Genomic DNA, 56,899 nt, shown 5'->3' with positions numbered 1-56,899 from the left:
TCGGGTCGAGCAGGTCGCCGAGGGCGGACAGCGCGCGGCCGTGCACGGAGTGGCAGTGGGCGACGGCGACGACGTCCGGGCGGGCCGCGTGCACCTGGGCGTGGACGGTGAAGGCGGCCTGGTTGACGTGGTACCGGCCCTCGATCACCTGGCCGTCCTGGTTGGCGAGGACGAGGTCGCTGACGGTGACGTGCTTGAACGGCATGCCGAACGGGTTCACCCAGAAGCAGTTCGAGTACTCGGGGTCGCGGGCGGTGATGTGGCCGGAGACTCCGTCCTCCAGTCCGGCCCGGCCGAAGATCCGCAGCGCGCCCGCCAGCCGTTCCTTGCGGTGCCGGCGCTCGTCGTCCAGGGAATCGTGCATCGGCGGCATCGCGAACCGGAGCTGATCCGTGGGCAACGGCAGGGGCGGAGTCGGCCCGTGCATAGGTCCTCCAGCACTGGGTTTGTGTTACGGGCGGAAGTTACCGTCGGTCAGCGCAGGAAAACAGAGCTGTTCTGTAAAGATGACGCCCGCGAGCAAAACACGACAGAAGATGTCGTGTATCGGCAACAGACTGGCACGCATGACACGCACCATCCCCGCAACCGGAACCCCTGCCGTCCGCTGGGCGGACTTCGCCACGGCCGCGCCCGACCTGGCCGGAGCCGCCGAGGCCCGCTTCGCCACCCACCAGCACCACGTCCTGGCCACGCTCCGCAAGGACGGCTCACCACGCACCTCGGGCCTGGAGGTCCGGTTCCTGGACGGCGAACTCTGGCTCGGCATGATGCCGGACTCGGTGAAGGCCCTGGACCTGCTGCGCGACCCGAGATTCGCGCTCCAGGCCAACCCCGGGGAGGGCACCGGCATGGGCGGCGGGGACATCCGGATCGGCGGCCGGGCCCACGAGGTGACGGACGCGGCCGTGAAGGGGAGGTTCACGGAAGAGGTGGTGGTGCCCGAGGGACCGTTCCACCTCTTCCGTGCCGAGCTGACGGAGGTCGTGCGGACCCGCGTCGAGGACGACACCTACCTGGTCGTCGAGGCCTGGCGGCCCGGCGGGCCCGTGCGCACGGTCAGGCGCACGTAGGGCCCGCTACTCCCACTCGATGGTGCCCGGCGGCTTCGAGGTGACGTCGAGGACGACCCGGTTGACGTCGCGGACCTCGTTGGTGATCCGGGTGGAGATCTTCGCGAGGACGTCGTACGGCAGGCGCGACCAGTCGGCCGTCATGGCGTCCTCGGAGGAGACCGGGCGCAGCACGATCGGGTGACCGTAGGTGCGGCCGTCGCCCTGGACGCCGACCGAGCGGACGTCCGCGAGCAGGACCACCGGGCACTGCCAGATGTCGCGGTCCAGGCCGGCCGCGGTCAGCTCCTCGCGGGCGATGGCGTCGGCGTCGCGGAGCAGGTCGAGCCGCTCCTTGGTGACCGCGCCGACGATCCGGATGCCGAGGCCGGGACCGGGGAAGGGCTGGCGCTGGACGATCTCCTCCGGCAGGCCCAGCTCCTGGCCGACCATGCGGACCTCGTCCTTGAACAGCTTGCGCAGCGGCTCGACGAGCTGGAACTCCAGGTCCTCGGGAAGACCGCCGACGTTGTGGTGGGACTTGATGTTGGCCGTGCCGGTGCCGCCGCCGGACTCGACCACGTCCGGGTAGAGGGTGCCCTGGACGAGGAACTCCACCGCCGGGCCCTCGTCCGCGATGATCTCGGCCTGCGCCTGCTCGAAGACCCGGATGAACTCGCGCCCGATGATCTTGCGCTTCTCCTCCGGGTCGGAGACGTCCTTCAGCGCGCTCAGGAAGCGCTCCTCGGCGTCCACGACGACCAGCTTGACGCCGGTCGCGGCCACGAAGTCCTTCTCGACCTGCTCGGTCTCGCCCTTGCGCATCAGGCCGTGGTCGACGTACACGCAGGTCAGCTGGTCGCCGATGGCGCGCGCGACGAGCGCCGCGGCCACCGCGGAGTCAACGCCGCCGGACAGACCGCAGATGGCGCGCTTGTCGCCGACCTGCTCGCGGATGAGGGCGACCTGCTCCTCGATCACGTTGCCGGTGGTCCAGGACGGGGTGAGGCCCGCGCCCCGGTACAGGAAGTGCTCCAGCACCTGCTGGCCGTGCGTGGAGTGCATGACCTCGGGGTGGTACTGGACGCCGTAGAGCTTCTTCTCGTCGTTCTCGAAGGCGGCGACCGGGACGACGTCCGTGGACGCGGTGACGGTGAAGCCCTCGGGCGCGGCGGAGCAGGCGTCGCCGTGCGACATCCACACGTGCTGCTCGTCCGGGGTGCCCTCGAAGAGGGTGGACGACGCCCTGGAGACGTGCAGGTCGGTGCGGCCGTACTCGCGGGCGCCGGTGTTGTCGACGGTGCCGCCGAGGATCTGCGCCATCAGCTGGAAGCCGTAGCACATGCCGAAGACGGGGACGCCGGCCTCGAAGAGCGCGCGGTCCAGGCGGGGGGCGCCCTCCTCGTACACGGACGAGGGGCCGCCGGAGAGGATGACCGCCGCCGGGTTCTTGGCGAGCATCTCGGCGACCGGCATGGTGCTGGGCACGATCTCGCTGTAGACCCGGGCCTCGCGGACGCGGCGGGCGATGAGCTGGGCGTACTGCGCGCCGAAGTCGACGACCAGGACGGTGTCGGGGGTGGCGGCAGCGGGAGTCGCTGATGACACGGGGTGCCTTCCGGCGGTGGGGCGGGGGTCTGTGGTTACCGATTCTAACGGGGCGGGCGGGCGGCGCCCTGACGAGGTGGTGTGGCATACTCGCCGCCATGCTCACGCAGACGACCTTCACCTTTACCTATGGCGACCGGCCCGCCGGCTGCCATGGTCGTTTCGCTTGAGCACCTACTGACGAGCGACTTCCCAGGCGCCCCGGGCCGACAAGGTCCGGGGCGCCTGGTGTTTCTCCGGATCCTGCCGGTCCGGGGCCCCTCCCCCGCGGGAGAACCGCCTGGGAAACCCCGAAGACGAGGAGCCCCGACATGAGCGTCACCCCCGCCGAGAAGACCGGCGCCCGGACCGCCGAGGCCGCCGGAGTGATCACCGGCGCCCGGGAGCGCATCGACGCGCTAGACGACCGGATCATCGGCCTGATCCAGGAACGGATGGCGGTCTCCGCCGTCATCCAGGAGGCCCGCATCACCTCCGGCGGCCGCCGGGTGAACCTGTCCCGGGAGATGGAGGTCCTCGGCCACTACAGCGACGCGCTCGGCAGGCCGGGCACCGCCCTGGCCATGACGCTCCTCGAACTGTGCCGCGGCCGGATCTGAGTTCGGGCGGACCTGAGTTCGGGGCCTTCTCACCCGTACGGCGCGTGACCGGCACCCGGAACGCTTCGTTGGTGGGGTGTCCGTGCCAGCCAGGGGCGGGCCCGAAAGAACCACGCGTGGCTCACTGGAGCGATGAGGCGTACGGATCGTGCCGTGCGCCGTGGGACCTCGCTCCAGTCACGTGACCGGACGGCAGGGGACAGCAGCCCGGTCACACCTGAGACGGCCGGCTCCGGGGACGCCCGGGGCCGACCGGCGGAAAATTGCAAAAATGCATAAGGGCTGGGTCAAACGGTTGCGGAGGCCCCGTGCATCCAGCACGATGCCCAGGGGGCTCCCACAGCCTTCACGAGTTCCCAAGTCCCGGTTCAGGCAGCGTAATTGCCGTGCGCCGACCGCCCGCCGAAGGTCGACACCCGCCGTACGCCCCGAGTGCGCCGGGGCGCCCGTTCGGGGCGCGGACGGTGGCACAGGGCACAGAGACCAGCGGCGCAACCCCCCGGCGCCGCTCCCAGGCACCGACGCTGCCCTGACGTCGGTGCTGACGAAAGAAGGGCCCCGCGGCTCCGTCCCGCGGGGCCCTTCGCCTTCCCTGAAAGCCTCTCCGCCTCCCTGAAAGCCTCTCCGCCTCCCTGAAGCCTCTCCGCCTTCGTGAGAACCGCTCCGCGACGGCCTGCCCGCCGTCCGGGCCCGCGGCTTTGGCAACCAGGTCGGCTAGGTGCGGCTGACCGTGCCGCAGCCCTCCGGGCCCTCGCCGATCTTCCGGCTGCGGTCGTACGGGTCGACCGACGGCCCGCTCGGCGCGGCGCTGCCCGTCGGCGCCTGCGACGGGAACTGCGGGTGCAGGAAACCGTCGTCGACGTCGCAGGCCGAGTTGCCCGCGTCCTCCAGATAGCGGACGAGGGTCAGCCGGCCCGGGGTCACCCGATAGCGCACGGGATCGGGAAGCTCGGTGTCGACGATCCGGCGCACGATGGTCCGGGCGACCTCGCCGGAGCCGTCGACGGGGACGACCGGGTAGACGAAGGTGAAGTCCGCGTGCACGGCCACGCCGCCGAACCTGCCCTTGGCGAAGGTGATCCGACCGCGGGTCTTGACGACCTTGCCGGCCGGCATCACGTCCTCGGGGTCGAAGCGGCTGAAGAGCAACAGCGGGTCGTGGGCCTTGCTGGGGTGGCGCAGCGCGGTGTCGAGTTCGTCGAGCACGCGGGGCTGTCTGGGATCGAGGACCGCGAGGGCGGCGTCGGGGCGGGCGCCGGCCACGACCTCGGGGTCGAGGTTGGCGCCGACGAGCAGCTTCTTGGTCTGCCCGAGGGCCAGTTCGACGCGGTCCTTCGGGATCGAGCCGAGCGCGGTGGCCTTCGGCAGCACGATGCCGGCCGCGCCGTCGGCCCAGCGCAGCGCCGGGGAACCGGCGAACGGGTGGGCCAGGGTGGGGGTGTCGGCGGCCACCGCGGACGGCGCCGCGGTCGGGGCGGCGGTCTCGGCCGGGAGCTGCGAGGTGGCGGTGTCCACGCCGGACGCCGACCCGAAGGGGTCGCCGGGGATCAGCGACGGCCGCACCGCCACCAGGGCGACGGCGACCGCCACCGGCAGGCCGAGCACCGCCCACAGCTTGCGGCGCCGGTCGGCGCGCCCGTCCATCTCCCGCCAGGCGGGGCCGGTCCGCCACCCCTCCGGCTCCTGCCGCCCCTTGAGCCGCCCGGCCACCTGCCGGGCCCGCGCGGAGGGCTCCTTCGGCGCGGACGTGCGGATGTCCCGCTCGGAGTCGCGGATGAACTGCTCCCACACCTCGTCGGGTATGGCGGAGGGCGACGACGGTTCGTCCCCCGACGACTGCTCGGACCGTCTGTCAGACATGGCACTCTCTCGCTCGGCCGTTCGACTGGGGGAGAATAGCCCTGGAACCGGCCCTGGACACGCCCCTCCCCACGGCCGACCGGAAGTGACCAGCGTCACATAAGAATTCGGTGAATGCGGAGGCAACCATTCACTGGATTCGCCGGTCACATCACCGGAACCAGCGGTTACATCCGTCTGCCGCGCTCGATTCACGGGGGTCCTCATGAAGCTTCGCCGCGCCATGGCCGCGGCAGCCGCCACGGCTGTCATCGCGCCCATAGCCCTGCTGTCCGCACCGGCCGCCTTCGCGGACGACCAGCCCTCGGCGTCCGAGAGCGCGCCCAGCGAGATCCCGAGCGACACGGCCTCCGCCTCCCCGTCGGACTCCGCGGCACCGAGCGACAGCGCCTCCGCGTCCGAGTCGGCCTCCGCGTCCGCCTCGCCCAGCGACAGCGCGAGCGCCAGTGCGAGCGCGTCGGCCTCGGCCTCGACCTCGGCCGAGCCGTCGGATTCGGCGGAGCCCAGCGAGGACCCGTCCGACCCGGACGTCCCCTACTGCGAGGACCTCGACGAGGACTTCGGCAACGCCAAGGTGTCCGCCGACATCAAGGGCCTGCCCGGCAAGATCGTCGCCGGGGACGGCTTCCACGGCTTCAAGCTGGTGGTGACCAACGAGTCCAAGACCGACGTCGAGGGTGTCGCCTTCTACGCCGAGATCGAGAACTACGAGCTGAGCGAGTCCAAGTTCCTCAGCCCTTACGTCGACCTGGAGTTCAAGAACCCCGAGACCGGCTCCTGGGACCGGATCGGCAGCGACGACTGGGCCGGCGACTACTTCTTCTACGTCGACACGCTCAAGTCCGGCGCGAGCAAGTCGGTCGACCTGCGGGTCTCCATCGACGCCAAGGCGCCCGCCGGTGACGCCTACTCCTTCGGCTCCGGCGCCTACCTCGACAAGGTCGACGGCCAGGACTGCATCGCCGAGGGCTGGGCCCAGTACGACTTCACGGTCCTCAAGGCCGGCTCCGCCAACCCGGACCCGGGTACGGCCACGCCGAGCGAGGACGGCGGCAAGGACTCCGTGAAGCGGCCGCAGGGCGAGGTCTCCGACCTGCCGACCGGCAACCTCGCCGAGACCGGCTCCAGTTCGGCCCTGCCGGTCATCGGCCTGGTCGGCGGGGTCGCCGTCGTGGCCGGCGCCGGCGCGGTGTTCGTGGTGCGGCGCCGGAAGGCCGGGACGGTCGCGTAGCCATGTGAACGAGGTCGCGCGGACCGCCTGCCGAGGCGGCCGCGCGCACCGGACGAAGAGGGACCTGGGCTCGGAGGGGGGCACAGGTCCCTCTTCGGTGTCCGGGCGCTCGCCGTCCGGGGGCTCGTTGTCCGGGCACTCGCCGTCCGGGCTACTTCTTCGGGGGCACGGCCGGGATGTCCAGCAGCGGCAGGCGCAGCGCGCCGAAGGCCTCGGCCGGGACCGCGGGGCGGTGCGGCTCGACCGGCCGCAGCCGCTCGTACGCCTCGCCCTGCCGCGGCCGCGGGTCCGCCTCGCCCTTGTTGGGCCAGTACGACATCGCGCGCTCGGCCTGCGCGGTGATGGTGAGGGACGGGTTCACGCCCAGGTTCGCGGAGACGGCGGCGCCGTCCACGACCGAGATGCCGGGATGGCCGTAGAGCCGGTGGTACGGGTCGATGACCCCGCTCTCGCGCGAGTCGCCGATCGGGCAGCCGCCGAGGAAATGCGCGGTGAGCGGGGTGCCCATCAGCTCGCCGACGTTGCTGCCGGCGAAGCCGTTGATCTCGGCGGCGAGCACGGTCGCGGCCTTGGAGGCTGCCTTGATCTGCTTGGGGTTGGGCGCGCCGTGCCCCTGCCGGGCGGTGAGCAGGCCCTTGCCGACGCCGTCCGGTTTCAGGTACGTCGTCAGGGAGTTGTCCAGGGACTGCATCACCAGGCCGATGATGGTCCGTTCCGACCAGCGCCGGTTGGAGAGCGAGCGCAGCACGAGCATCGGGTGGCGGGCCGCGTTCGCCAGCCAGCCGAGGACGCGGGAGGAGCCTTCCGCGTACGGCACCTGGAGGATGGACATGCCGCCCATCGCGTTGGAGCCCTTGCCGTAGCGGACCGGCTCGATGTGCGTGTTCGCGTCCGGGTGGATGGAGGACGTGATGGCGACGCCCCGGGTGAAGTCGGCCTTCGGGGTGCCGTGCGCCCTGCGGTAGCGGCGGTCGTCGGTCTGGGCGCCGACCAGCGCCTCGGAGTTGGTGCGGGTGAGGTCGCCCAGCCGGTCGGACAGGTACGGCAGTTGGCCGCCGGCCTTCATCCGGTGCAGCAGCGTCTGGGTGCCGTAGGTGCCGGCCGCGACGACGACCCGGCGTGCCGTGAAGGTCCGGCCCTTCGCCTTCCGGTCGTCGGTGGGGAGGGTCGCGACGGCGTACCCGCCCCGCGAGTCGTCGGTGACGGAGACGACGGTGGTCATGGGGTGGACGACCGCGCCCGCCCGCTCGGCGAGGTGCAGGTAGTTCTCGTTGAGGGTGTTCTTCGCGCCGTGCCGGCAGCCCGTCATGCACTCGCCGCACTCGGTGCAGGCGTTGCGGGCGGGACCGGCGCCGCCGAAGTAGGGGTCGGCGACCTGCTCGCCGGGTGCGGCCTTCGCGTCGCCGGCGGCGTCCTTGCCGTCGCCGAAGAAGACGCCGACAGGGGCGAGATGGAAGGTGTCGCCGACGCCCAGCTTCTCCGCCGCCGCCTTCAGGTGCACGTCGGAGGGGGTCATCGTCGGGTTGAGCCGTACGCCGAGCATGCGCTCCGCCTGGTCGTAGTACGGCTTCAACTCCTCCTGCCAGTCGGTGATGCCACGCCACTGGGGGTCGTCGAAGAAGGCCTTCGGCGGGACGTAGAGGGTGTTGGCGTAGTTGAGCGAGCCGCCGCCGACGCCCGCGCCGGCCAGCACCATGACGTTGCCGAGGAGATGGATGCGCTGGATGCCGAAGCAGCCGAGCTTGGGCGCCCAGAGGTAGTTCCTGATGTCCCAGGAGTTCTTGGGGAGCGACTCACGGGTGAAGCGGCGGCCGGCCTCCAGGACGCCCACGGTGTAGCCCTTCTCCGTCAGACGCAGGGCGGTCACGGATCCGCCGAAGCCTGATCCGACGACGATGACGTCGTAGTCGTAGGTGTCCTGGGGCACGGGTGCTCCTCGTCGAGTTTCGCGTGCGGGCCGTCAGTGGTCGATCGCGCGGGTCTCCGCGTCCCCGGAGGGGCGCCTCAGCGCAGCCTCAGCGCCTTCATCACCTTCAGACTCGTGCTCATGAAGGCGGCGTACTTCTCGTCGTCCATGCCGAGGGAGGGGGCCATGGGGAGCAGGCGCTGCTGGGCCACGGTCTGCGCCTCGGTGTACTTGAGGATGCCCTCCGAGCCGTGCCGGCGGCCGAGACCCGAGTCCTTCATGCCGCCCATCGGGGACTGGACGCTGCCGTAGGCGGGCGCGTAGCCCTCGTTGACGTTCACGGTGCCGGTGCGCAGGCGGGCGGCGACGGCGCGGCCGCGGCTGCCGTTCCTCGTCCAGACCGAGGAGTTCAGGCCGTACGGCGTGCCGTTGGCGTGCTCGACGGCCTCGTCCTCGGTCCTGAAGCGGTAGAGGGAGACGACCGGGCCGAAGGTCTCCTCCGTGCAGACGGCCATCGCGTCCTCGACGCCGTCCAGGATGGTCGGCTCGTAGAAGTAGGGGCCGATGTCGGGGCGTGCGGTGCCGCCCGCGACGACGGTCGCGCCCTTCTCCACGGCCTCCGCCACGTGGCGGCTGACCGTCTCCAACTGCCGCTCCCCCACCAGGGATCCCATGTCCGCGCCGTAGGCCAGCGAGCGGCCCAGCCGCATGGCCCTGGTGCGGGCGGCGAACCGCTCGACGAAAGCGTCGGCGACGGACTCGTGGACGTACAGCCGCTCGATGGAGATGCAGAGCTGGCCGGCCGAGGAGAAGCAGGCGCGGACCGCGCCGGCCGCCGCCTTCTCGATGTCGGCGTCCTCCAGGACCAGCATGGCGTTCTTGCCGCCGAGTTCGAGGGAGACACCGACCAGCCGGGCCGCCGCGCCCTGCGCGACCTCGCGCCCGGTGCGGGTGGAGCCGGTGAAGGAGACGTAGTCGGCGTGCCGGACGACCTCGGGGCCGACGACCGGGCCCTCGCCGAGGACGACCTGGAAGACGTCGGCGGGCAGCCCGGCCTCGATGAGGATGTCGCGGGCCCACAGGGCGGTCAGGCAGGTCTCGGTGTCCGGCTTCATGACGACCGCGTTGCCCGCGACGAAGGCGGGCAGCGCGTCGCCGACGGAGAGTTCGAGCGGGTAGTTCCAGGGGGCGATCTGGCCGACCACGCCCCGCGGGTGCCGGAGTTCGGTGACCTTGGTGAGGGTGGGCATGGCGCCGGCGTGCCGCTTGGGGCGCAGGTAGGCGGGCGCCTTGCGGCCGTAGTGCCGGGCGGCCACGGCGACGGCCTGCACCTCCTCGTGCGCGTGCAGGCGGGCCTTGCCGGTCTCCAGCTGGATGAGGTCGAGGACCTCCGCCTGCCGGGCCAGCACCAGGTCGTGGAAGCGCAGCAGGACGGCCGCGCGCTGCCGCACCGGCACCTTCGCCCACACGGCCTGCGCGGCACGGGCCGCCTCGAAGGCCTTCGCCACGTCCTCGGGGTTGGACTCGGGCAGGTCGGCCAGCTTCTCGCCGGTGAAGGGCGTGTGGTTGGCCGTACGGCCGGAGCCGACGACGCCCTTGGTGAGCTGGGCGACCAGCTCGGGCGTGACCACGTCGGCGGCGGTTCGGGCCCCCGCGGGGGCGGGAGCGAGCGGGTTCGTGCCGGTGGTGGCCGGTGCGGGGGCCGGGGCCTGCGAGTCCGTCATGGCCGCAGGGTATTCGGGAGCGGGGCCTTTGGGTACCCGTGGGTAACCCGGATTCACCGAGTGCTCACACAGTGCCAGTGATCACTGGCAGGGAATGTGCTGATCAGGGGGTTGGACGGGGCGGGAGCCCGCGTTCAGCCGCGTTCCGGCTTTTTGGCGAGAAGGAGGCCGAGGGCGGCGAAGGGCGTGAGGCGACGGGGTTCGGAGGCCGTCGGGGGCGGCTCGGCCCGGGGCGAGCGCGGTGCCGGGGCCGGGGGCTCGGTGACCCACGCCGGCAGGGCCGTACCGGCGGCCTCGGCGAGGACCTCGGCCGCCTCCGGGGCGGCCGGACGGGCCTCCGGGTCGGGGGCGAGCAGGCGCTCCAGGAGCGGGCCGAGCGGACCGGGGTCCGGCGCGGTGGCCGCCCGCAGCAGCGCGCCCAGCGACCACAGGTCGGAGGCGGGCCCGGCACCGCGCCCGGCGGCGCACTCGGGCGCCAGGAAGCCGTCGGGGACGCCGTGACCTTGGGGGCTGCGCTCTTCCGGCCGGTTCCGCTGTGACTGCTGCCCTTGCTGCGACTGCGCTGACTGCTCTGTCTGCTCTGTCTGCTCTGACCGCTCCGACTGCTCCGACTGCTCCGACTGCTCCGACTGCTCCGACTGCTCCGACTGCTCCGACTGCTGACCCTGCTGTGCCTGCTGGCCCGCGCCGATGCCGAAGTCGGTCAGTACGACCCGGTCGCCCCCGGACTCCAGGAGGACGTTGGACGGCTTGAGGTCGCGGTGCACGATGCCGACGCAGTGGGCGGCGTGCAGGGCGCCGAGCACCGCGAGCCCGATCCTGGCGGCCTCGGCGGGCGCCAGCGGGCCGTCCGCGGCGAGGGCCTCCTGCAGCGACGGGCCCTCCACCAACTCCATGACGACCCAGGGAAGTTCGTTCTCCAGCAGTACGTCGAGGATGGTGACGGCGGCCGGGTGGTCGACGCGTGCGGCGGCCCGGGCCTCGTGCAGCAGGCGGTGGGCGGCGCGCTGCCGTTCCCCGGCGTCCGGTTCGCCGGTCAGGCGCGGCTCCTTGACGGCGACCCGGCGCCCGTCCTGCTCGTCGCGGGCACGCCACACGGTGCCCGTCGGCCCGGAGCCGATGCGCTCGGCGAGCCGGTAGCGCCCGCCGATCAGACGTTCCCCGACCGGCCGTTCGCCGTCTTCACTCATGGCACATGAGTACCTTGCGCACCATGCCCTTGTCGAAGCGGCACGGTCAGCGGCCCGCGGAGCGATCCGGTGCCCGGCCCGGGACGAACGTGTCCACGGCCACGTCGAAGTACTCGCGTGCCTCCCGCACCTTCCCGACCGGCGCCGACACCCACACGTCGTACAGCCGGCCGCCCTCCTCCCAGCACAGGTCGAAGGTGTGCCGGGGCCCCTCCGCCGCGCTGAACCCCTTCCAGGTGAACTCCCAGAAGGCGGCCGGGTGTCCGGAACGGGTGGTGTCGGTGACCCGGCCGTCGTGGTAGCCGGGGTTGGTGCTCGGGCCCTCGGCCGCCGCCCGCCGCATCGCCGTCCCCGGACCGCCGGTCTGCGGCTCGGACACCCGGACACCGAGCCGGAAGGCCTGACCCGGTGACAGGTAGAAGACACGCTGGCCCTGCGGGTCGCGGGTGAAGTCCTCGGGTACGGCGAGGGAGAAGCCGCCGGGATCCCGCGCGAGACGGTAACCGGACGGCACCTGCCGGGAGTTCGCGGACGCGGGCGGGGACGAGGACGGGTGTACGGACGGCGAGGCCGACGGGGGTGTCCGGGACGGGGTCGGGGCGGTGGCCGTCGGGCGCGGCGCGGAGACCGACGCCGAGGGCCCGGGAGCCGGCCCGCCGCCGCCTCCGCCGCCGTGGAAGAGCAGCGCGGCCGCCGACACCCCGGCCCCGGCCATCGCCGCGACCAGCAGCGCGGCGACCAGCACCCCGCGGGACGAGTACCGGGGCGGGCCGTCCGGTGCCGGGGCGGGCGGCCAGGGCACGTCGCGCTGGGTCGGCGTGTACGCGGCGGCGCCGTCCGCGGCGGACGCGGCCGGCACGGTCCCGGTCTCCAGGAACCCGCGCAGCATCCGCTCGGCCTCCGCCGCGCCCAGCCGCCGCTCGGGGTCCCGCTCCAGCAGCCCTCGTACGACCGGCAGCAGGGGCTCCGCCTGGGACGGTGGCCGGATCTCGTCGGAGACCACGGCGTGCAGGATCCCGCCGAGCGAGTCGCGGCGGAACGGCGACTCGCCGCTGAGGGCCGCGCACAGCAGGACGCCCAGCGACCACAGGTCGGAGGCGGGACCGGACCTGGAGCCGGACATGCGCTCGGGCGCGGTGTACTCGGGCGATCCGACGAAGGACCCGGTCTCGGTGAGCGTGGTGGCGCCCGCGACCTGGGCGATTCCGAAGTCGGTGAGCACGACACGCCCGGTGCCGGTCTCCACGAGCACGTTCGCCGGTTTGATGTCCCGGTGCAGGACCCCGGCCGTGTGCGCCGTCCGCAGCGCGCTCAGCAGGGCGACGCCGATCCGGGCGGTCTCGGCGACGTCGACCGGGCCGTTCCGGGAGATCCGGTCGGCGAGCGAGCCCCCGTCGATCAACTCCATGACGATGTAGGGGCGTTCGCCCTCCTCGACCACGTCGTGCACCACGATGATGTGCGGGTGGTGCAGCTGCGCTACGGCCTGCGCCTCACGCAGGGTGCGGTCGCGGCGCAGCCGGGCGTCGTCGTCCGGGAGCGAGTCGTCGACGGTGAGTTCCTTCACGGCGACCTGCCGGCCGAGCAACTGATCGGTAGCGCGCCACACGACACCCATTCCGCCCCGCCCGAGCCGCGTTTCCAGGCGATAACGCCCCGCGATCAGACGAACGGCTTCCCCGTCGGTCCCCATGGGCCCATGATGCCCCACCGGACGCCGCCGTTCCGGACGCCGACCGGCCAACAAACCGGACTCCGGCAGCACATGGGGGCGTACGGCGTCAGCCGGACGTTCCCGGATCCCAGCTCTGCAGCACCCATGTGAACTGTTTGCTCGCGGTGGGCCAGTCCTTCGCGGGCGACGACATGTAGATGGCGTACTCGACGCCCTCCCGGGAGTAGTAGGTCTCCTCGATCGCGCGCCGCGGCCCGGCGGTGTTCGCCCCGTCCTTGGCCAGCGCGGTCCAGGTGTAGTCCCACACCGACCCTTCCCGGTCCCGGTACAGGTTCTTCCTCATGGTCACGCGCCGGTAGTCGACCAGCCGCTGCAACTGCTGCTCCAGGTCCAGCTGGTGGGCGAACGCGTCGGAGAAGTCGGGCGAGCTGTCGACGGCGATGCGCAGGAAGTGGCGGCCGCCGTCGGGCGTGTAGTCGATCTGCTTGAGGTCGCCGTTGATGCCGTAGACGCTCCGCTTCCAGCCCTTGGGCAGGGAGAGCTTGAAGCCCAGCGGGTCCTGCACGGAATGCCAGTCGGCGGGGACCGCGCCGTCCGGCGTCGAGGTCGGGCTCGCCGGGGACGAACCGGACGTGGCCGGGCCGGCCGCGCCGTCGGATCCGTCCCGGTGGCCGGAGTTCCAGTTCTGCAGGGCGATCGCCGCGCCGCCGCCGAGGAGTGCGGCCACGGCGACGACCACGGCGAGCGTGCGCAGGCGGCGTCGGCCGGTCCGGCCGGAGGCGGGGGGTGGTCCGATGGTCGTCGCCGGGTTCGTGGAGCTGCCCGCGGTGCTCCGGCCCTCGTAGGAACCGCCGTAGGAACCGCCGCGCGAGTCGCCGTAGGGTCCGCCCTGCGCGCCGGCGTAGGGGCTGCCGTACGACGCCGAGTCCCGTGAGCTGTCGTGCGAACCGCCGTACGGGGTGCCGGGGTCGGGCCGGGGCACCTCGGTGACCTGCGACCGTGTCGGTACGTACGCCTGGGCGCCGCTGGGCCGTCGGCCCTCCGCCGCCTCGGCGAGCATCTGCTCGGTCTCCTCGGGGCCGGGCCGCTGGTCGGGCTCCTTGCGCAGCAGCGCGGTGATGACCGGCTCCAGCGGGCCCGCGTTGCGCGGTTCGGTGGCCTCGTCCTCGACGACGGCCTGCATGGTGGTCAGCGGCGAGGTGCGGCGGAACGGCGAGCGCCCCTCCACCGCGGTGTACAGCGTCGCGCCCAGCGCCCACAGGTCGGAGGACGGCCCCGGGTCGTGCCCGCGCACGCGCTCCGGCGCGAGGTAGTCGACGGATCCGACGACTTCGCCGGTACGGGTGATCGTGGTGTCGCCCTCGATCTGCGCGATGCCGAAGTCGGTGAGGAGGACCCGGCCGTCCCGGCCGAGCAGGACGTTGCCCGGCTTGATGTCCCGGTGCAGGACGCCGGCGCCGTGCGCGGCGCGCAGCGCGCGCAGCACCCACAGCCCGATCCGGGCGGCCTCCCGCGGCTCGACGCGCCCGCGTTCCTTGACCTCGTCGGCCAGCGAGTGGCCCTCGACCAGTTCCATGACGATCCACGGGCGGCCGTCGTGTTCGAGGACGTCGTGCACGGTGACGACGGCGGAGTGGTTGATGCGCGCCGCGGCCCGGGCCTCGGCCCGGGTGCGGGCCAGCAGGACGGCCTGGTCGCTCTCGGAGACGTAGAGCGCGGCCGTCAGCTCCTTGATGGCGACGGCCCGGTGCAGCACTTCGTCGTGGGCGCGCCACACCCTGCCCATGCCGCCGCTGCCGATGATGTCGGCCAGCCGGTACCGGCCCGCGATGAGCAGGCCCTGCATCTGATTCACGTTGCCCCGCAATGGTCTTGTCAGGGTCAGACTAAGGACCCCCCTGCGGTCATGGAACCGGTGGGGTCCCACGGAGACAGCACTGTGACGGTTTTCGCTTTCGGCACGGAATGTGAACGCAATCCCCCCATCGGAACGGGAACCATCCGGCTCGCACCGGCGTTGACGCTCAGCCCGTGTACTTGTACGTCGAGGACGCCTTCTCGTACAGCTGGGTCACCTTGTCCCGCTCCGACTCCGGGCCGCGGACCTGGACGATGTGGTACCGCCCATTGATCAGGAAGACCATGTTCCGTACGAACAGGTCGCCTTCCTGACTGTCCGTCCAGGTGAACTGCCCCTCGGCGGAGACCTGCTCGCCCACCGTGATGGTCCGCAGTCCGCTCGCCGTGGCCCAGCTGGAGTCCCGGTACGGCTGCAACTCCCGTTCCTTGTCGCGCTGGTACGTCATCGGGTCGCTGCCGTAGGAGGCCGCGCTGTCCCGTCCGGCGACGACGATCAGCTCGAACTTGCCGTGCGCGTACACCACCTGGCCGCTGCCGTTGCGCGGTGTGCGGCTCCAGCCCTTGGCGACGGCGACCTGGAAGCCGTCCGGGTCCTCGCGCAGGGTGAACCCGTCGCCGGCCGGGGCGCCGCCCGTCGAACCGGCGGTGGTCTGCGTCTCGGTGGACGGGGCCGTCGTCTGCGTCGGGGTCGGCTCGGTGGTCGGACCGGGCGCGGCGCTGGTCTGGCCGGCCGAGCCCGTCCGGTCGCCGCCGGTCGCGCCGCTGTCCTTCTTCGGCAGGAACAGCATGGCGTACGCGACCGCGCCAGCCAGCAGGAGCAGCACCACCAGGAGCAGCGTCCGGCCGAGTCTGCGCGGTGAACCCGCCTCCTGGCGGCCCCGCTTGTGCCGCCCGTGCGGACTGGTCGCCGGCAGCCCGGCCCGGCGCCAGCGCACCAGTTGACCGCGACGGCGGACGATCGGCAGCCGGGCCGGATCGGCGGCCGGCGGTGCGGCGACGACGTGCGCGCCGGCGTCCGGCTCGGGCGCGGAACGCACCAGCGAACGCAGCCAGCCGCGCAGCTCCTCGAAGTCCAGGCGCTCGGTGGGGTCCTGACGCAGCAGCGACTCCACGACCGGCCGAAGCGATCCGCACTCCTCGGCGAAGGCGGGCGGCTCCGAGCACACCAGCTGCACCAGTTCGGCCGTCGACTCCTCCGGATACGGCGCGTGTCCCTGCACGGCCCGGAACAGCAGCGCGCCGAGCGCCCACAGGTCGGTGGCCGGGCCGATGGGCGCCGCCAGCTGCCAGTTCTCGTGCACGGGTCCGGCCTGCTCCGGCGCCCAGCGCTCGGTGACCGGCCCGACCACGGTCATCCGCACCTGCCTGGCGCGCTCGGCGGCCAGCGCGGTCGTGGGTCCGCGCCGCGCCGTCACGGCGGCGCCCGCCTCACCCCAGCGAGGTGTCTGCGCGGGCACGACCGGACGCGGCACGTCGGTGCCGGGCCCGGCGGCCGGGAGCGCGGTGCGCTCCGCGGGAGACGTGCCGGGGCCGACGGCCGGCGGCGCGGTGCGCTCCGCGGGAGGCATGCCGGGGCGGGGCACCGCCCCGTGCCAGGACGAGGGCGCGCCGCTCACCCCGTACGGGTCGGCGATCCGCCCCGGCGGCACGGCACCGGCGGCCCGCTGGCCGCCTCCGGGCGCCTCCAGCTCGGCCTGGCCCCGCCCGTACGGCGACTGCGCGACACCGTTGGCCTGCCCCGGAACGTACGGGGACTGCGACGGGCCGTCGGACTGGCCCTGGCCGTACGGCGATTCCGATCCACCGTTCGTCCGGCCCGGACCGTACGGCGACTCCGAGACGCCATTGGCGGGACCCTGGCCGTACGGCGACTCCGACACGCCGTTGGCCGTTCCCTGGCCGTACGGCGGGCGGTGGGCGGAGGTGTCGGGGTGCTGGTCCGTGGGCGGGCGGGCGCCGGGGAGGGCGGCGCGGCCGTTCTGCTGGGTCTCCTGGACCCGGGCGGCGGCCCTGGCCCCCGCCCGGTACGCGGCGATCGCCCCGGCCCGCGCGGCGCGCACGTCGGTGCCGGTCTCCAGCGCACGCCGCTCCACCGCGCCCGTACCGGCACCGCCCGAGCCCTCCTCGGATCCGGCCGCGGGCAGCCCGCCTGCGGCACGGGCCTGGATGGCGGCGCGCCGGGCGGCCTCGGGGTCCGTGTCCGGCACGCCGGGCGCCGGGCGCGCGCCGGTCGTACCACCCGCCGCACCACCCGTGCTTCCGATGCTCCCGACGGCGAGGGCGCCCGCGCCTCCGGGACCGGCCGGACCGCCGGATATGGCGGAACCCTCCGCCGCCGCACCGCCGCCCTCACCTTCCGGCGCCGGCACCGGGTCGTACCCGCACAGCGCCTCCTCCGCCGCGCCGACCGCGAGGCCGGTCAGCATCACCCGGCCGTCGTCGCAGACGAGGACCGTGCGGGCGGTGATGTTGCGGTGCACCCAGCCGTGCGCGTGCAGCACCCGGAGGGCCATCAGCACGTCGGAGGCCACCTCGGCGGCCCGGTACGGCGACAGCGGGCGTTCGGCGAGCAGGGTCGCCAGCGACCGCGCGGAGACGAACTCGCTGACGATCCAGAGCGAACCGCCCTCGGCGAAGACGTCGAAGACCTGGTCGAGCCGGGGATGGTCGGGGATCCGGGCGGCGGCCTGCGCGGCCTCCACGGCGCGGCGCACGGCGGGATCGCTCGGCCGGCGTGTCGCGGCGCGGGCGGACGGCGGCCGGCGCGCGCCGCGGTCACGGGCCGTGAACCCGTCGGGCAGCCCCTCCGCGTCCAGCACCTCGGCCTCGACGACCTCGGGCAGCGGCACCTGCCGGACGTAGACCTCCTGCCCGCTGTAGGTGTCGAAGGCCCGGGTCTCGGTGTGTTCGTACTCGTCGGAGGGGGGCAGGGGCAGGCGGTAGCGGTCGGCGAGCACCCGACCCGCGTAGTCGTCCACGTTGCCTCCCCCGGCCGGCCGGTGGTCAAATCCGCTCGTTTCGCGGGCCGTTCCGCACACCTACCTGGATGCGTACGGTCCGCAACCACTCACGATACGTGCCGGAGGCACATTGCATTGAGGCGATGCGAATTTGTCACTTCGGCCGGAAGCTCGCCGCCAGCGTCTTCCAGGTGTCCGCGCGCAGCTCACCGTTCCAGTCCGCGGCCTTCGCGGTGTACATCAGCGCGTACCCCTGCTTCGAGCTGACGACGAACCCGCGGTCCACGGTCCGGTACTCGGTACCGCCGTCGACGTAGGTGAACTCCCAGTCGGCCGTGTTCCAGCCGCGGTAGTCCACGCTCGCTATGCGTATCTTCTGGTACTGGGAGCGGACCATGTACCGCTCCTGGTTCTTCCAATCCGCCACCGGGTCGTCCTTGGGCGTGCTCGTCCAGGCGATCAGCAGCTTCTGCCCGTCGGGCCCGGTGAACCGGTCGCCGGCGGAGCTGCCGGTCTGGAACTTCCAGCCCGCGGGCAGCCCGATCGAGTACCCCTGGCCGCCCTTGTAGGTCTGCGCCACCGACGAGCTGTCGTCGCTGCCACTGGAGTTCGACCCGGAGGAACCCCCCTTGTCGTCCGAGTCGTCCTTGCCTCCGGAGTTCCCGGAGCCGGTGGCCGCCGCGGAGTCGCCGTCGGTCTCCTTGCCGCCGCTGGTGTCCTCCTTGGTGGCGGATCCGCCGCCGGATCCCGAACCGGAAGCCGCGCCGGAGCCCTTGCTCGTGTCCGAGCTGGCCACCGCCTTGGAACCGCCGCTCTGGCCGCTCCCCTTGTCGTCCCCGTCGCCGCCGCCCAGCGTGAGGGCGAGCACGGTGCCGAGGACCGCGAGGGCCACCACCACGGCGATGATCACCAGGGTCCGCCTGGGCACCACGTCGGTCAGCGGGGCCCGGGGCACGGGCCGGGGCGCCAGGTCCAGATCCGGTGGCGGCATGACCGGCCACCCGGAACTCGCCCGGCCCGCGGCGGGCTTGGTCCCCGCCGCCGCGCCGTCCGCGCCGGTCCCGACGGAGGGGGTGGCCGCGGCGGGACGCGCGCCGCTCGCGGAGCCGGCGACCGGAGCCGAACCGGAGGCGGCCTGATCGGAGGCAGCCTGACCGGAGGCGGCGGCCGTCCCGGCAGCGGCGTCCTTCGGCCGGGCCGCGGCCGACGCGCCCGCCGCGCCCGCGGCCTTGCGCACGGACCGCAGCGCTCCGCGCAGCTTCTCCCCGGCCTCCTCGCTCCGCCGGGCCGTGGTGGCCTTCTCCTCCCGCGTCGCGTCCGGCTGCGCGGGCAGCGGCACGACCCGGGTGGCGTCGACGGGCAGGTCCTCGGGCGCCTTGATCACCGCGTTGAGCATCGCCCGCGCACCGGCGTCGTCCAGCCGCTGGGCCGGGTCCTTGGTGAGCAGCCCGTAGATGACGTCCCGGAGCGGACCCGCGTTCTTGGGTTCCTCCAGCTGCTCGGTCATCACGGCGGTCAGCGTGGCGATCGCCGACCCCTTGTCGTACGGCGGTGCGCCCTCGACCGCCGCGTACAGCAGGCCGCCGAGCGACCACAGGTCGGCCGCCGGGCCGGGCTTGTGACCGCGGGCGCGCTCCGGGGAGATGTAGGAGGGGGCGCCGACGAGCATGCCGGTGGAGGTGATCGACGGGTCGCCCTCGACCTGGGCGATACCGAAGTCGGTGAGCACGACCCGGCCGTCGCCCTCGGAGATCAGCACGTTGGACGGCTTCACGTCCCGGTGCAGGATGCCCTCGCGGTGCGCGGAGCGCAGCACGTCCAGGATCGCGAGCCCGACCTCGGCCGCGCGCCTGGGCTTGAGCACGCCGTCCTCGCGGATGACCTCCGCGAGCGACCTGCCCTCGACCAGCTCCATCACGATCCAGGGCCGGTCGTCCTCCTCGACCACGTCGAAGACCGTCACCGCGCTGTTGTTGCGGATCCGGGCGATCGCCTTGGCCTCGCGCAGGGTGCGCGTGATCAGGCGCCGCTTCTCCTCCTCGTCGATGTTCGTCGGGAACCGCAGCTCCTTGACGGCCACCGTCCGCCCGAGGGTCTCGTCCTCGGCGCGCCACACCGTGCCCATACCGCCGCGGCCGAGCACGCGTCCCAGCCGGTACCGCCCGGCGAGAAGACGCTCGCTGTTGTCCTGACGAGTCTCCTGACGGGAATTACCCGCCCGCTCCGCCTCCGACATGCGTCCCCTCATGCAACCCGCCCTGACAGAGCCTTCATTGTCCCTCACCCGACAAGTGCCCGGCGCCCAGGGTGCCCCTGATCGCCCGTCGGGGCCGGCCGGCCCGAACCCCACGTGACCGATGGGTCACACGGGGCGCGATGACGAGCCGCGACCAGGGAGGAACCAGGGTGCCGTCGCTTCGGACACTGGTGGCCATACCGGTCTCTCTCGCCCTGCTCCCGGCCCCGGTGACCGCCGTTTCCGCGTCCTCGGCGGAGGTCACCGACCCGCTCCTGTCACAGTTCCTCACCAAAGGCGGAGCACCCGCCGCGGCCCTCCTGGAACGCGACGGGGACGGCGTCCGCCACGCGGCCCCGGCCCCGGCATCCGCCGCGCCGATCACTCCCCGCGGGCCGCGTCACCAAGGCGTTCATCGCCACCGTCGCCCTGCAACTGGCCGCCGAACACCGGCTGCCCCTCCCTCGACCGGTGCCGGCCGCTTCTCCTGCTCCAGCACCGGGCACGTCGTCCTCGGCATGGCCGACGGTGTGGGGGCACAACGGCCGGATCCCGGGCGGCTTCGTGCGCGGCGCGGCCTCGGAGGACGGCCGGCACGTCCTGACGTTCCGCGGGAACACGACGTCGGTGGCGGACCCGGCCCTCGAACCCGCGCTGCTCGCGGCCGCGTTCTGTCCTCGCGGCCGGCAGGACCGGGGTTCCGCCTTCCTCCGGCGGGCCTACAGCGGCACGATGTCCGGGGCTCCGAGGCGGGCCGCGTCCGCCGTCAGGTCGTCCGGCTGGAGCTGGGACTCCCGTTCCGCCTCCACCCGCTTCTCGTAGTGCTCGACCTCGCGCTCGATGTGGTCCTTGTCCCAGCCGAGGACCGGAGCCATCAGCTCGGCGACCTCGCGGGCGCTGCGGGTGCCCCGGTCGAAGGTCTCTATGGAGATGCGGGTGCGGCGGGTGAGGACGTCGTCGAGGTGGCGGGCGCCCTCGTGGGAGGCGGCGTAGACGACCTCGGCGCGCAGGTAGTCCTCGGCGGCCGCGAGCGGCTCGCCCAGGGACGGGTCGGCGGCGATGAGGTCGAGGAGTTCGTCCGCCATCGAGCCGTACCGGTTCAGCAGGTGTTCGACCCGTGCGACGTGGATGCCGGTGCGGGCGGCGATCCTCGCCCGCGCGTTCCACATCGCCCGGTAGCCCTCGGCGCCGAGCAGCGGGATGTCCTCGGTGACGCACTCCGCGACCCGCATGTCGAGCCCGTGCACCGCCTCGTCGACGGCGTCCTTGGCCATCACCCGGTACGTCGTGTACTTGCCGCCCGCGACCACCACGAGCCCGGGTGCCGGATGGGCGACGGTGTGCTCGCGCGACAGCTTGCTGGTGGCGTCGGACTCGCCGGCCAGCAGCGGGCGCAGTCCCGCGTACACGCCCTGGACGTCGTCACGGGACAGCGGTACCGCGAGCACCGAGTTGACGTGGTTGAGCAGGTAGTCGATGTCGGCGCTGGAGGCGGCCGGGTGGGCCTTGTCGAGGTCCCAGTCGGTGTCGGTGGTGCCGATGATCCAGTGCCGGCCCCAGGGGATGACGAACAGGACCGACTTCTCGGTGCGCAGGATCAGGCCGCTCGTGGAGTGGATGCGGTCCTTGGGGACGACCAGGTGGATGCCCTTGGAGGCGCGGACGTGGAACTGGCCGCGCTCGCCGACCATCGCCTGGGTGTCGTCGGTCCACACGCCGGTCGCGTTGACGACCTGCTGGGCGTGGATCTCGTACTCGCCGCCGCCCTCCACGTCCAGCACCCGGGCCCCGACGACCCGCTCGCCCTCGCGCAGGAACCCGGTCACGCGCGCCCGGTTGGCCGCCTTCGCGCCGTAGGAGACCGCGGTGCGTACCAGGGTGGCCACGAAGCGGGCGTCGTCCATCTGCGCGTCGTAGTACTGGATGGCGCCGACCAGGGCGTCCTTGCGCAGGGCGGGGGCCACGCGCAGGGCGTGACGGCGGCTCAGGTGGCGGTGGGCGGGCAGGCCGCGTCCGTGGCCGCGGGCCATCGACATGGCGTCGTAGAGCGCGACGCCCGAGCCCGCGTACAGGCGCTCCCAGCCCTGGTGCTGGAGCGGGTAGAGGAACGGCACCGGCTTGACCAGGTGCGGGGCCAGCCGCTCCAGGAGCAGGCCGCGCTCCTTGAGTGCCTCGCGGACCAGCGCGAAGTCGAGCATCTCCAGATAGCGCAGGCCGCCGTGGACCAGCTTGCTCGACCTGCTGGAGGTGCCGGAGGCCCAGTCCCGGGCCTCGACTATGCCGGTGTTCAGTCCGCGGGTGGCCGCGTCGAGCGCGGTGCCCGCGCCGACCACTCCGCCGCCCACGACCAGCACGTCCAGTTCGCGCTCGGCCATGGCCGCCAAGGACTCCGCCCGCTGCTTCGGCCCCAGTGTCGCTGTCCTCACCGCTGCCTCCCGCTCTGCGCCATCGGTCATGGCTCGTCGTCGGTCGTCACTCGCCCCGGCCACACCCGGCAGGCGGGGCCCATGCCCAAAGTCTGACCGCGATGGCCGACTTCAGCCACCACGTACCCGCAGCCTGTGGACAACACTCACCGAACCCCGGAAGACACACGTACACAATCCCACATAACGTTCATATTTACTCCTAGTCTGACATTGCGCTTCGCTCATCCTGTCCACCGGGCTTGCGCACCTGTCCCGCTTCGGTTACTGGGAAGGACGGCCCACGCCATGCCCGCAGACCTCGCCGTCATGGGACTCGGTCCCTACGGCCTGCCCCTCGCCCAGGCCGCCGTGTCCGCCGGCCTCTCCACGATCGGGTACGCCACCGGACCCGAGGCGGGCCCGCTCAGCCCCGCCGAACTGCGCCGGATGCTCGCGAAGGGCTTCCGGGTCGCCAAGGACCCGGCCGAGCTGGGCCGGGTCCGGACGGCCGTCATCTGTGCGCCCACCCCGCGCGGCGCCGACGGCGGGCTCGACCTCGGGCAGGTGGAGGCCGCCGCCCGCACCCTCGCCGAGCGGCTGCGCCCGCACACCACGGTGATCCTGGAGTCGCCGGTCCATCCGGGCACCACGGAGGACTTCCTGCGGCCCCTGCTGGAGAAGGGCTCGGGCCTGCGCGCGGGCCGCGACTTCCACCTCGCCTACTCGCCCAGCCGGGTGGATCCGGGCAACCGCGACGTCACGCCCGCCACCACCCCGAAGGTCATCGGCGGTCTCACGCCCGCGTGCACGGAGTCGGCCGCCGCCTTCTACGGCCGGCTCACCGACAAGGTGGTCCGCGCGCGGGGCCTGCGCGAGGCCGAGACCGTGCACCTCCTGGAGACCAACTTCCGGCACGTCAACATCGCCCTCGTCAACGAGATGGCCGTTCTCTGCCACGACCTGGGCGTCGACCTGTGGGACGTCATCCGCTGCGCGGAGACCAAGCCGTTCGGCTTCCAGGCCTTCCGCCCCGGCCCCGGCGTCGGCGGCCACGGCGTCGCGCAGGACCTGTCCGGCGTCGCGGGCCGCGGTCTGCGGATGGTGGAGCTGGCCCAGCAGGTCAACAACCGGATGCCCGGTTACGTCGTCCAGCGCGCCGCCGCGCTGCTCAACGAGCACGGCAAGTCGGCCCGCGGCGCGCGCGTGCTGCTGCTCGGCGTCACCTACAAGGCCGACCTCGCCGACCAGCAGGCCACACCCGCGCGCGAGATCGCGATCCGGCTGATGGAACTGGGCGCCTCGGTCAGCTACCACGACCCGCACATCGCGTCCTGGAACGTCCTGGACCGCCCGGTCCCCCGCGCGGACTCCCTCTACGAGGCGGCCGCCGACGCCGATCTGACGATCCTGGTCCAGCAGCACCGGACCTACGACCTCCAGGGCCTGTCGGTGAAGGCGCAACTGCTCCTCGACACCCGCGGGGCGACTCCGACGGGGGCGGCGCACCGGCTCTGAGGCTCCGGCCGCGAGGGCCGGACGCGAAAAACGCCAGGGGCGTTGTCACAGGCCCCTGTTAATCTCCCCTCACTCGCGTCGCACAGGTGTGCGTACGCCGCTTTTCCCACTGTTCGCGCAGTGATCCACCAGGGGGGATTTCCTGTCATGAGCCAGTCAGCTCCACCGCCGCAGCCGCAGTCGCCGTCCCGGCCCGAGGCGCAGCCGGCGCCGGCCGTGCAGCAGGTGCCGCAGCCCGCCGACGGCAACCCGTTCGCCCAGCAGGCACCCGTGGCCGTCCCGCAGCCGCCCGCGCCGCTCCGCGGCAACGTCGCCCTCGGGCTGGCCGCCGCCGTCGTCGCGGCCGTCGCCGCCGCGGCCCTCTACGGCATGATCATCGGCTTCACCGAGCACGAGATCGGCTGGGCGGCCGTCGGCGTCGGCTTCGTCATCGGCCTCGCGGCGGGCAGGCTCGGCGGCCGCAACCCGGTGCTCGCCGTCGCCGCCGCACTCCTCGCGCTCGGCTCCGTCTACCTCGGCCAGCTCGTCGGCGAGGCGATGATCGGTGCCGACCAGCTCGACCTCGGCTTCTCCGAGGTGTTCTTCCAGCACTTCGGTGTCGTCCAGGACGCGTGGAAGGAGGAGGCCGACCCGCTGACCTTCCTCTTCTTCGCGATCGCCGGGTGGGCGGCGTTCTCGGGCGCCAGGAAGGCGGCCGGCTGACCGGCCCGCGGCACGCACGGAGGGCCGGTCACCGCCTCGGGTGACCGGCCCTCCGTGCGTCGCGCGGCGACTACCGCTTGTGCTGGCTGTCCGCCACCGTCACCTCGACGCGCTGGAACTCCTTCAGCTCGCTGTAGCCGGTCGTGGCCATGGCCCGCCGCAGTGCGCCGAAGAGGTTCATCGAGCCGTCGGGGGTGTGGGACGGGCCGGTGAGGATCTCCTCCAGGGTGCCGACCGTGCCGAGGTCGACCTTCTTGCCGCGCGGCAGCTCCTCGTTGACCGCCTCCATGCCCCAGTGGTGGCCCTTGCCGGGGCCGTCCGTGGCGCGGGCGAGCGGCGAGCCCATCATGACCGCGTCCGCACCGCAGGCGATCGCCTTGGGCAGGTCGCCGGACCAGCCGACACCGCCGTCGGCGATCACGTGCACGTACCGGCCGCCGGACTCGTCCATGTAGTCGCGGCGGGCGGCGGCCACGTCGGCGACCGCGGTGGCCATCGGGACCTGGATGCCGAGCACGTTGCGGGTGGTGTGGGCCGCGCCGCCGCCGAAGCCGACGAGGACGCCCGCGGCGCCCGTGCGCATCAGGTGCAGGGCCGCGGTGTAGGTGGCGCAGCCGCCGACGATCACCGGGACGTCGAGCTCGTAGATGAACTGCTTAAGGTTGAGCGGCTCGTGCGAGGACGAGACGTGCTCGGCGGAGACCGTCGTACCGCGGATGACGAAGATGTCCACGCCCGCGTCCACGACCGCCTTGGAGAACTGGGCGGTGCGCTGCGGGGAGAGCGCGGCCGCCGTGACCACGCCGGAGTCGCGCACCTCCTTGATGCGCGCGCCGATCAGCTCCTCCTTGATGGGGGCCGCGTAGATCTCCTGGAGCCGGCGGGTGGCCTGCTCGGCGGGGAGCCCGACGATCTCGTCGAGCAGCGGCTGCGGGTCCTCGTGCCGGGTCCACAGGCCTTCGAGGTTGAGCACGCCGAGGCCGCCCAGCTCGCCGATGCGGATGGCGGTGGCCGGGGAGACGACCGAGTCCATGGGGGCGGCCAGGAACGGCAGCTCGAAGCGGTAGGCGTCGATCTGCCAGGTGATCGAGACCTCCTTCGGGTCCCGCGTACGGCGGCTGGGGACGACGGCGATGTCGTCGAAGGCGTACGCCCGGCGGCCGCGCTTGCCGCGCCCGATCTCGATCTCAGTCACGTCTGTGGCCTTTCCCTCTTCGTTTCAGCGTCTTCCAGTATCGCCGACGGGCACGGCGAGGGCGGCCCCGGTGCGCCCGGGACCGCCCTGGAAAGACCGTGGAGACTACTTGCGGCTGTAGTTCGGGGCCTCGACCGTCATCTGGATGTCGTGCGGGTGGCTCTCCTTGAGGCCCGCGGAGGTGATGCGGACGAACCGGCCCTTGGACTCCATCTCGTCGATGGTGGCGGCGCCCACGTAGCCCATGGTCTGGCGCAGGCCGCCGACGAGCTGGTGCAGCACGTTGGAGAGCGGGCCGCGGTAGGGCACCTGGCCCTCGACGCCCTCGGGCACGAGCTTGTCGTCGGAGGCCACCTCGGCCTGGAAGTAGCGGTCCTTGGAGTACGACCGGCCCTGGCCGCGGGACTGCATCGCGCCCAGCGAGCCCATGCCGCGGTACGACTTGAACTGCTTGCCGTTGATGAAGAGCAGCTCGCCGGGCGACTCCTCGCAGCCGGCCAGCAGGCTGCCGAGCATCACGGTGTCGGCGCCGGCCGCGAGGGCCTTGCCGATGTCGCCGGAGTACTGCAGGCCGCCGTCGCCGATCAGCGGGATGCCGGCCGGTCGGGCCGCGAGGGAGGCCTCGTAGATCGCGGTGACCTGCGGGACACCGATACCGGCGACCACGCGCGTGGTGCAGATGGAGCCGGGGCCGACGCCCACCTTGATGCCGTCCACGCCGGCGTCGATGAGGGCCTGGGCGCCGTCGCGGGTGGCGACGTTGCCGCCGATCACGTCGACGTCCACGCTCGACTTGATCTTCGCCATCCAGCTGAGGGCGTTGCTGTTGTGGCCGTGCGAGGTGTCGACGACCAGGAAGTCCGCGCCGGCCTCGGCGAGCGCCTGGGCCCGCTCCAGCGCCTCGGGGCTGGCGCCGACGGCGGCGCCGACGAGCAGGCGGCCCTCGGCGTCCTTGGCGGCGTTCGGGTACTTCTCGGCCTTGACGAAGTCCTTGACCGTGATCAGGCCCTTGAGGACACCCGCGTCGTCGACCAGCGGCAGCTTCTCGATCTTGTGCTTGCGCAGCAGCTGGATGGCCTCGGTGCCGGAGATGCCGACCTTGCCGGTGACCAGCGGCATCGGGGTCATGACCTCGTGCACGCGCCGGGAGCGGTCGCTCTCGAAGGCCATGTCGCGGTTGGTGACGATGCCGAGCAGCTTGCCGGCCGGGTCGGTGACGGGCACGCCGCTGATGCGGAACTTGGCACAGAGCGCGTCGGCCTCGGCGAGGGTCGCCTCGGGGCGCACCGTGATGGGGTCGGTGACCATGCCGGACTCGGACCGCTTCACCAGGTCGACCTGGTTGACCTGGTCCTCGACCGACAGGTTGCGGTGCAGGACGCCGACGCCGCCGAGGCGGGCCATCGCGATCGCCATGCGGGACTCGGTCACCTTGTCCATGGCGGCGGACAGCAGCGGGATGTTGACCCGGACGTTGCGCGAGATGCGGGACGAGGTGTCGACCGCGTTCGGGAGCACCTCGGATGCGCCCGGCAGCAGCAGCACGTCGTCGTAGGTAAGCCCGAGTGTCGCGAATTTTCCGGGCACTCCGTCGACGTTGGCAGTCATGACACCTTCCCCAAATGGCCTTGAACGGTGCGGATGTCCATGCTAACGGGAAGCACAGGCCCCAAATTCCACGGTACGACTCAGCTTCAGGCTTCGTATGTTCGTACGGAAATGAGCGCACGCCTGTTCATCGGGGGCGGCGGACCGTGCGGCTACTGCTCCGCCAGGGCGCGCAGCCGGCTCAGCGCGCGGTGCTGGGCGACGCGGACGGCGCCCGGTGACATTCCCAACATCTGACCCGTCTCCTCGGCGGTGAGACCCACCGCGATGCGCAGGAGCAGCAGCTCGCGCTGGTTCTCGGGGAGGTTGGCCAGGAGCTTCTTGGCCCATTCGGCGTCGCTGCTGAGCAGCGCCCGCTCCTCGGGGCCGAGCGAGTCGTCGGGCCGCTCGGGCATCTCGTCGGAGGGGACGGCCGTGGAGCCCGGGTGGCGCATCGCGGCCCGCTGGAGGTCGGCGACCTTGTGGGAGGCGATGGCGAAGACGAAGGCCTCGAAGGGCCGGCCGGTGTCGCGGTACCGGGGCAGCGCGAGGAGGACGGCCACGCAGACCTCCTGGGCCAGGTCCTCCACGAAGTGCCGGGCGTCGCCCGGGAGCCGGGACAGACGGGTGCGGCAGTAACGCAGCGCGAGCGGGTGGACATGGGCGAGCAGGTCGTGCGTGGCCTGCTCGTCCCCGTCGACGGCGCGGTGGACGAGAGCGCCGATCGTCCCTACGGCGGTGGCCGCCTCGTCGTCGCGCATCGGTCCATCGTGCCCTGCTGCCGTCGGCGGTGTGGCACCGCGTCCGCCGTTGTGCACCGAAGCGTTATGAGCAGGTGCGCCGGAACTCATCCCTTGCGCCCTCCCCTTCCGCTCGAACGACTCGTCCCCGAGAGACTCCACACCTCAAGGATGCGGCATCGACGCCGAAACGAGCAGCGGGCGTCCGGCGATCCGCCTTGCGGACGCCGCCCACCGTGGGGTAGGCGGGGGCGTCCGGTCGGTCCGCGATCCCGCTGCCGCGCAGCTCACCGTCCTGCTATCGGACCAGTCCCCAGCGGAAGCCGAGGGCCACCGCGTGGGCGCGGTCGGAGGCGCCGAGCTTCTTGAACAGGCGCCGGGCGTGGGTCTTCACGGTGTCCTCGGAGAGGAACAGCTCGCGGCCGATCTCGGCGTTGGAGCGGCCGTGGCTCATGCCCTCCAGGACCTGGATCTCGCGCGCGGTGAGGGTGGGCGCGGCGCCCATCTCGGCCGAGCGGAGCCGGCGCGGCGCCAGCCTCCAGGTGGGGTCCGCGAGCGCCTGGGTGACGGTCGCGCGCAGCTCCGCGCGCGAGGCGTCCTTGTGCAGGTAGCCGCGGGCACCGGCGGCCACCGCGAGCGCCACCCCGTCGAGGTCCTCGGCGACCGTGAGCATGATGATGCGGGCGCCGGGGTCGGCGGAGAGCAGCCGCCGTACGGTCTCGACGCCGCCCAGTCCGGGCATGCGCACATCCATCAGGATCAGGTCGGAACGGTCGGCACCCCAGCGGCGGAGGACTTCCTCGCCGTTGGCCGCCGTCGTCACGCGCTCGACACCGGGCACGGTCGCCACCGCGCGGCGGAGCGCCTCTCGGGCAAGCGGGGAGTCGTCGCAGACGAGGACGGAAGTCATGACCGCCCTCCGCAGCTGATGCGCGTCACCTTGAGCCTCCAGGCTGGTACGGAATCGTCACCTGTGCGGTCGACCGTCTCGGACGCCTGCCCGAGCGCTTGTTGTTTCAACCGCCTCCGCACTCTCAACGACGGTCACTCGAAAGAGTTACGGGGCTGCGTGCCGTCTTCGGCACTCTACGTGAGGGCGCGGACACGGTGCAGACATGGACGTCAGACCCTCAACTTTTCATCACATCCAATGCCCCATTTAGACCTTTTTCTTCCCGTTTCACGGTGTCTGGGGCTAGATTCGCAATGAGTCATATTTTCATCTCCTTAGACCGGAGATGTACGGTCGTTGGCACCGTATCCGCCCAGAACGGCTACAAGGGGTCACGTAATGGCAGATTTCTCCCGCCTTCCCGGACCGAACGCGGACCTGTGGGACTGGCAGCTCCTGGCTGCCTGCCGTGGGGTCGACAGCTCGCTCTTCTTCCATCCCGAGGGCGAGCGCGGGGCGGCTCGGAGTGCCCGTGAGAACTCGGCCAAGGAGGTCTGCATGAGGTGCCCGGTCCGCGCGGAGTGCGCGGCGCACGCGCTGGCGGTCCGCGAGCCGTACGGCGTCTGGGGCGGCCTGACCGAGGACGAGCGCGAAGAGCTCATGGGGCGGGCGCGCAACAGGCTGGTGTCGGCCTCGACGACCAGCGGCGACACCCTCCCGCACAGCTGAAGGACCCGACTCACCGCACACGCCTGAAAGAACGTTTCTTCAGATCGCCGGCACCGCAGCCACCGCTGCCGGCCCGGCCGTTGTCCGCCTCAGGCCCGCCGGGCCGCGCGGCCCAGCTGTTCCAGCGTCGCCGCCACCGCCGGGACCTGCGCCAGGTCGGGCAGCGTGAGGGCGACGATCTCCCGCACCACCGCGGGTTCCAGCGCCACCGTGCGCGCACCTCTCGGACGTACCGACTCGACCGCCAGCTGGGGCAGCACCGCCACGCCCAGACCCGCGCCGACCAGACCGACCACGGCCGGGTAGTCGTCGGTCGCGAAGTCGATGCGGGGCGTGAAGCCCGCGTTCTCGCACGCCTGGACCAGCTGGCCCCGGCAGCGCGGGCAACCCGCGATCCACGGCTCCTCGGCCAGTTCGCCGAGCGCCACCGACCCGGCGCGGGCGAGCCGGTGCCGTTCGGGCAGCAGGCCGACCAGCCGGTCCGTCAGCAGCGGCCGTACCACCAGGTCGTCCCACTCCTCGGCGCCCGCCGCGCCTTCGTAGCGGAAGGCCAGCGCGATGTCGCAGTCGCCGGCGCGCAGCAGTTCCACCGACTTCGGCGGCTCGGCCTCCTCCAGGGAGACCCGGGTGCCGGGGTGGGCGGCGCGCAGGGCGGCCAGCGCCGTCGGGACCAGGGTGGAGCTGCCGCTCGGGAAGGAGACCAGCCGGACCCGGCCGGCGCGCAGTCCGGCGATGGCGGCGACCTCCTCCTCGGCGGCGGTGAGCCCGGCGAGGATCCCGGAGGCGTGCCGCACCAGGGCCTCGCCGGCCTGGGTCAGGCGCATGTCGCGGCCGTTGCGCACCAGCAGCGGAGTGCCCACCGAAGTCTCCAGGGCCTTCATCTGCTGGCTGACGGCGGGCTGGGTGCAGCCCAGTTCGCGCCCCGCCGCCGAGAACGAACCGGTGGTGGCGACGGCGCGCAGGACGCGGAGATGGCGGGCCTCGATCATCCCTCGATCATAAGGCCGCCTTGGACCGCGCACCCCATATCGCGTCGACGCTTTGAGCCCGGTCCCGTACCGTCGGACCATGGAGCTTCTCTCGGTGAACCTCGGAGTCCCCACGCCCTCGCCGCACACGGACCAGAAGGACGGCGTGACCGGCATCGACAAGCGGCCCGTGGACGGACCGGTGCGGGTGCAGGCACCCGGGCCGAAGGGCGTCGCGGGCAGCGGCCTGGCCGGGGACGCGGTGTGCGAGCTGCGCCACCACGGCGGCGACGACCAGGCGGTGTACGCCTACGCCCGCGAGGACCTCGACGACTGGGAGAAGGAGCTGGGCCGGCCGCTGCCGAACGGCTGTTTCGGTGAGAACCTCACGACAAACGGGCTGAACGTGTCGGACGCGCTGATCGGCGAGCGCTGGCGGATCGGTTCCGGGGTCGTACTGGAGGTCACCTCAGGGCGCATCCCGTGCCGTACCTTCCAGGGCCATCTGGGCGAGCGGGGATGGGTGAAGAGGTTCACGCGGAAGGGTGCGTCGGGTGCCTACCTCCGGGTGATCGAACCGGGCGAGATCAGGGCCGGAGACCCGATCGAGATCGTCCACCGGCCGGCGCACGGGGTGACGGCGGCGATGGAGTTCCGCGCGACCACCACCGAGCGGGAGCTGCTGCCGCGGATCCTCGCGGCGGGCGCGGCGCTGCACCCGGAGGCGCTGGCGAAGGCCCGCGGCTACGTGGCCGCGCAGCGGGACTGAACGGCCGTCACGCCCGGGTCGTTCACCGTCGCTTCACCGTTCGGGAGAGCTGGTGCGGGCAGCGGACGCCGTCGGTCCGGGTAACTACCCTTGGGCCATGACAACGGCTCTGATTACGGGATCGACCGCGGGGATCGGTGCCGCGTTCGCGCGGCGGCTGGCGGCCGACGGGCACAACCTCGTCCTGGTGGCACGGGACACCAAACGGCTGCGCGAGCAGGCCACCGAGCTGCACGACCGGCACGGCATCGAGGCCGAGGTGCTCACCGCCGACCTCTCCGAGGACTCCGGCATCGAGTCGGTCGCCGGCCGCCTCGGCGACCGCAGGAACCCGGTCGACCTGCTGATCAACAACGCGGGCTTCGGCAACAAGGGCCGCTATCTGGACGTCTCGATGGACGACGAGCTGAAGATGCTCAAGGTGCACTGCGAGGCGGTGCTGCGGCTGACCTCGGCGGCGGCCGACGCGATGCGCGAGCGCGGGCGCGGCGGGGTCGTCAACGTCGCCTCGGTCGCGGCCTTCGTGCCCCGGGGCACCTACGGCGCGTCGAAGGCGTGGGTCGTGCAGTTCACCCAGGGCGCGGCGCGCGACCTGGCGGGGACCGGGGTCCGTCTGATGGCGCTGGCGCCCGGCTTCGTGCGGACCGAGTTCCACCAGCGGGCCGGCATGGGCACGGACAACATCCCGGACTGGATGTGGCTGGACGCCGACAAGCTGGTCGAGGCCGCGCTCGCCGACCTGGCGCGCGGCAAGACGCTGTCGATCCCCGACCCGCGGTACAAGGTGCTCACCGGCCTGGCGAAGGTGACCCCGCACGGGCTGCTGGGCGGCATCACCTCGAAGACGGGGCGCAAGTTCGGTCCCCAGTGAGGCCCGGATGCCGCTGCCTCCCGGTGGGAGGATGGGCGTGACGGTACCGGACCCAGGGGGGCCGGAGGCGGCGGCATGACGTTCGTACAGCTCATCGAGTGCAGGACCAACCGGCCGGCCGAGATGGACCGGCTGCTGGACAGGTGGGTCACGCAGACCAAGGGGAAGCGGGCGGCGACGCACACGGTGGTCGGCAAGGACCGCTCCGACGCGTCGCACGTCGTCGAGATCGTGGAGTTCCCGTCGTACGAGGAGGCGATGCGGAACTCGAACCGGCCGGAGACGGACCAGGTCCTCGACGAGATGCTGGCGCTCTGCGAGGGGATGCCGACGTTCACGGACCTGGACGTGGTGCGCGACGAGCGGGTGCCCGCCGGCACCGCGGAGACCGCGCGGCGGTTCTTCGAGACGATCGCCGCGCCCGGAGTGCTGGTTCCGCTGGACGGCCTGATCACCGAGGACTACCACGACCACGATCCGGTCGAGAGCCGGGACACCATCGGCATGGACGCGATGCGGCGCAAGCTGGAGATCTGGCGGCAGGCCTTCGACTTCTCGTTCGTGATCGAGGACCAGATCGCCCAGGGCGACCGGGTGTGCACCAGGTGGCTGTGGACGGGCGTGCAGAAGGCGCCGTTCATGGGAGTGCCCAACACCGGCCGCCAGGTCACGATGACCGGGACGACGATCCACCGCCTGGCCGGCGGAAAGCTGGCGGAGAGCTGGCTGCAGTACGACCGGGTGGGACTGCTGGCCCAGCTCGACGCGCTGGACGCGCTGGCGAACTAGGCAGACCATCGAAGTACCCGCGAGGGGCGAAGCCCCCGTTCCCGGCGACCGGGGACGGGGGCTCGTTCTGTCCGCCGCCTACGAGCCGGCGGTGCCCGCCCGGCGGAACCTCCGATTCCCATCACGGCGATCGTCGCCGGGCCGGAACCGGACACCGTCGACCACTGACAGGTGTCCCCCCGGGACGATCCGTCACCAATCCTCAGGAAAAGCTCAGCCGACGGTCAAGTACTGGTCAAGCAATAGTCACGCACCAGCCAAGTCGGACCTTCCGAAACATGATCGAAAGCGGACACACTTGAATTGACCATGCCATTCCCGCCTCTTCACGGCTGCTAGGTTCACGACGGCTCCGGACCTGACCATCCGGAGTCGTGCATGAACAACGGGAGGAAAACATGCGCAAGTTGGCAGTCGGCGCGATAGCCGCGGGCCTGTTCGCCGTCAGCGCGGGAACGGCAGCCGCCGTCTCGTGGCACACCATTCCGACGCTGTCCACCGGCGGCGGCTCGTTCACGAGCGGCCAGTACGCCTTCTGGCCCTCGAACCAGAACCACGGCGCCTTCGAGTGGGCGGGCAACCTGAACGACACCGACAACGGTGACGGTCACAACGTCTACATGCAGGTCCGTGTCGAGGGCTACGACTGGAGCCGCTACAACGGCAAGCAGAAGCAGAGCGTCCCGCTCGACCGGCTGAACTGGGACGGCGCGGCTCTGCACACCGACGACGCCTACATCCGCGTCTGCCGTGACAAGGGCTCGCTCAACCCTGACAACTGCTCGTCGACGAAGCACTACCAGAGGTAGCCGGCGCTTCGGCAGGACCGCGGGCCCAGGGGCGCATCCCCCTGGGCCCGCACGCTTCTTTGGGGGAAGCCATCAGTACGTCAGACATCATCTCGGCCGTCGGAGTCGACCTCTCCTACGGCAACCAGCAGGCCGTCCGCGACGCCCACCTCTCGGTCGCCCCGGGCGAGGTCGTGGCCATCACGGGGCAGAGCGGATCCGGAAAGTCCTCGCTCCTCTACTGCCTCGCCGGGGTCCTGCCGACCGCACGCGGTCAGGTGCGCTTCGAAGGGCGTTCCCTCGGCGACCTCTCCGACGACGAGATCAGCGCCCTGCGCCGGGAACGGTTCGGATTCGTCTTCCAGTACGGCGAACTACTCCCGGAACTGACCATCGAGGAGAACACCGCGCTGCCGCTGCGTCTGAGCGGACAGCGCAAGCGACCCGCTCTCGCCAGAGCGGGCGAAGTGCTGGAACGGCTCGGCCTCGGCGAGTTGCGGGAGCGCCGGCCGTCACAGGTCTCGGGTGGGCAGAGTCAGCGCGCCGCGGTGGCGCGCGCCCTGGTCCACCGGCCCGCGGTCGTGTTCGCGGACGAGCCGACCGGGTCCCTGGACAGCGCCAACGCCTCCGCCGTGCTGAAGGAGTTCCTCGGACTGGCCCGCTCGCAGGGCACGGCGGTCCTCCTGGTGACGCACGATCACGGAGTGGCCGCACAGGCCGACACCCGTTACACGATGGCGGACGGGGTGCTCACGCCGCGAGGTGCGGCGTGAGCGAATTCCTGCTCGGTCTGCGACTCCTCTTCGGCGCCGGGCGGGGGAACCGGACACGCTTCTTCCTGATGGCGGCCGGCGGCTCCGTCGGTGTCTGCTGCCTGGCCCTCGTCCTCACCGTTCCGGCGATCCTGCACGCGCACGACGGCCGGGCCGCGGCACGGCAGCCCGTCACCTCCGCCAAGGGACCGGCGGACGGCACGCTCGTCGTCCAGCGCTCCGACGCGTACGGATCCAGGCCGTTCACCCGCGTGTTCATCGCCCGGGGTACCGAGGGAACGCGGTCGGCCCCGCCCGGGTTGACCCGGCTCCCCGGTCCGGGCGAGGTGTTCGTCTCGCCACGGGTCCACGACCTCCTGCGCACGGCCCCCGCAGTGAAGGGGCTGCTGCCGGGGCGGGAGGAGGGCACCATCGCGGGAGCCGGACTCGCCCACCCGGACGAGCTGTACGCCTACGTCGGCACCACCCGCGACCGGATCGCCCACGAGGGCCGGACCCTGAAGGGGTTCGGCTACGACTACGCCCCGTCCCCCGCCGTGGAACCCTCCACCCTGACGGACGTCCGGTTCGCCCTGGCCACCCTCGTTCTGCTGCCCCTGGGGATCTTCCTCACCGTCTGCGCGCGGCTGTCCGCCGCCAGTCGTATGCGGCGCCTGGCGGCGCTGCGCCTGCTGGGCCTCAGCGTCAAGGGCACCCAGCGCGTGAACGCCGCCGAGACCGTGATGGCCGCGCTGCTCGGCGCGGTGCTCGGCCTCGTCGAGTACTGGGTTCTCAACCAGGTGATGTCCAGGACGGGGCTGCCCGCGCTGCGCTGGTATCCGGACGACGGTGCCCTGTCCGCGACCACCGTCGCCGTGTGTCTGATCGGCTGCCCGGCACTGGCCTGGTTCGTCGGCCGCAAGAGCGCACGGGAGGCCGCCGCCAACCCGCTGGCGGTCCGCCGCACCGCGCTCCCGAAGCCGCCGTCCAAGTGGGGCGGTCTCCTCCTGATCGCCGGGATGGGCATCGTGTCCGGCTTCTGCGTCAGCGGTGCGCTCGGGCATCCGGCGTCGAGCGTGGGAGTGAACGCGCTGTTCGTGGTCGGCGGCGTGGTGCTGACCGGAGTCGGGCTCGTGCTCACCCTCCCGTTGATCTCGTACGTCCTCGCCCGCCGCGTGGCGGCGTCCACCCAGTCCCTCACGCTCAACCTGGCGATGCGACGCAACGAGGCCGAGCCCGGGAGCACGATGCGGGTCGTCACCGGCCTCGTACTCCTCGTCTACGCCGCCTCGCTCGCCCAGGGTGTCCTCATCCAGCTGGAACAGGTCAGCCGCCCGTCCGGACCCGTGCAGGACTACTCCCTCTCCCTGTCCGCTCTGACCGCGGACCGGCAACAAGAACTCGACGGCCTCGCCGGGGTGCGCACCCATGCGGTGATGATGAACTCCTGGGTCGACTTCGCGAGGAAGAACCCCGAGGACGCCTTCGCGTCGTCGGCCACCGCCCTGATCGCCACCTGCGCGCAGCTGGACGAGATGGTCCGGCACTCCAAGGGCTGCGTGGACGGCGAGGTGATGCGGCTCGTCGACCCCAACTCCAGCGTCGGATCCGGCGTGAAGCCGGGCACGCCGTTCCGGTTCCGCCTCTCGGGAAGCGGGACCGGGCACCTGGACATCGGCTTCCCCGCGCGAGGGATCGTCTACAGCGGGTACTCGGCTTCGGCGGTGGGCAACGCCGTGCTCCTGGTGCCGCCGTCCGCGCTGCCCGCACACGCCCGGCCCCGTGACGCCGAGCTCGTGCTGACCAGCAGCTCGGAGCCGGGCCAGGTCCGCAGGGTCCTGGACGGCATCGGCGCCATCGCCCCGATCGCCGAGGTCGAGCTGGTGGGGCTGAACGTCCAGGGACTCGAACAGATCGCGGTCGTGGAGACCCTGCTGGGCCTCGGCATGATCATGGGTCTGGTCATCGGGGTGGCCGCGTTCCTCGTGTCCGTGACCGACCGTGCGGTCGAACGCCGTGCGCAGGTCACCGCCGTCACCCTGATCGGCGCCAGGGCCCGGACCATGCGAGCCGTGCAGTGCCTCCAGGTGGTGCTGCCGCTCGGTCTCGGTCTCGCGCTGGCGGTCGTCACCGGAAAGCTCGCCGAGTCCAGCTACCTCATCACCGGCGGCGGGGCGATCCGCTGGGATGTCGCCGGCGTTCCCCTGCTGTCCGTGGCGGTGGCGGGAGTGGTGGCGGCCGCGACGGCGGGCTCTCTGCCGCTGGCCGGCCGCCGGATCGATCCGGAGCTGATCCGCCGCGACTGACCGGTCCGCCCCGGGGCCGGGGCGGGTTGTCCGGATCACCGCCTGCCGCACGCGGGTTGCCGGGGCCCGGACGTGCCCCGGCACCATGCGAGAGGGCTCTGCCCCGCCGCGGAACGGCGGGGCAGAGCCCTCTACTGCTGCCTACCGGCGATGCCGGCGTGCCTCAGTGGGCGTGGCCGTGGGAGTGGCCGGCCGCGGCCGGCTCCTCCTCTTCCTTCTTCTCGACGACCAGGGTCTCGGTCGTCAGGAGCAGGGAGGCGATGGACGCCGCGTTCTCCAGGGCGGAGCGGGTGACCTTGACCGGGTCGATGACGCCGGCCTTGACCAGGTCGCCGTACTCGCCGGTGGCGGCGTTGAAGCCCTGGCCCTTGTCCAGCTCGGCGACCTTGGAGGTGATGACGTAGCCCTCCAGGCCGGCGTTCTCGGCGATCCAGCGCAGCGGCTCGACGACGGCACGGCGGACCACGGCGACACCGGTGGCCTCGTCGCCGGTCTTGCCCAGGCCGCCCTCCAGCACCTTCGCGGCGTGGACGAGCGCGGAGCCACCACCGGAGACGATGCCCTCCTCGACCGCGGCGCGGGTCGCGGAGATGGCGTCCTCCAGACGGTGCTTCTTCTCCTTCAGCTCCACCTCGGTGGCGGCGCCGACCTTGATCACGCACACGCCGCCGGCCAGCTTGGCGAGGCGCTCCTGGAGCTTCTCGCGGTCCCAGTCGGAGTCGGTGTTCTCGATCTCGGCCTTGATCTGGGCGACGCGGCCGGTGACGGCACCGGACTCACCGGCACCGTCGACGACCGTGGTGTCGTCCTTGGTGACCGTGACACGGCGGGCGGAGCCCAGCACGTCCAGGCCGACCTGGTCGAGCTTGAGGCCGACCTCCTCGGAGATGACCGTGGCGCCGGTGAGGATCGCCAGGTCCTCCAGCATCGCCTTGCGGCGGTCGCCGAAGCCGGGGGCCTTGACCGCGACCGCGTTGAAGGTGCCGCGGATCTTGTTGACGACGAGGGTGGAGAGGGCCTCGCCGTCCACGTCCTCGGCGATGATCAGCAGCGGCTTCGAGGCGTTGCTCTGGATGATCTTCTCGAGCAGCGGGAGCAGGTCCGCGATGGAGGAGACCTTGCCCTGGTTGATGAGGATGTAGGGGTCCTCCAGGACGGCCTCCATGCGCTCCTGGTCCGTCACGAAGTACGGCGACAGGTAGCCCTTGTCGAAGGCCATGCCCTCGGTGAAGTCCAGCTCCAGGCCGAAGGTGTTGGACTCCTCGACGGTGATGACACCGTCCTTGCCGACCTTGTCCATCGCCTCGGCGATCAGCTCGCCGACCTGCTGGTCCTGGGCGGACAGCGCGGCGACGGCGGCGATGTCGGACTTCTCGTCGATCGGGCGGGCCGTCGCGAGCAGGTCCTCGGAGATGGCGGCGACGGCGGCGTCGATGCCCTTCTTCAGGGCGGCCGGGGAGGCACCCGCGGCGACGTTCTTGAGGCCCTCGCGGACGAGCGCCTGGGCCAGCACGGTGGCGGTGGTCGTACCGTCACCCGCGATGTCGTTGGTCTTGGTCGCCACCTCCTTCACCAGCTGCGCGCCGAGGTTCTCGTACGGGTCCTCGATCTCGACCTCGCGGGCGATGGTGACACCGTCGTTGGTGATGGTGGGGGCACCGAACTTCTTGTCGATGACGACGTTGCGGCCCTTGGGGCCGATCGTCACCTTGACGGTGTCGGCAAGCTTGTTGACGCCGCGCTCAAGGGCGCGACGGGCGTCCTCGTCGAACTTCAGGATCTTCGCCATGGGAGCGGTTCAGCCCTCTCGGAAAACGTGAGTGAAACGAACCGCGCCCCCGACGCCCGGCTTCATGAGATCGCGGGGGCCAGGGGCGCAGCTCAAAGCAGAATGTGCTTCGGGTGAACTACTTCTCGATGATCGCGAGCACGTCGCGAGCCGAGAGGACGAGGTACTCGTCGCCGTTGTACTTCACCTCGGTGCCGCCGTACTTGCTGTAGAGCACGACGTCGCCGACCTTGACGTCGAGCGGCAGGCGCTCGCCGTTCTCGAAACGGCCCGGGCCCACGGCGAGGACGGCGCCCTCCTGGGGCTTCTCCTTCGCGGTGTCCGGGATGACCAGGCCGGAGGCCGTGGTCTGCTCGGCGTCGAGCGGCTGGACCACAATGCGGTCCTCAAGCGGCTTGATGGCAACCTTGGAGCTGGTGGTCGTCACGATCCGACCTCCCCCTTCGGAGATCTCACGGGGTTAACTGTCTGAGGTGGCGACCAGGTGGATCCGTCGTCGCGGGTGCCGGACCTGCCCGTCGCGTGGTTGGCACTCTCATCTGCCGAGTGCCAGAGCCGAGACTATGACCGGGATTAGCACTCGGTCAAGCGGAGTGCCAATCGGTCGCGGCGCGGCGTGGAAAATCGGTGCCGGGGAGCGGGTGACGGGGCCGGGTGAGGGCGCCGGGTGACGGGCCCTAGAGGTAGTCCTCCAGCCGCCCTACCGTCAGACCCGCCTCCTGGGCCCGGCGCAGGAGGCGGGTGGTGCGTTCGCGCAGGGTCAGGCCGGTGGCCTCGTCCGGGCCGACCAGGACGATGTCGCCGGGGCGCAGCCGCTTCTCGCCGTGGCCGAAGGTGATGCCGTCGCCCGTCATGGCCGCGCGCCACAGGACCACCGCCGTCACGCCGCAGTCGGCCGCCGCGCGCAGGGTGGTGGTGTCGTACGTGCCGTAGGGCGGCCGGAAGAGGCGGGGGCGGATGCCGAACCGGGATTTCAGCTTCTCCTGCTGGCCGCAGATCTCGGCGCGCTGGCCGGCGTAGGGCAGGCCGGACATGGCCGGGTGGTCGAGGGTGTGGTTCTGGACGCTCGCGCCGACCTCCTGGAGGCGCGCGAAGTGGCCGTAGCCGGGGCCGACCACGCTGTCGGTGAGGAACATGCTCACCGGGAGCCGCAGTTCGCGGACCATGTCGACGAACCGCGGGTCCTTCTCGGCGCCGTCGTCGTAGGTCAGGAAGACGACCTTGTCGGCGGTGTCGACGTGGTCGACGACCGGGGGCAGGGCGTCGTGGAGGGCGAGCGGGTGCAGCGGGGGGTGCGGCGCGGGGAGGAGGGGCGCGGCCAGGCCCCAGCGGCGGTAGGCCTGTTCGCCGGCCGGGCCGTGCGGCCGCACCCGGTCGGCCGCCTTCTTGCCCAGCCGTTCGATCGGGTCGACGGACTGGGCGCAGCCCGCCAGGAGGAGGGCGGCGGTCAGCAGCGCGGCCGTCGCCCTCGGCCTGCTCACAGGTAGTCCTCCAGGCGCGCCACCGCATAGCCCTCGCGGGTGACCTTGTTCAGAAAGCGGCGCATGTCGTCGACCATCGTGCCGTCCCAGTCGTCCGTGCCCCGGAAGTGCGTGAGCACGATGTCGCCGGGGTGCAGGCCGCGGTCCCACTCGCGGTACTCCCAGTGGTCGACGAAGACCTCCTCGTCCCAGATCGGCGCGTACTTGATGCCGCAGGACTTGGCGGCGCGCAGGGTGTCGCCGTTGTAGTTGCCGTAGGGCGGCCGGAAGACCGTCGGCGCCTTGCCGAACTGCTTCTTCATGATGGCCTGCATGCCGCAGATCTCGTCCCTCTGCTCCTCGTAGGACAGGCCGGGCAGGTAGGGGTGGGTCAGCGTGTGGTTGTTGAGGGTGTGGCCCTCGGACTGCATCGTGCGGAAGAAGCCGTAGTCGTCCTTGACCAGGTAGTTGCTGAGGAACGCGGTGTAGGGGATCCGCAGGTCGTTCATCATGCGCAGGAACCGCGGGTCCTTGTTCGCGCCGTCGTCGATGGTGAGGAAGACGATCTTCTGCCGGGTCGGGACCGTGGTGAAGACGGGCGGGAGGTCGTCCTCCACCTGCCCGTCCACCTCGAAGCCGTCGCGTGCGGTGATCCGCGGCTTCACCTTCGGCGGGGCCGGGGCGCGCAGCGGCACGGCGTCCAGGCCCCAGTGCTTGGCGGCGGCGACCAGGGCGGCGTGGGAGTCGGGGGCGGCGGCGGGTTTGTGCGGCCGCGGCTGGCCGGCGGCGGGGCGGGTGGTGGAGCCGCTGTCGGACCCCGCGCAGCCGGACATCAGGGCGGCCACGGCCAGCAGGCCCGCCGCGCCCACCATCAACCCTTTTTTGTCATTTTGTACGACTACTCGCATGGTGTCGGATCCTTCCAGGACCTCCCCCGGAACCGGCGCCGACACCGCCGCCGGAGGCGAACCATCCACCGACTGGCCGACAATGACCCGGTGAACGACGTCCTCGCCCCGCTGCTGACCCCCGAGGGCCGCGCCCTCCTCGCCGAGGTGCGCGGCACCGCGCCCGCCGACGAACTCGCCGTCGCCACCCGGCTGCGCCGCGAGCATCCGGCCGAGCTGGTGTCCGCGGCGCTCTCCCAGGCCCGGCTGCGGCAGCGGGCGGCGGCGAAGTTCGGGGAGGCGGACGCGGACCGCATGTTCTTCACGCCGAACGGGGTCGAGCAGTCGACGCGGGCGAGCGTGGCCGCCTACCGGGCGCAGTCGCTGCGGGCGCTCGGCGTGCGCACCGTCGCCGACCTGTGCTGCGGGATCGGCGGCGACGCGATCGCGCTCGCCCGCGCCGGGATCCGCGTACTGGCGGTGGACCGGGACCCGGCCACCGCGGCGGCGGCGCGGGCCAACGCGGCGGCGCTCGGGCTCGACGGCCTCGTCGAGGTCCGGGAGGCGGACGTCACGGAGGTGGACACGAGCGGCTGCGACGCCGTCTTCGTCGACCCGGCGCGGCGCGGCGGCCGGGGCCGCATCTTCGACCCGGAGGCCTACTCGCCGCCGCTGTCCTGGGCGGTCGAGGCCGCCCGCGGGGCGCCGTGCGGTGTGCTCAAGGTCGCGCCGGGCATCCCGCACGAGGCGATCCCGGCGGACGCCGAGGCCGAGTGGATCTCGGACGGGGGCGACGTGAAGGAGGCGACGGTGTGGTTCGGCGCGCGGGTGACACCCGGCGCCCGGCGCGCGGTGCTGCTGCCCTCGGAGGCGGGCGTGTGGGCCTCGCCCGACACCATGCTGCCGAATCCCGCGGTGCGGCCGGTGGGACGGTACCTGTACGAGCCCGACGGCGCGGTCATCCGCGCCCATCTGGTCGCCGAGGTGGCCGCGGACCTGGACGGCGGGCTGATCGACCCCACCATCGCCTACATCACGGCGGACGAGCGGCACGCCACCCCGTACGCGAGCGCGTACGAGATCACCGACCAGCTCCCCTTCAACGTCAAGAAGCTGAGGGCGCTGCTGCGCGAGCGCGGGGTCGGCACCCTCACCGTGAAGAAGCGCGGCTCGGCCGTGGAGCCGGAGGAGCTGCGCAGGAAGGTCAAGCCGCAGGGACCCCACGCGGCGACCGTGTTCCTGACCCGGGTGGCGGGGGCGCCGACCATGCTCGTCGGCGCCCCCGCACCGGCTACTGGTGCTGAGCGGTCCTGACCGGGGCCAGGTTCGGCTCGGCGGCCGTCCGGGCGGACTTGACACCGGCCGAGACGGGCTCACCGGCGTCCTGGCGCAGCGCGAAGGTCCGCGCGGTCGAGGCGACGCCGTTGTAGTACGGCCGGTACACGAAGTCGTTCCCGCTCGCGCTGATCGACGAGCCCGCCGTGTTGAGCGCGCCCAGCGTGACCGAGCCGGTGTCGCCGAAGGCGATCACCGCCTGGGTGCCGGCCGATTCGCGCAGCAGGTAGCTCTTGACCTCGTCGGACAGGGCGGGCCGGGAGGTCCACAGCACGGGCCCGTAGATGTTCATCGCCGAACCCGCGGAGACCCCGTCCCGCCAGGAGCCGGCGTAGGCGACGGCGGTCTGGCTCGGCGTGGTCCACCAGAACTTGGCGACGGCCACCGACAGCGCCTCGCTGTTGGCGCCGGTGATCGGGTAGTAGTAGTACGTCGACGGCCACTTGGACAGCGACGTGTGGGTCAGCGCGTACTTCGCGTCCGCCCCGACCGTGATCACCATGGTCTTGGCCGGGTTGAGGCTGTTGAGGTACGACTTGACCGACGCCGTCAGCGACTTGCCGCTGGTCAGGACCACGCTGCCGGTGCTGCCCGCGCCGTCGGCGCCGGCCGCTGCGGCCGCCGGGAGCGCCGCCTGGTAGTCGGTGCCGCTGGCCAGGAAGACGTACGACGGGCTGGTCGTGACCGTCTTGGCGGCCTTCACCGAGGTGTCGTAGCGGTCGGTGCCGGAGATCCGCTTGGGCACGTAGCCGAGGGACTTCAGCTGCGTGGAGACGTTCGTGCCGAGGACCGAGGTGCCGCCGACCATCCAGACCGAGGCGCCCTTCTTCAGGGTGCGCTTCAGCTCGTTCCGCACCGCCGTCGACAGCCCGCTCGCCGCGGTCGTCAGCACCGGGCCCTGCCGCTTGCCGGCGAGCGCTGTGGCGGTGGGCGCGTCGGCCGAGTCGTCCTGGTTGAGCAGCACGGCGGACTTGGCGTCCAGCAGGCCGGACTGGCTCTGGCCGACGGTGTTCCAGCTCCAGCGCGAGGCGGCGACGACCGTGCCGTTGGCGTCGGCGCCCCAGACCCGGGCCGTGGTGTTCTTGCGGACCGGCTGCCAGCTGGGGTTGTCCTGGAAGTTTCGGCCGTCGGTGTCCGCGACCTTGGTCAGCTCGCCGGTGGCCACGTCCGCGTACTCGACGGTGTGCACGTCACCGCTGTCGGACGAGGTGTGCGCGTCGAAGACGATCCGGGTACCGGTCGGCGACCAGGACGGGTTGGCGTACCAGCGCGGACCGGTGGTGAGCTGCTTGACGCCGGTGCCGTCGGCGTTCGCCGTGAACACCTGGTAGTTGCCGTCGGCGTCCTTGCGGACGAAGGCCAGCTTCGTGCCGTCGGGCGACCAGTCGGGCTGCTCGGCGCCGGTCAGGACGCGCTTGACGGTCTTCGCGTCCGAGTCGTAGACGTAGACGCCGGCGTTGTCGTAGCAGCCGTAGTTGACGTTCCGCTGGAAGGCCACCAGGCCTGATGCCGGGTTCACCGTCGGGTGGGTGTCGCAGACGGTGGAGGGCTCCAGCGCGCTGCTGAGCAGCGGCTCGGGGGCCCACGATCCGTCCGAGGGACCGTAGACCAGCTGACCCGCGGTGGAGAAGACGACGTACCGGCCGCTCCAGCCGTAGGCGAGGTCCTCGTAGGCCGCGCTGGACCGTACGCCCGTCGCCCAGGGCAGGGCGATCCTGGTGGAGCCGCTGGGACGGTAGCTGGAGACCTGGCCCGCGCTGGTGACCAGTCGGCTGCCGTCCGGCGCCCAGGCGGCCCAGTCTCCGCCGACGCCGGGAATCTGTGTGGTGCTGCCCGTCGCCGGGTCGATCAGCATGCCGCCGTCGACCAGGATCTTGCCCTCGGTTCCCGGCCAGGACCCGGCGTCGTCGGCGACGGCGCCCGGCGCGATCGCCAGGGTGCCTGTCGCGGCCAGTACGGCCGCGGTCGCGAGCGCCGCCGCACGGCGGCGCGTGAACATTCTCAAGTTGTCGACCCCCCATGGTCTGTACCGCCCCCTGTACGGGGGCCGGGTCACTGTAGTGACCAACCAGTGGCCATGGGAACGGAGTTGCGAATGAACACCTGTCTGCTTCCAGGTTACGAAGCGCACTCCCGTGCCCTGGCCAGGAGCAGCTGCCGCTCCCGTTCGTTGCGGGCCAGGGCCGCGGCCCGTTCGAACTCCGCGCGGGCCTGCGCCGTACGCCCGAGGCGGGCCAGCAGGTCGCCCCGCACGCTGGGCAGCAGGTGGTAGTCGCGCAGGGCGGGCTCCGCGGTCAGCGGCTCCACGATCGCCAGGGCCGCGGCCGGGCCGTCCGCCATCGACACGGCCACCGCCCGGTTCAGCTCGACGACCGGGGACGGCGACCGGACCGCCAGCAGGCCGTACAGGGTGGCGATGGACCTCCAGTCGGTCTCCTCGTAGGTGTACGCGTGCGCGTGGCAGGCCGCGATGGCCGCCTGCAGGGCGTACGGCCCCGGGGCGCCCGTCGCCGTGGCGTCGGCGCGGGACAGGGCCCTGATGCCGCGGGCGATGAGCATCCGGTTCCAGCGGCGGCGGTTCTGGTCCCTGAGCAGCACCGGCTCGCCGTCCGGGCCGGTGCGGGCCGCGGTACGGGAGGTCTGGAATTCGAGGAGCGCGGTGAGGGCGTGCACCTCCGGCTCCTTGGGCATCAGCGAGGACAGCACCCGGGCCAGCCGCAGCGCGTCCTCGCACAGCGAGGGACGCAGCCAGTCGTCGCCCGCCGTGGCCGCGTACCCCTCGTTGTGGATCAGGTAGATGACGTCGAGCACCGAGCCGAGCCGGGCCTCGCGGTCCGGGCCGTACGGCACCTCGAAGGCGATGTTCCGGGTGGCCAGGGTGCGCTTGGCGCGGACGATGCGCTGGGCGACCGTCGGCTCGGGGACGAGGAAGGCACGGGCGATCTCGGCCGTGCTCAGACCGCCGAGGAGGCGCAGCGTGAGCGCGGTGCGGGCCTCGGGCGACAGCACCGGGTGGCAGGTGGTGAAGACCAGCCGGAGCAGGTCGTCGTCGATGTCGTCCGGGTCGGCGGGTTCCTCGGGCGGGGCTGCCGTCTCCAGGCCGCGGCCGATCTCGGCGAGCTTGCGGGCGTAGTTCTCCCGGCGCCGGACCAGGTCGACGGCGCGGTGGCGGGCGGTGGCCATGAGCCAGGCGCCCGGGTTGTCGGGCACCCCGTCCCGCGGCCACTGCTCCAGGGCCGCGACCAGCGCGTCCTGGGCCAGTTCCTCCGCGATGCCGACGTCGCGGACGACCCGGGCGACGCCGGCGATCACGCGGGGCGATTCGAGCCGGAAGACGGTCTCGATGGCGTGGCGGGTCTCGGCGTCGAGGCCGGCGGGGGGCTGTGTGCTCACAGCCCCCCATGCAACACCCACCGCGGGACGTGCGCCAGGAAGGTCAGCCCTCGGCGATCTCCCGGACCTCGCAGGTCACCGTCCAGAACTCCTCGTGCACCTTCAGGAACCGCTTGGTCCACTCCAGGGCCTCGGCCATGTCCTTGCACTGCATGATCGCGTAACCGCCGACGACCTCCTTGGACTCCGTGAACGGCCCGTCGGTGACGGAGATCTTCCCGCCCTCCCAGTGCACCCGGCTGCCCTGGGCGGTCGGCGTGAGGCCCGCGGTGTCCAGCATCACGCCGGCCTTGGTGATCTCCTCGATCAGCTCGCCCATCCGCTGCATCAGCTCCTGGCTGGGGCCCTCGGCGGGGGCGGTGTTCTCGTCGATCTTCACGAGCGACAGGTAACGGGGCATGGTGACTCCTGGTGTTCCGGTGCGCTGCGGGGGCTCTCCCCGCATCTCACCCTTGCGTCGAACGGCCCGGACGCAGATCGACACGCGCGCCGGAATGTCCCGGAGTTTTTCCGCGCCCGCGGCCGGGGACCTTCCCCCGCGTCCGCCGCGAGGGCGTGCATGGCGTCGCGCGGCGGACGGGAACTGTCAGACAGGCCCTAGCGCAGGGACTTCCAGAGGTCGCTCGCCTCGGGTTCGTCGGCGATCACCCGGTTGGGGTCGGAGGGGGCCGTCACCACGGGCATCATCACCGTCTTGACGTGGTCCGAGGTCAGGCCCTTGAGGCTCTGGCCGAGGCGCATCAGCTCGCCGAGCGAGTCCAGGCCCGTGTCGGTGGTGAGGCTGGCGGTGACCGCGTCGGCCACCTGGTAGAGCCTGGCAGGGTCGGAGAGGAGGCTGATGGAGGCCATCCGGTCCAGCAGCGCCTTGACCAGTTTCTGCTGGAGGCCGATCCGGCCGAGATCGCTGCCGTCGCCTATGCCGTGCCGGGTGCGGGCCAGCGCCAGGGCCGTGGTGCCGTCGAGGTGGTGGGTGCCCTTCGCCAGGTGCAGATGGCTGTCGTCGTCGTCGATGTCCTGCGCGGTGGTGACGGTGACCCCGCCGAGCGCGTCCACCAGCTTCGCGAAGCCCGAGAAGTCGATCTCCAGGTAGTGGTCCATGCGCACGCCGGTGATCGACTCGACCGTCTTGACCGCGCACACCGCCCCGCCCACCGAGTAGGCGCTGTTGAACATCGCGCCGTAGGAGACGGACGTGGAGCCGCCGGAGGAGAGCGGGCAGGAGGGACGGGTGACCAGGGTGTCGCGCGGGATGCTCACGACCGTGGCCTCGGTGCGGCCGGCGTCGACGTGGACGACCATCGCCGTGTCGGAGCGGGCGCCGCCGCTGTGGCCGCCGCCGAGCTTCTGGTTCTCCTTGCCGCTGCGCGAGTCCGAGCCGAGCACCAGGATGTTGACGGAACCGGTGGGCAGCGGCGAGGCGGACGCGGTGGCGGTCGGCGTGGTCACCGCCCTGGCCGGACGGTCGTCGCCGAGCGCGCTGTTGATGTCGACGCTCCTGATGTTGTCGTTGAGGTGCCGGTAGACCCACCCGGCGCCCGCGAGGCCCAGCGCCATGACCCCCGCCAGGGTGAGGCCGACGATCTTCAGCCATCTGGGCCGCCGGCCCGCCCGTCCGCCCGCCCCGTCCCGCTCCTCGTGTCCCGTCACGAGACAGGAACGTAAGTCCGAATTATTAGGGGACTGTTAGCGCGAGTGCCCCAAGGCCGTTTTCTTCGGAAAATCTCACCCTTCTCAGGCGCGCTTCAGCCCTGGGGCACGGCCCGCACCGGACTGCCGCCGCTCCGGGGGTTGTTGGACCCGGGCCCGCCGAACCGCCGTCCGGTGGCCGGGAGGTGACGTGGGGACGGGTGGTCCGCGCGCCGCCGTACTCCCCCGAGGCCGATCGGGTGCACGGCGGAAAATTTCGGCGCGGGAGCCCGGCGGAACAGGCCCGTCTCAGCCGGTCGCCGGAGGTGCCGTGCTCGACCGCACCACCAGGCTGGTCGCCAGCTCCACCCGGGTCGCGGTGGTGGCCTCCGCCGCCCGTCCCATCTCCAGCACCAGCCGCGCCGCCGCCTCGGCCATCTCGGTGAGCGGCTGCCGAACGGTCGTCAGCGGCGGCCCCACCCAGCGGGCCACCGGCAGGTCGTCGAACCCGACGACGCTCACGTCCTCCGGGATCCGCAGCCCCAGCTCGCGCGCCGCCTCGTACAGGCCGAGCGCCTGGAGGTCGTTGCCGGTGAAGACGGCGGTGGGCCGGTCGGGCATGCGCAGCAGCTCCAGGCCGAGCCGGTAGCCGGCGTCGTGATGGAAGTCCCCGGCCTTGACCAGGCGCTGGTCCACGGGCAGCCCGGCGGTCTCCAGCGCGGCCCGGTAGCCGTCCACCCGGGCCCGGCTGCACATCATCCGCGAGGGCCCGCTGATCGCCCCGATGCGCCGGTGGCCCAGCTCGACCAGGTGCCGGGTGGCGGCCAGGCCGCCCTGCCAGTTGGTGGCGCCGATGGACGGCACGTCCGGGCCCGGGTCCCCGGCCGGGTCCATCACCACGAACGGGATCGACCGGCTCAGCAGCAGCGCCCGCTGCGACTCGTCCAGCCCCGACAGGACCAGCACCACTCCGTGCGGCCGCCGCGCCGCCACCTGGTCGGCCCAGGTCCTCCCCGGGGTGAGGCGTCCGGCGCTCTCGCTGAGCACCACGCTCAGACCGGCGTCCCTGGCCACGTTCTCCACCCCCCGGATGACCTCCATCGCCCAGGCGCTCTCCAGTTCGTGGAAGACCAGGTCGATGAGCGGGGACCGGGAGGCCTCGGCGCGCCGCCGCCGGTAGCCGTAGGTGCGCAGCAGTTCCTCGACCCGGGTGCGGGTCGCCGGAGCGACGTCCGCGCGCCCGTTCAGGACCTTCGAAACAGTCGGAGCGGACACACCGGCCTCACGGGCGATCTCGGCGAGTGTCGCCGTCTGCGTTTCTGCGGGCTTCGGAGGCGTCATGCCGGCGATCGTATCCCCGTGCTCCCATCGGGACGAAGACCCGCGTACACCCCGGGTTCCCGGAACATTCGGAGCCGAGAGCGCAACATTCGGCGGATTTTTCGCTTGCCCCGGTCACCTCGACGGAGGCGAGGCCCCGGACGCCCGGACGGTGGAACCCGCTCCTCCTCCGTGCCGGGGTCTCAGGGAGTCTCGGTTCCGGCCGACTCGAAGCGCCAGCGGTGCACCGGACGGGCCGTCAGGCCGCCGGGCGGGTCGCCGAGTTCGGGCAGGTCCGGGGCGTCGTACGAACCCGGCCACCACGTGACGACCAGCACCCGGTCCTGCGGCGCCCGGAACGCCTCCCGGCGCAACGGGGCCTTCGCGAGGGGCTGCCGCCGGGCCCAGTCCAGCAGCTCGCCGCCCCGGCCCGGCACCGCCCGCGCCTCCCACATCAACGCGACCGTCACGTGTAGAGGTTCTCCTTGCTGACCTCGTGCACGTGATCGTGATGGTGGTGGCCCGGCACGTGCGGGTCGGTCACCGGCAGCGAGCTGTCCGCCGACAGGTCCCAGCTCGACGCGGCCCGGTTGCGCGCGACCATCTCGGCGCCGAGGGCCGCCACCATCGCGCCGTTGTCCGTGCACAGCTTCGGGCGCGGCACACGCAGCCGGATGCCGGCCGCCTCGCAGCGCTCCTGGGCGAGGGCGCGCAGCCGGGAGTTGGCGGCGACACCGCCGCCGATCATCAGGTGGTCGACGCCCTCGTCGCGGCAGGCCCGGACGGCCTTGCGGGTCAGGACGTCCACGACGGCCTCCTGGAAGGAGGCGGACACGTCACGGACCGGGACGTCCTCGCCGGCCGCCCGCCTGGCCTCGATCCAGCGGGCCACCGCCGTCTTGAGGCCGGAGAAGGAGAAGTCGTACGCCGGGTCGCGGGGGCCGGTGAGACCGCGCGGGAAGGCGATGGCGCGCGGGTCCCCCTCCTTCGCGTAGCGGTCGATGACCGGACCGCCGGGAAAGCCCAGGTTCAGCACCCGCGCGATCTTGTCGAAGGCCTCGCCCGCCGCGTCGTCGATGGTCGCGCCGAGCGGCCGCACGTCGGAGGTGATGTCCGAGGAGAGCAGCAGGGAGCTGTGGCCGCCGGACACCAGCAGGGCCATCGTCGGCTCCGGCAGCGGACCGTGCTCCAGCTGGTCGACGCAGATGTGGGAGGCGAGGTGGTTCACGCCGTACAGCGGCTTGCCCAGCGCGTACGCGTAGGCCTTCGCCGCCGACACGCCGACCAGCAGCGCCCCGGCCAGTCCGGGGCCGGCGGTGACCGCGACGCCGTCCAGGTCCTTGGCGCTCACGCCCGCGTCCTTCAGCGCGCGCTGGATGGTCGGGACCATCGCCTCCAGGTGCGCCCGGGACGCCACCTCGGGGACCACACCGCCGAAGCGGGCGTGCTCGTCCACGGACGAGGCGACGGCGTCGGCGAGCAGGGTGGTGCCGCGGACGATGCCGACGCCGGTCTCGTCGCAGGAGGTCTCGATCCCCAGTACCAGGGGTTCGTCAGCCATTGATCTCGGTTCCTTGTCCGGAAGTGGGTCCGTCGGCGGGGCCGCTGCCCGGTTCGGTCGTCAGGCGCATCACCAGGGCGTCCACGTTGCCCGGCTGGTAGTAGCCGCGTCTGAACCCGATGGCCTCGAACCCGAACCGCTCGTAGAGCTTCTGCGCGCGGGTGTTGTCGACCCGGCACTCCAGCATGACCTCGGCGCACTCGAAGGCGGTCGCGGCCCGCAGCAGCTCGGTCAGGAGCTGCCCGCCGAGACCCGTGCCCCAGTGGTCGCGGGCGACGGCGATGGTCTGGACGTCGCCGAGTTCGCCCTGGGCCGCCAGTCCGGCGTACCCGACGACCTGGCCGTCGGTCAGGGCGACCACGTACCGCCGGGTCGCCTCCGGTCCCCTGGCGTGCGCCAGTTCGGACCAGAACATGCCCCGCGACCAGGCGTCCTCGGGGAACAGGCCCTTCTCAAGCTCCAGGACCCGGTCGATGTCCCACCAGCGCATCTCGCGCAACTGTGCGGTCACTTCGGGGTGACCACCTTGTAGTTCTTGGGCACCTGCGCGTCCGGCCTGCGCAGGTACAGCGGCCGGGGCGTGGGCAGTTCCTCGCCGGCGGCCAGCCGCTCGGCGGCGAGCGAGGCGAGGGCGGCGGCGGAGACGTGCTCGGGTTCGTGCACGACCGGGAAGGTGTCGGGGTAGAGCATCGCCCCGGCCCCGACCGCGGGCAGACCCGCGACGCGCTCGGCGATGTCGGCGGGCCGGTCGACGGCGGGATCCGTGAGCCGGGTGCGCGAGTCGGCGTACGTGGCCCAGTAGACCTCTTTGCGGCGGGCGTCGGTGGCCACGACGAACGGTCCCTTCTCGACGTCGGCCGCGTAGGCGAGCCCGTCGAGGGTGCACAGGCCGTGCACGGGGACGCCGAGCGCGAGGCCGAAGGTGTCCGCGGTCATCAGACCGACCCGCAGGCCGGTGTAGGGACCGGGTCCGATGCCGGTGACGATCCCGGTGACGGCGTCCAGGGTGACCCCGGCCTCGGCGAGGACGCGGTCGACGGCCGGCAGCAGCAGCTCGCCGTGCCGGCGCGCGTCCACCTGGCTCGACGAGGCGATGACGGCCTCACCGTCGTGCAGCGCGACGGTGACGGCGGGGGTGGCGGTATCCAGAGCGAGCAAGAGCACGCGAACAGCCTACGGCTCCGGCGCCGCGAGCACGGCCGCCAGGGGCGGACGGTCACTGGCTGCTACGGTCTGTACGAAGTACGACATATACGGCGACTCAGAGGTGGCGCGCGTGGCAGGGACCAGCTCGGGAATCGTGGCCGGCCTCACCGCGGCGGCCGTCGGGACGGTCGGTCTCCTCGCCTACCAGGCCTCGGCCACCGTTCCGCCGGGGCTCGGCGGGCGGCCCTCGTCGAGTCCGGCCCCGGGCGCGCAGGCCTCCAAGGCGCCGCGGGACCATCGCCATCCGACCGCGTTGCCGAACAGTTCCGGAGCGGGTGAACGGGTGGTGTACTCGGTGGACGACGACCGGGTCTGGCTCGTCGACGAGCGGGGCCGGGTGCTGCGCACCTTCACCGTGCGGCCCGGCACGATCGACCCGCCCGTGGGCGCCTACTGGGTGACGTCCCGCTCCAAGGCGGTCACGGGCACCGACGGTCTCCCCATCGAGCACGTGGTCCGCTTCGCCACCACGAAGGACGGCTCGGCGATCGGGTTCAGCGCGGTGACCGGCACCGGCGCGACCGAGCCGCCGGACCCGGTGGTCAAGACGGGCGGCATCCGCGAGACCCGGGCCGACGGCGACGCGATGTGGATGTTCGCGACGATCGGCGTCAAGGTCATGGTCATCCGCTGACCCCGGCGGACCGCCGGAGGCAGGGGCAGGGGGCACGGGGTAGCCGCGCGAGCGGCCACGAGCCGGAGGCACGGGCAGCCGTGCGACCGGTCACGAGGGCACCGCGGCGGCCCGGAGCCGGCTACGCGGCCCGGCGGCACCTCTCGACCGGCCGCGGCGGCAGGTCCGGCACCCTCGGCGGCCTCGACACCGCGTCGGCGGCGGCACAGGACGCCAGAAGCTCGCGCATGGAGACGCCGGCGGCCGTGGACGGCCGCTGCTCCGTGGACGGGGACGCGGGCATGGACGCCTCCTGAGCTGCGGGGGCGGATGTAGTTAGGTACACCTAACCACGGGCTGGGTACCATGTGACCACGCCCGCGTCACGAAACGCAACATCTTGCCGACAGCTCGTCGGGACGCCGGCGCCGGCCTCAGCCCGACAGCGCCCCGAGGTCCGCCCCGGCCCACCGCTCCCCGAGCCCGGTCACGGTCACGTGCCGCACCTCGTCCGTGGTGTCCCCGGCGGCCCGGTGGATCCGCACGAAGAGCCGGTCGTCGGTCAGCTCCTCGACCTTGCCCTCGCCCCACTCCACCACGATCACCGACTCCGGCAGGGAGACGTCGAGGTCCAGGTCCTCCATCTCGTCGAGCCCGCCGCCCAGGCGGTACGCGTCGACGTGGACGAGCGGCGGCCCGTCGGCCAGGGACGGGTGGACACGGGCGATCACGAAGGTCGGGGAGGTGACGGCCCCGCGCACGCCGAGCCCCTCGCCCAGGCCGCGGGTCAGCGTCGTCTTGCCAGCGCCGAGTTCCCCGCTGAGCATCACGAGGTCACCGGCGCGCAGCAGCGCGGCCAGACGGCGGCCCAGCTCCCCCATCTGCCCGGGTGAGGTGACGATCAGCTCGGTCTCAGCCGGGCTGTGCGGTGCTGCTGGTGCTTCCATAGCCACTTACCGTAGCCCCTGCCGGCACCGCACCCGCCCGGGTGAGCAGGTCGGCGAGGCGGTCGGTGACCACCTCCGGGTGCTCCAGCATGACCAGGTGGCCGGCGTCCGGGACCAGCACCAGTTCGGCGTCGGGCAGCAGGTCGGCGATGACCTCGCTGTGCTCGCTCGGGGTGACCAGGTCCTGCACCCCGGCCAGCACCAGCACCGGAAGGTCCTGGAAGTAGGCGAGGGCCGCGGTCTTGTCGTGGTCGGTGAACGCCGGGTAGAACTCGGCGACCACGTCGATCGGGGTGGACTCGATCATCCGCTCGGCGAACCGCTCGACGGCCGGGTCGACCTCCCGGGAGGCGAACGAGTACCGCTTGATGATCCCGGTGAACAGCTCGGCGGTGGCCCGGCGGCCCTTCTCCACCAGCGCGGCCTGGGTGCCCAGCACCTTCAGCACTCCGGGCAGCACCCGGCGCACCGCGTTGACGCCGGCGACCGGCAGCCCGAAGTTGACCTCGCCGAGCCGCCCGGAGGACGTCCCGACGAACGCGGTGGCGACGACCCGTTCGCGGATCAGTTCGGGGTACTCGGCGGCGAGCGCCATCATCGTCATGCCGCCCATCGAGTGCCCGACCAGCACGATCGGCCCCTCGGGGACGGCCGCGTCCAGGACGGCCTTCAGGTCCCGGCCCAGCTGGTCGATGGTGAGCGGGGTGCCGCTCTCGTGCTGGGCGACGCCCCGCCCGGAGCGGCCGTGGCTGCGCTGGTCCCAGTGCACGGTGCGCACGACCCCGCGCAGGGCCGCGCGCTGGAAGTGCCAGGAGTCCTGGTTGAGGCAGTAGCCGTGGCTGAAGACGACGGTGACGGGGGCCGGGGCCTTGCGGCCGAAGAGCCGGCGGCGGCGCGGCGAGACGGCCGGGCCGAGGTCGGGCTCGACCTCGTCCACCTCGTAGTACAGCTCGGTGCCGTCGTCGGAGAGCGCCTTGCCCGGCGTGCCGCGCAGGGTGCCGTAGGGTCCCGCCGAGTCCAGGGCCAGTCTGGCCTTGCGGCGCATCCCCCGGCCGACGGTCATCCGCTCCACCGCGACCCCGGCGGCCGCCCCGGCGGCGAGCACCCCTATGGCGGCGCCCGCGATGCCGGTGACCTTGAGCCACGTTCCGTCCGCCCCCGTGGCGGAAGCGACGGCCGCCGCGGCGTCCGCTACGGCCTCCGCACTGCTCTCGCTCACGTACCGCTCCTCTTCGCCGTACTGCAGTTCGCTCGTTAGGTCATACGGGTGACACCGACGAGACGGCTGTCGCGTTCGCTGCCGCTGGTACAGGTGTAACCGGGTTCCGCGGTCGCCGAACCCCGGAGGTCAGTTCCCGTCCCCTGGTTCTTGCCCACTCGCTTCCCCGTTCACATAGACGCGGGGAACCCGGGTTCCGATCCGGGTGACGATCTCGTAGGCGATGGTGCCGGCCGCCTGCGCCCAGTCCTCAGCCGTGGGCTCGCCGCGGTCGCCGGGACCGAACAGGACGGCCTCGGAGCCGACTTCGGGCTCGTCGCCGCCGAGGTCGACGACGAACTGGTCCATGGCGACCCGCCCGGCGACCGTCCGCCACTTGCCGCCGATCAGCACCGGACCGGTGCCGGAGGCATGGCGCGGAACGCCGTCCGCGTACCCGACGGGAACCAGCCCGAGGGTGGTCCTGCCGGGTGTGACGTAGTGGTGTCCGTAGCTCACGCCGTGGCCGCCCGGGACGTGCTTGACCAGGGCGAGGGAGGCGGCGAGGGTCATCACCGGACGCAGCCCGAAGTCGGCCGCGGCGCCCAGCTCGGGGCTGGGCGAGATGCCGTAGAGGGCGATGCCCGTGCGGACCAGGTCGAAGTGGGACTCGGGGAGGGTGAGGGTGGCCGGCGAGTTGGCGATGTGCCGGACCTCGGGCCGCACGCCCTGCTCCTCGGCGTGGGCGAGCAGCTCGCGGAAGAGGGTGAGCTGGGCGGTGACGGAGGGATGGCCGGGCTCGTCGGCGCAGGCGAAGTGGGACCACAGGCCGGTGATCCGGACCAGCCCGGCCGTCTGCGCGCGCAGCGCCTCGGCGACCAGCTCGGGCCAGTCCTCGGGCTGGCAGCCGTTGCGGCCGAGCCCGGTGTCGGCCTTCAGCTGCACCAGCGCGGGCCGGCCGGCCGCACGGGCGGCCTCGACAACCTCCCGCAGCGCCCACATCCCGCTCACGGACACGTCGAGGCCGGCCTCGACGGCCTGGCGCCAGGGCCCGCCCGGCGTCCACAGCCAGCACATGATGCGCACGTCCGCGGGCAGCTCCGGGTCCGCGCGCAGCGCCAGGGCCTCCTCGGGCGTGGCCGTGCCGAGCCAGCTCGCGCCCGCGGCCACGGCCTCGCGGGCACAGCGGACCGCCCCGTGGCCGTACGCGTCGGACTTCACCACGGCCATCAGGGCCGCGCCCGGCGCGAGGGCGCGCAGGGTCCGCACGTTGGCCCGCAGGGCGGCCAGGTCGATCTCGGCGCGGGCGCGCAGGGGCGCGGTCGGTGCAGTCGCTGTCTCACTCATCGCGCCCCCAGTGTCTCAGAGGCCCCCGCCGGACCTCCGGCACAGGCCCCGCTACGGGCCCCGGTCACCCGCGGGTACCCGCCGGACACCGGCTCAGCTGCCCGTCCGGTGCCCCCACACGTACACCTTGTCGCCCTTCTTGAGCACGCCCCACAGCTTCTTGGCGTCGCCGAGCTTGAGGTTCACGCAGCCCCAGGAGCCGAGGGTGGTGTAGATGGAGCCGTAGACGGCGTGGAAGGCCTCACCGCCGTCGAAGAACTGGGCGTACGGCATGGGCGAGTTGTACAGGGTCGACCAGTGGTTCTTGTGCCGCCAGTAGACGGTGTGCCAGCCGGCGCGGGTCGCGTGGCCCTTGCGTCCGCTGCGCATCTGCACCGGCCCGAAGACCACCTTGCCGCCCTTCTGCACCCAGGTGACCTGCCGGTCGAGATCGACACAGGCGACCCGGTACGACTTCACGGGGCAGTTCTTCCTGGCGTTCGGGTTCTTCTTCGCCGAGAGCAGCATCATCTGGTACCAGGTCACCGGTCCCGCGAACCCGATCGCCGGCTTGATCCGGTACGACTTCTGGAACTTCTGGATGGCCTTGCAGTCGGCGGCGGACTGCTTCCCGTCCACCTTCCGCTTCAGCCACTGCTCGATCTGGCGCTGGTACGGCCCGGTCAGCTTGGAGCAGCCGACCTTGGCGACGGCGTCGCTGAGCGGCACGTACTCGACCAGGTCGTAGGTCCCGGGTGCCGCCGCCCTGGGCTCGACGGCGTCCTCCTGGGCGCTGGGCGTGTACGTCTTCGGCGCCAGCGCCTGGTCGGGGGTGTCGACCTGCCAGGACTGGCCGGGTCCGGGCGCAACCCCCGGCACCAGGTCCGACTCGGCGACGGCGGCGGGCGGCTTGGGGGCGGTGTCCGCGGCGACGCTCCCGGCGCCGAGGCAGAGCACGACCACGGCGGCGGCGAGGGCCCCGGCGACCCGGCGCACGGAAGCGCCCCGATGACGCACGATTCGTCCACTGATCATGCGATCAGACAACCTGGCACGCCCGGGAATCCGGGGAAGCCGCGCGGCCGGGTCACCCGGGGGAGGGAGCGGGACCCGTCCCCGTCAGGGGCACGTCCCCGTCAGGGGCACGTCCCCGTCAGGGGCACGTCCCCGTCAGGGGCACGTCCCCGTCCAGGGGCACGTCCCCGTCCAGGGGCACGTCCCCGTCCAGGGGCACGTCCCCGTCAGGGGCACGTCCCCGTCAGGGGCACGTCCCCGTCCAGGGGCACGTCCCCGTCCAGGGGCACGTCCCCGTCCAGGGGCACGTCC

The 56,899-nt window shown here is 72.4% G+C and carries 48 protein-coding genes (1 of these 48 cut by a window edge); 15 read left to right on the top strand and 33 right to left on the bottom strand.

What is annotated here, in order from left to right; translation table 11 throughout:
- Positions 1-427, bottom strand: partial view of a class II aldolase/adducin family protein gene (locus ACIQOE_RS15425; RefSeq protein WP_351318278.1) — the 5' portion only. It extends 368 nt beyond the left edge of the window; only the first 427 of its 795 coding nucleotides appear in the window; the start codon lies at positions 425-427; its stop codon lies beyond the left edge, outside the window.
- Positions 428-566: 139 nt separating this feature from the next.
- Between ACIQOE_RS15425 and ACIQOE_RS15420 the strand changes: the two genes are divergently transcribed.
- On the top strand, positions 567-1,073 hold the full coding sequence (locus ACIQOE_RS15420) for a pyridoxamine 5'-phosphate oxidase family protein (RefSeq protein ID WP_401411880.1): 507 nt from the start codon (positions 567-569) through the stop codon (positions 1,071-1,073).
- 6 nt (positions 1,074-1,079) lie between these two features.
- On the opposite strand, the gene guaA is transcribed toward ACIQOE_RS15420, so the two are convergent.
- Positions 1,080-2,660, bottom strand: coding sequence for a glutamine-hydrolyzing GMP synthase (gene guaA, locus ACIQOE_RS15415; protein WP_351933061.1), 1,581 nt, complete (start codon positions 2,658-2,660; stop codon positions 1,080-1,082).
- A 311-nt stretch (positions 2,661-2,971) separates the two neighbouring features.
- Here guaA and ACIQOE_RS15410 point away from each other — a divergent pair, with 311 nt between their 5' ends.
- Positions 2,972-3,259: a chorismate mutase gene (locus ACIQOE_RS15410; protein ID WP_351933063.1), complete on the top strand. Its 288-nt coding sequence runs from the start codon at positions 2,972-2,974 to the stop codon at positions 3,257-3,259.
- Between the two features lie 714 nt (positions 3,260-3,973).
- Here ACIQOE_RS15410 and ACIQOE_RS15405 read toward each other — a convergent pair.
- Positions 3,974-5,119 (bottom strand): hypothetical protein, encoded by a 1,146-nt coding sequence (locus ACIQOE_RS15405; protein ID WP_365554800.1) that lies wholly within the window; start codon positions 5,117-5,119, stop codon positions 3,974-3,976.
- A 205-nt stretch (positions 5,120-5,324) separates the two neighbouring features.
- Between ACIQOE_RS15405 and ACIQOE_RS15400 the strand changes: the two genes are divergently transcribed.
- On the top strand, positions 5,325-6,350 hold the full coding sequence (locus ACIQOE_RS15400; RefSeq protein WP_365554803.1) for an LAETG motif-containing sortase-dependent surface protein: 1,026 nt from the start codon (positions 5,325-5,327) through the stop codon (positions 6,348-6,350).
- Between the two features lie 151 nt (positions 6,351-6,501).
- On the opposite strand, the gene ACIQOE_RS15395 is transcribed toward ACIQOE_RS15400, so the two are convergent.
- The 8 genes from ACIQOE_RS15395 to ACIQOE_RS15360 form a co-directional block, all read right to left on the bottom strand.
- Positions 6,502-8,277, bottom strand: a complete 1,776-nt coding sequence (locus ACIQOE_RS15395; RefSeq protein WP_399012419.1) for a GMC family oxidoreductase N-terminal domain-containing protein — start codon at positions 8,275-8,277, stop codon at positions 6,502-6,504.
- 77 nt (positions 8,278-8,354) lie between these two features.
- Positions 8,355-9,980 (bottom strand): succinic semialdehyde dehydrogenase, encoded by a 1,626-nt coding sequence (locus ACIQOE_RS15390; RefSeq protein WP_365554807.1) that lies wholly within the window; start codon positions 9,978-9,980, stop codon positions 8,355-8,357.
- A 134-nt stretch (positions 9,981-10,114) separates the two neighbouring features.
- Entirely contained in the window at positions 10,115-11,170 is a 1,056-nt protein-coding gene (locus ACIQOE_RS15385) for a serine/threonine-protein kinase (protein WP_401411876.1), read from the bottom strand.
- A gap of 46 nt (positions 11,171-11,216) precedes the next feature.
- A complete protein-coding gene (locus ACIQOE_RS15380; protein WP_401411874.1) occupies positions 11,217-12,863 on the bottom strand; it encodes a serine/threonine-protein kinase in 1,647 nt (548 codons plus the stop codon).
- 88 nt (positions 12,864-12,951) lie between these two features.
- Entirely contained in the window at positions 12,952-14,691 is a 1,740-nt protein-coding gene (locus tag ACIQOE_RS15375; RefSeq protein ID WP_399012423.1) for a serine/threonine-protein kinase, read from the bottom strand.
- Between the two features lie 178 nt (positions 14,692-14,869).
- A complete protein-coding gene (locus ACIQOE_RS15370; RefSeq protein ID WP_401411872.1) occupies positions 14,870-17,683 on the bottom strand; it encodes a protein kinase in 2,814 nt (937 codons plus the stop codon).
- A gap of 136 nt (positions 17,684-17,819) precedes the next feature.
- Positions 17,820-19,901 (bottom strand): protein kinase, encoded by a 2,082-nt coding sequence (locus ACIQOE_RS15365; RefSeq protein WP_401411871.1) that lies wholly within the window; start codon positions 19,899-19,901, stop codon positions 17,820-17,822.
- 719 nt (positions 19,902-20,620) lie between these two features.
- Positions 20,621-22,327, bottom strand: coding sequence for a glycerol-3-phosphate dehydrogenase/oxidase (locus ACIQOE_RS15360; protein WP_351318254.1), 1,707 nt, complete (start codon positions 22,325-22,327; stop codon positions 20,621-20,623).
- 288 nt (positions 22,328-22,615) lie between these two features.
- On the opposite strand from ACIQOE_RS15360, the gene ACIQOE_RS15355 reads away from it, so the two are divergent.
- Together ACIQOE_RS15355 and ACIQOE_RS15350 are read left to right on the top strand one after the other, a co-directional pair.
- Positions 22,616-23,824, top strand: coding sequence for a nucleotide sugar dehydrogenase (locus tag ACIQOE_RS15355; RefSeq protein ID WP_351318252.1), 1,209 nt, complete (start codon positions 22,616-22,618; stop codon positions 23,822-23,824).
- A gap of 147 nt (positions 23,825-23,971) precedes the next feature.
- Positions 23,972-24,526: a hypothetical protein gene (locus ACIQOE_RS15350; RefSeq protein ID WP_401411870.1), complete on the top strand. Its 555-nt coding sequence runs from the start codon at positions 23,972-23,974 to the stop codon at positions 24,524-24,526.
- 70 nt (positions 24,527-24,596) lie between these two features.
- On the opposite strand, the gene ACIQOE_RS15345 is transcribed toward ACIQOE_RS15350, so the two are convergent.
- From ACIQOE_RS15345 to ACIQOE_RS15330, 4 genes are all read right to left on the bottom strand, one after another.
- Complete coding sequence (locus tag ACIQOE_RS15345) at positions 24,597-25,721, bottom strand: GuaB3 family IMP dehydrogenase-related protein (RefSeq protein ID WP_351318248.1); 1,125 nt, start codon at positions 25,719-25,721, stop codon at positions 24,597-24,599.
- 105 nt (positions 25,722-25,826) lie between these two features.
- Positions 25,827-27,329, bottom strand: coding sequence for an IMP dehydrogenase (guaB, locus tag ACIQOE_RS15340; RefSeq protein ID WP_351318246.1), 1,503 nt, complete (start codon positions 27,327-27,329; stop codon positions 25,827-25,829).
- 152 nt (positions 27,330-27,481) lie between these two features.
- On the bottom strand, positions 27,482-28,069 hold the full coding sequence (locus tag ACIQOE_RS15335; protein ID WP_351318244.1) for a sigma-70 family RNA polymerase sigma factor: 588 nt from the start codon (positions 28,067-28,069) through the stop codon (positions 27,482-27,484).
- A 277-nt stretch (positions 28,070-28,346) separates the two neighbouring features.
- The gene (locus tag ACIQOE_RS15330) at positions 28,347-28,958 is read right to left on the bottom strand and encodes a response regulator transcription factor (RefSeq protein ID WP_003948568.1); all 612 of its coding nucleotides are present in this window, start codon (positions 28,956-28,958) and stop codon (positions 28,347-28,349) included.
- A 381-nt stretch (positions 28,959-29,339) separates the two neighbouring features.
- Here ACIQOE_RS15330 and ACIQOE_RS15325 point away from each other — a divergent pair, with 381 nt between their 5' ends.
- A complete protein-coding gene (locus ACIQOE_RS15325) occupies positions 29,340-29,669 on the top strand; it encodes a WhiB family transcriptional regulator (RefSeq protein ID WP_351318242.1) in 330 nt (109 codons plus the stop codon).
- Positions 29,670-29,758: 89 nt separating this feature from the next.
- On the opposite strand, the gene ACIQOE_RS15320 is transcribed toward ACIQOE_RS15325, so the two are convergent.
- Positions 29,759-30,658, bottom strand: coding sequence for a LysR family transcriptional regulator (locus ACIQOE_RS15320; RefSeq protein WP_401411866.1), 900 nt, complete (start codon positions 30,656-30,658; stop codon positions 29,759-29,761).
- Between the two features lie 79 nt (positions 30,659-30,737).
- On the opposite strand from ACIQOE_RS15320, the gene ACIQOE_RS15315 reads away from it, so the two are divergent.
- From ACIQOE_RS15315 to ACIQOE_RS15290, 6 genes are all read left to right on the top strand, one after another.
- Positions 30,738-31,406 (top strand): MOSC domain-containing protein, encoded by a 669-nt coding sequence (locus ACIQOE_RS15315; RefSeq protein WP_351318238.1) that lies wholly within the window; start codon positions 30,738-30,740, stop codon positions 31,404-31,406.
- 97 nt (positions 31,407-31,503) lie between these two features.
- Entirely contained in the window at positions 31,504-32,277 is a 774-nt protein-coding gene (locus ACIQOE_RS15310) for an SDR family oxidoreductase (RefSeq protein ID WP_351318236.1), read from the top strand.
- Between the two features lie 75 nt (positions 32,278-32,352).
- On the top strand, positions 32,353-33,066 hold the full coding sequence (locus ACIQOE_RS15305) for an ester cyclase (RefSeq protein WP_399012426.1): 714 nt from the start codon (positions 32,353-32,355) through the stop codon (positions 33,064-33,066).
- Positions 33,067-33,464: 398 nt separating this feature from the next.
- On the top strand, positions 33,465-33,875 hold the full coding sequence (locus tag ACIQOE_RS15300) for a hypothetical protein (protein WP_401411863.1): 411 nt from the start codon (positions 33,465-33,467) through the stop codon (positions 33,873-33,875).
- A 59-nt stretch (positions 33,876-33,934) separates the two neighbouring features.
- Positions 33,935-34,627 carry an ABC transporter ATP-binding protein gene (locus ACIQOE_RS15295; RefSeq protein ID WP_362182672.1) on the top strand — a complete coding sequence of 231 codons (693 nt, stop codon included), beginning with the start codon at positions 33,935-33,937 and terminating at the stop codon, positions 34,625-34,627.
- On the top strand, positions 34,624-36,912 hold the full coding sequence (locus tag ACIQOE_RS15290) for an ABC transporter permease (protein WP_401411861.1): 2,289 nt from the start codon (positions 34,624-34,626) through the stop codon (positions 36,910-36,912). The genes ACIQOE_RS15295 and ACIQOE_RS15290 overlap by 4 nt, the downstream gene beginning before the upstream one ends.
- A gap of 163 nt (positions 36,913-37,075) precedes the next feature.
- Here ACIQOE_RS15290 and groL read toward each other — a convergent pair whose 3' ends face one another.
- The 4 genes from groL to ACIQOE_RS15270 all read right to left on the bottom strand — a co-directional run bounded on the left by groL (position 37,076) and on the right by ACIQOE_RS15270 (position 41,069).
- Positions 37,076-38,701 carry a chaperonin GroEL gene (groL, locus tag ACIQOE_RS15285; protein ID WP_351318232.1) on the bottom strand — a complete coding sequence of 542 codons (1,626 nt, stop codon included), beginning with the start codon at positions 38,699-38,701 and terminating at the stop codon, positions 37,076-37,078.
- Between the two features lie 118 nt (positions 38,702-38,819).
- Complete coding sequence (groES, locus tag ACIQOE_RS15280) at positions 38,820-39,128, bottom strand: co-chaperone GroES (RefSeq protein WP_066995800.1); 309 nt, start codon at positions 39,126-39,128, stop codon at positions 38,820-38,822.
- Between the two features lie 250 nt (positions 39,129-39,378).
- A complete protein-coding gene (locus ACIQOE_RS15275; RefSeq protein WP_365554831.1) occupies positions 39,379-40,182 on the bottom strand; it encodes a polysaccharide deacetylase family protein in 804 nt (267 codons plus the stop codon).
- On the bottom strand, positions 40,179-41,069 hold the full coding sequence (locus ACIQOE_RS15270; protein WP_362640425.1) for a polysaccharide deacetylase family protein: 891 nt from the start codon (positions 41,067-41,069) through the stop codon (positions 40,179-40,181). The genes ACIQOE_RS15275 and ACIQOE_RS15270 overlap by 4 nt, the downstream gene beginning before the upstream one ends.
- Before the next feature lie 90 nt (positions 41,070-41,159).
- On the opposite strand from ACIQOE_RS15270, the gene ACIQOE_RS15265 reads away from it, so the two are divergent.
- Positions 41,160-42,362 (top strand): methyltransferase domain-containing protein, encoded by a 1,203-nt coding sequence (locus tag ACIQOE_RS15265; protein ID WP_401411858.1) that lies wholly within the window; start codon positions 41,160-41,162, stop codon positions 42,360-42,362.
- Here ACIQOE_RS15265 and ACIQOE_RS15260 read toward each other — a convergent pair.
- The 9 genes from ACIQOE_RS15260 to tsaB all read right to left on the bottom strand — a co-directional run bounded on the left by ACIQOE_RS15260 (position 42,340) and on the right by tsaB (position 51,447).
- Positions 42,340-44,382: a cell wall-binding repeat-containing protein gene (locus ACIQOE_RS15260; protein ID WP_401411856.1), complete on the bottom strand. Its 2,043-nt coding sequence runs from the start codon at positions 44,380-44,382 to the stop codon at positions 42,340-42,342. The genes ACIQOE_RS15265 and ACIQOE_RS15260 overlap by 23 nt on opposite strands.
- Positions 44,383-44,501: 119 nt before the next feature.
- On the bottom strand, positions 44,502-45,776 hold the full coding sequence (locus ACIQOE_RS15255) for an RNA polymerase sigma factor (protein ID WP_365554837.1): 1,275 nt from the start codon (positions 45,774-45,776) through the stop codon (positions 44,502-44,504).
- 43 nt (positions 45,777-45,819) lie between these two features.
- Complete coding sequence (locus tag ACIQOE_RS15250; protein WP_362174907.1) at positions 45,820-46,176, bottom strand: YciI family protein; 357 nt, start codon at positions 46,174-46,176, stop codon at positions 45,820-45,822.
- 197 nt (positions 46,177-46,373) lie between these two features.
- Positions 46,374-47,423, bottom strand: a complete 1,050-nt coding sequence (locus ACIQOE_RS15245; protein WP_365554839.1) for an LCP family protein — start codon at positions 47,421-47,423, stop codon at positions 46,374-46,376.
- A gap of 288 nt (positions 47,424-47,711) precedes the next feature.
- Positions 47,712-48,743: a LacI family DNA-binding transcriptional regulator gene (locus ACIQOE_RS15240; protein ID WP_365554841.1), complete on the bottom strand. Its 1,032-nt coding sequence runs from the start codon at positions 48,741-48,743 to the stop codon at positions 47,712-47,714.
- A 182-nt stretch (positions 48,744-48,925) separates the two neighbouring features.
- On the bottom strand, positions 48,926-49,192 hold the full coding sequence (locus ACIQOE_RS15235; protein ID WP_351318215.1) for a hypothetical protein: 267 nt from the start codon (positions 49,190-49,192) through the stop codon (positions 48,926-48,928).
- Positions 49,189-50,283, bottom strand: a complete 1,095-nt coding sequence (gene tsaD, locus ACIQOE_RS15230; RefSeq protein ID WP_351318213.1) for a tRNA (adenosine(37)-N6)-threonylcarbamoyltransferase complex transferase subunit TsaD — start codon at positions 50,281-50,283, stop codon at positions 49,189-49,191. The genes ACIQOE_RS15235 and tsaD overlap by 4 nt, the downstream gene beginning before the upstream one ends.
- Entirely contained in the window at positions 50,276-50,773 is a 498-nt protein-coding gene (gene rimI, locus ACIQOE_RS15225; RefSeq protein ID WP_351318982.1) for a ribosomal protein S18-alanine N-acetyltransferase, read from the bottom strand. Before rimI ends, tsaD begins: the two co-directional genes overlap by 8 nt.
- Before the next feature lie 17 nt (positions 50,774-50,790).
- Positions 50,791-51,447: a tRNA (adenosine(37)-N6)-threonylcarbamoyltransferase complex dimerization subunit type 1 TsaB gene (gene tsaB, locus ACIQOE_RS15220; RefSeq protein ID WP_401411852.1), complete on the bottom strand. Its 657-nt coding sequence runs from the start codon at positions 51,445-51,447 to the stop codon at positions 50,791-50,793.
- A 112-nt stretch (positions 51,448-51,559) separates the two neighbouring features.
- Between tsaB and ACIQOE_RS15215 the strand changes: the two genes are divergently transcribed.
- Entirely contained in the window at positions 51,560-52,123 is a 564-nt protein-coding gene (locus ACIQOE_RS15215) for a hypothetical protein (RefSeq protein ID WP_365554846.1), read from the top strand.
- Between the two features lie 80 nt (positions 52,124-52,203).
- On the top strand, positions 52,204-52,419 hold the full coding sequence (locus tag ACIQOE_RS15210; RefSeq protein ID WP_399012431.1) for a hypothetical protein: 216 nt from the start codon (positions 52,204-52,206) through the stop codon (positions 52,417-52,419).
- 117 nt (positions 52,420-52,536) lie between these two features.
- Here the strand turns inward: ACIQOE_RS15210 and tsaE are convergent, their stop codons facing one another.
- The 4 genes from tsaE to ACIQOE_RS15190 all read right to left on the bottom strand — a co-directional run bounded on the left by tsaE (position 52,537) and on the right by ACIQOE_RS15190 (position 56,608).
- A complete protein-coding gene (tsaE, locus tag ACIQOE_RS15205) occupies positions 52,537-53,049 on the bottom strand; it encodes a tRNA (adenosine(37)-N6)-threonylcarbamoyltransferase complex ATPase subunit type 1 TsaE (protein ID WP_351318207.1) in 513 nt (170 codons plus the stop codon).
- Complete coding sequence (locus ACIQOE_RS15200; RefSeq protein ID WP_351318205.1) at positions 53,015-54,268, bottom strand: alpha/beta hydrolase; 1,254 nt, start codon at positions 54,266-54,268, stop codon at positions 53,015-53,017. Before ACIQOE_RS15200 ends, tsaE begins: the two co-directional genes overlap by 35 nt.
- Before the next feature lie 129 nt (positions 54,269-54,397).
- Positions 54,398-55,594, bottom strand: a complete 1,197-nt coding sequence (alr, locus tag ACIQOE_RS15195; protein WP_365570601.1) for an alanine racemase — start codon at positions 55,592-55,594, stop codon at positions 54,398-54,400.
- A gap of 93 nt (positions 55,595-55,687) precedes the next feature.
- Positions 55,688-56,608, bottom strand: a complete 921-nt coding sequence (locus ACIQOE_RS15190; protein WP_351318201.1) for a L,D-transpeptidase — start codon at positions 56,606-56,608, stop codon at positions 55,688-55,690.
- Positions 56,609-56,899: the final 291 nt, after the last annotated feature.

It is taken from the genome of Streptomyces sp. NPDC091282, from assembly GCF_044757385.1.
Classification (GTDB): domain Bacteria; phylum Actinomycetota; class Actinomycetes; order Streptomycetales; family Streptomycetaceae; genus Streptomyces; species Streptomyces gramineus.
The sequence above is the reverse complement of the archived record's forward strand: the minus strand, read 5'-3'. Positions and strand labels throughout refer to the sequence as shown.

Excerpts from the sequence above, each read along its gene's own strand:
- ACIQOE_RS15420 (WP_401411880.1), top strand. The coding sequence starts at position 567 with ATGACACGCACCATCCCCGCAACCGGAACCCCTGCCGTCCGCTGGGCG.
- ACIQOE_RS15410 (WP_351933063.1), top strand. The coding sequence starts at position 2,972 with ATGAGCGTCACCCCCGCCGAGAAGACCGGCGCCCGGACCGCCGAGGCC.
- ACIQOE_RS15405 (WP_365554800.1), bottom strand. The coding sequence starts at position 5,119 with ATGTCTGACAGACGGTCCGAGCAGTCGTCGGGGGACGAACCGTCGTCG.
- ACIQOE_RS15400 (WP_365554803.1), top strand. The coding sequence starts at position 5,325 with ATGAAGCTTCGCCGCGCCATGGCCGCGGCAGCCGCCACGGCTGTCATC.
- ACIQOE_RS15390 (WP_365554807.1), bottom strand. The coding sequence starts at position 9,980 with ATGACGGACTCGCAGGCCCCGGCCCCCGCACCGGCCACCACCGGCACG.
- ACIQOE_RS15385 (WP_401411876.1), bottom strand. The coding sequence starts at position 11,170 with ATGAGTGAAGACGGCGAACGGCCGGTCGGGGAACGTCTGATCGGCGGG.
- ACIQOE_RS15380 (WP_401411874.1), bottom strand. The coding sequence starts at position 12,863 with ATGGGGACCGACGGGGAAGCCGTTCGTCTGATCGCGGGGCGTTATCGC.
- ACIQOE_RS15375 (WP_399012423.1), bottom strand. The coding sequence starts at position 14,691 with ATGCAGGGCCTGCTCATCGCGGGCCGGTACCGGCTGGCCGACATCATC.
- ACIQOE_RS15365 (WP_401411871.1), bottom strand. The coding sequence starts at position 19,901 with ATGTCGGAGGCGGAGCGGGCGGGTAATTCCCGTCAGGAGACTCGTCAG.
- ACIQOE_RS15355 (WP_351318252.1), top strand. The coding sequence starts at position 22,616 with ATGCCCGCAGACCTCGCCGTCATGGGACTCGGTCCCTACGGCCTGCCC.
- ACIQOE_RS15350 (WP_401411870.1), top strand. The coding sequence starts at position 23,972 with ATGAGCCAGTCAGCTCCACCGCCGCAGCCGCAGTCGCCGTCCCGGCCC.
- guaB (WP_351318246.1), bottom strand. The coding sequence starts at position 27,329 with ATGACTGCCAACGTCGACGGAGTGCCCGGAAAATTCGCGACACTCGGG.
- ACIQOE_RS15335 (WP_351318244.1), bottom strand. The coding sequence starts at position 28,069 with ATGCGCGACGACGAGGCGGCCACCGCCGTAGGGACGATCGGCGCTCTC.
- ACIQOE_RS15330 (WP_003948568.1), bottom strand. The coding sequence starts at position 28,958 with ATGACTTCCGTCCTCGTCTGCGACGACTCCCCGCTTGCCCGAGAGGCG.
- ACIQOE_RS15325 (WP_351318242.1), top strand. The coding sequence starts at position 29,340 with ATGGCAGATTTCTCCCGCCTTCCCGGACCGAACGCGGACCTGTGGGAC.
- ACIQOE_RS15320 (WP_401411866.1), bottom strand. The coding sequence starts at position 30,658 with ATGATCGAGGCCCGCCATCTCCGCGTCCTGCGCGCCGTCGCCACCACC.
- ACIQOE_RS15315 (WP_351318238.1), top strand. The coding sequence starts at position 30,738 with ATGGAGCTTCTCTCGGTGAACCTCGGAGTCCCCACGCCCTCGCCGCAC.
- ACIQOE_RS15310 (WP_351318236.1), top strand. The coding sequence starts at position 31,504 with ATGACAACGGCTCTGATTACGGGATCGACCGCGGGGATCGGTGCCGCG.
- ACIQOE_RS15305 (WP_399012426.1), top strand. The coding sequence starts at position 32,353 with ATGACGTTCGTACAGCTCATCGAGTGCAGGACCAACCGGCCGGCCGAG.
- ACIQOE_RS15300 (WP_401411863.1), top strand. The coding sequence starts at position 33,465 with ATGCGCAAGTTGGCAGTCGGCGCGATAGCCGCGGGCCTGTTCGCCGTC.
- groL (WP_351318232.1), bottom strand. The coding sequence starts at position 38,701 with ATGGCGAAGATCCTGAAGTTCGACGAGGACGCCCGTCGCGCCCTTGAG.
- ACIQOE_RS15270 (WP_362640425.1), bottom strand. The coding sequence starts at position 41,069 with ATGCGAGTAGTCGTACAAAATGACAAAAAAGGGTTGATGGTGGGCGCG.
- ACIQOE_RS15260 (WP_401411856.1), bottom strand. The coding sequence starts at position 44,382 with ATGTTCACGCGCCGCCGTGCGGCGGCGCTCGCGACCGCGGCCGTACTG.
- ACIQOE_RS15250 (WP_362174907.1), bottom strand. The coding sequence starts at position 46,176 with ATGCCCCGTTACCTGTCGCTCGTGAAGATCGACGAGAACACCGCCCCC.
- ACIQOE_RS15240 (WP_365554841.1), bottom strand. The coding sequence starts at position 48,743 with ATGACGCCTCCGAAGCCCGCAGAAACGCAGACGGCGACACTCGCCGAG.
- tsaD (WP_351318213.1), bottom strand. The coding sequence starts at position 50,283 with ATGGCTGACGAACCCCTGGTACTGGGGATCGAGACCTCCTGCGACGAG.
- rimI (WP_351318982.1), bottom strand. The coding sequence starts at position 50,773 with ATGCGCTGGTGGGACATCGACCGGGTCCTGGAGCTTGAGAAGGGCCTG.
- tsaE (WP_351318207.1), bottom strand. The coding sequence starts at position 53,049 with ATGGAAGCACCAGCAGCACCGCACAGCCCGGCTGAGACCGAGCTGATC.
- alr (WP_365570601.1), bottom strand. The coding sequence starts at position 55,594 with ATGAGTGAGACAGCGACTGCACCGACCGCGCCCCTGCGCGCCCGCGCC.
- ACIQOE_RS15190 (WP_351318201.1), bottom strand. The coding sequence starts at position 56,608 with ATGATCAGTGGACGAATCGTGCGTCATCGGGGCGCTTCCGTGCGCCGG.